Source organism: Pseudomonas sp. B10(2017), from assembly GCF_002113295.1.
GTDB classification, from domain to species: domain Bacteria; phylum Pseudomonadota; class Gammaproteobacteria; order Pseudomonadales; family Pseudomonadaceae; genus Aquipseudomonas; species Aquipseudomonas pudica.
In genome coordinates, this window is sequence record NZ_NEJU01000002.1 from 393,256 (window position 1) to 450,926 (window position 57,671).

Genomic DNA, 57,671 nt, shown 5'->3' on the forward strand with positions numbered 1-57,671 from the left:
TGTCGTATTGAGCGACGCTGCCGCACCGGCCTGCTGCGGGTAACGCGCCAAGGCCTGGGTCGTTGCAGCCGGACGCACCAGCGTTGTCCCGGTCGTGCAGATGATCATCGGCAGCAGCAGCCCCGCCACCGTCAATCCCGCTACCTGTCCCCAGATCACCAATGTGATGCCCCCGGCAGCAATCAGCAGGAATCCCGTCTTGATCTGAAACTGCGGGGTTACGCGATTGTTCAAGTAGGTCGCGGTTGCTCCGCCAGCGATATACGCAAGCCCATAGGCAATAAATACCAGCGAGAATTGATAGGGCGTCAGCCCCAGACTGTCCATCAACGCCAATGGCGCGACAACGATGAAGGAAAAATGGCAGGCAAACGCGAGGCTGGATAGCAAGGAGTGCGCAAGAAAGGTCGTATCACGCAGCAGGACCCAATAGCTGCGCATGCCTGAACGGCCTCGGGATACAGGCGTGTCCTGCAGCAGTACGCAGGACAGGCATGAAACGATCACGGCGATGAAAGCGAATACCGTAAAGCTGCCCTTCCAGCCAAAGGATTGTTGGAGAAAAGCGCCTGCGACCGGTGACAACGAAATGAACAGCCCACTTGCGCTGGTCAGCAGGATCCGCATGGCATTGCGCTGTTTACCACTGTACAGATCCTGCACAAGCGCCTGGCCCAGCACGAAACTCCCGCACCCCACGGCCTGCAGCAAACGGAAAGCCATGAACGTCTCATAGCGGGTTGAAAATACACAACCCACTGCCCCTGCAATGGACACTCCCAACCCCGCGAGTAACAACCGCTTGCGTCCCATGCCATCCGACAATGGCCCGATCACGATTTGCGCCAGGGCGACACCAAACGCAAAGAAGCTCACCGAGTAGGCTATCTGCTGTGACTCGACGTGAAACTCGTCTGCGAGCGCCGGGAATGATGGCAGGATTACATCCAGCGGGAATACACCCAATAGACACAACAGAATCAACAAGGCCGAGCACAGATAGCTATTGAGTGACCCCAAGGGCCCGGAAATAGTCACTGGAATCTCCCTGGAAGCGCCGAGCCTTGATGGTAGCGATACCCTGAAGATGTACAACCCGGACCGGGCAGCGAAACCTCCGATGGTGTTGTAGGACCTTTCCCTATCACTTATTACCGATGAGGTCTGATGCCATATAGCTTTCTGCTGACTGGACAGCGAGCGCCCAGCGACGTCTCGGGATTCGGATCCTGACACTGTCGCCGGGCAAGCCCTTCCAGAAAACCGCTTAGCCTTCCAGCCCTTTCTTCAGCGCCGCCAGGCCGTCTTCGTAGATGCCGGCGAAAAGCGCGGTTGCTTCAGCATCGCTGATACCCACCGGTACGAACGAACCGGACCATTCCACGCGAGATCCGCTACCTTCAGCCACCACGCGCAGGGTCGACTGGTAGTCACGCACCGGCGCCGGGCCCGTGAGGATGGTGTAGCTGTAGCTGCGGCCGGCTTCGTTGAAGTCCAGCAGGCGCTCGATGATGGTGTCGCCAGCCACGCTCTTCAGGGTTCGAACGCGGCCGCCTTCGCTCAGGGTGCTTTCGGGGATGAACGGCAGCCAGTCGGGCAGCGCGTCGAAACCGCCAATCAGTTGCCAGACGCGGTTGGCATCGGTTGCCAGGGTGATGGAAGCTTGTGCAGTTGCCATGGTGATTCTCCTCGGGGCGTGGCCCCATTGATTCGGGGTAGACAGGGCCGCAATGCGGCCCTGCAATATCGGTTCAAACAGCAGGTACCGGAGCCTGAGCGTTGATCAGCCCTTGCTGGCGCAGATCGTTCCAGAAGGCCATCGGAATCACCTTGCTCAGGGCGGCGAGGTCTTCGTTGGCGTGCGCCGGGCGGGTGGAGCCCGGGATCACCGAGACCACGGCCGGGTGTGCCAGGGCGAACTGCAGGGCCGCCGCCTTCACATCCACGCCATGGGCACGGGCCACGGCACGGATGCGCTCGAGCTTGGCCAGCACCGGCTGGGTGGCTTTCTGGTACTCGAAGTGCTCGCCGCCGGCGGTAACACCCGAGCTGTACGGGCCACCCACGACAATGCCGACACCCTGCTCCACCGCTTGCGGCAGGACGCGTTGCAGTGCGCGGTCGTGGTCCAGCAGCGAGTAGCGGCCGGCCAGCAGGAAGCCGTCCGGACGGGCTTCTTCCAGGTCGAGGGTCAGCTCGATCGGCTCGACGCGGTTCACACCCAGGCCCCAGGCCTTGATCACACCTTCTTCACGCAGACGGGTCAGTACGCGGAAGGCACCAGTACGGGCGACTTCGAACTGGCTCAGCCATTCATCACCGTAGAAGTCCTGGGCGATGTCGTGGATCCAGACGATGTCCAGGCGGTCGGTCTTCAGGCGGCGCAGGCTGTCTTCGATCGAGCGCAGGGTGGCGTCGGCGCTGTAGTCGTTGACGATGCGGTTGCGGTTGCCGTGCTCGAACAGGCCGCTTTTTTCGCCCAGTTCACGGGCAGCCGGGTCTTCCAGTTCGTCGAGGATGATGCGACCCACCTTGGTGCTGAGCACGTACTCGTCACGTGGGCGACCGACCAGGGCATTGCCCAGGCGGCTTTCGGAGAGGCCGGCACCGTAGAAAGGCGCGCTGTCGAAGTAGCGCACACCGTTGTTCCAGGCGGCATCGACGGTAGCCTGTACTTCGTCTTCAGGCACGTTGCGGAACATGTTGCCCAGTGGGGCGGTACCGAAGCCCAGCGGGTTGGCGATAAGGGATTTGAGGTTCATGTGCATTTTCCTGATGAGGGAGTCGGTTGTGAACTCCAGTGGCTGCAATCCTATGCGCCACCCACCAAGACCGTCCAAGTCATATTTCGAACGACTTTAGACCGTTTATGCAACACCACTCAATCATGCTTCACTATGCCTGTATCCCACCATAGCATCGATGCGATAGCGATCAGCCCCTTGTTGCCCCCAACAGTCTGTCGTGCGGACTGCTCTCAGTAATTGAAATCATGACCTAGCTGGCCCTGCACCCATTCAAGGAATTGTCGAACCCTGCGGGTTTCAGCATGGCCTCGAGGAAAGACCAGGTGGTGGGCACTGACGGGCGTCGCCAGGTCTTCTGCAAATACCGGTACCAACTCGCCGCGGGCGATATAGTCCTGCGCCAGCAGGGAACTCTCCAAGGCCAGCCCATACCCATGGCTGGCGGCCTCCAGGCTCATGTAGGAGCGATCGAAGCTCAGTGCGTAGGGGGACTGAGGCAACGCCACACCTTGCTGGGCGAACCATTGGGGCCATTGCACCAACGCGGCTTCCGACAGGATCAGGTTCTGCCCCAGCAGATCGCTGGGCTGCTCGATAGACGTACGCTCGAGAAGCTGTGGCGAGGCCAGCACAGTTGCACGTTCATGTCGGATGGTGCGCACTTCCAGGCTGGGCCAGTTGGGGTAGCCATGACGAATATCCAGGTCGATCTGATGACGTCCGAAGTGCAGCGACTCGTAGGAGCACGACAGGTTGATCTGGATTTGCGGGTGACTGTTACGAAAATGGTCCAGGCGCGGTAGCAACCAGAGCAGGCCGAAGCTAGGCGCGGAATGAAGCCGCAGGCAATCGAAGCCCACCGAGTTGCCAGCGCGCTCGGTGGCAGTAGCCAGGCTCTGCAATATGCCTGACACCTCGCGCAGGTACTGCTCGCCTGCCGGGGTCAGCGCAACACCGCGTGCCTCGCGAATGAACAATGGGCGACCGATCAAGGCTTCCAGATTGGCAATCTGGTGGCTCACCGCAGAGGGCGTGAGGTTCAACTGCTCTGCGGCACGTGCGACGTTGGCGAAACGAGCAACTTGCTCGAAGGCCTGAATTGCTTTCAGGGAAGGGATCTGAGGAAGTTTTCGAAGGTTGTCCAGGCTCATGACCATTCCTGAAGGATTCACAGCGGTACCAAGGCTTTTACCTTCCTGTAAGCCCCAGGCACAAGTCGAGGGCTGAATTTTTTTCAGCACCGGGTGAAAGAGGCAGCGTTGCTCGGGGTGCTGTCCGGGACGAAGCTGTGCCTATCGGTTCTGCCGGAACCGTCGCTCACAACAATAATCATCTGGAGCAACCTCGATGCTGTTAACAGGAAAATTTGCCGTGATCACCGGCGCGGCCTCTGCCCGAGGTATCGGCCGGGCAACAGCCCAGGCGTTTGCCGACCAAGGCGCCAGAGTCGCCATCCTCGACCTGGACGCTACTGCCGCAGCCGAAGCTGCCGCTTCACTTGGCGAAGGCCACCTTGGCCTGGCTGCCAACGTTGCCGATGAAGCACAGGTACGTGATGCCATCGCCCAGGTACTCGCGCAATTCGGTCGGATCGACGTGCTGGTAAACAACGCCGGTATCACTCAACCGGTGAAAACCCTGGAAATCACCGGGGCTGACTATGACCGGATTCTCAACGTGAACCTGCGTGGCACATTGTTGATGTCCCAGGCGGTGATCCCAGCCATGCGTGCGCAACGCGCCGGCAGCATCATCTGCATGTCGTCGGTGTCTGCCCAACGTGGTGGCGGCATCTTCGGTGGCCCCCACTACAGCGCAGCGAAGGCTGGCGTGCTCGGTCTGGGCAAGGCGATGGCCCGTGAACTGGGACCGGACAATATTCGCGTCAACTCGATCACGCCAGGCCTGATTCACACTGACATCACCGGTGGCCTCATGCAGGATGAGCGCCGTCACGCCATCATCGAAGGCATCCCGCTGGGCCGCCTGGGTGAGGCGCGCGATGTCGCCAATGCGGCATTGTTCCTGGCCAGTGACCTGTCCAGCTACCTGACGGGCATTACCCTGGATGTCAACGGCGGGATGCTGATCCACTGAGCATCCGGTGCATCGTGACCTGCACCTGACCCGGCGCAGGTCACGCGTTCGATAACAACAAGAGATCAGAACGAATGACCACAATAGCGCTCGATGCGGCATCCGCCGCACGCAGCAGCGCCTACCGTAAAACGGCCTGGCGACTGATGCCTTTTCTCATGCTCTGCTACCTGTGCGCCTATCTGGACAGGGTCAATGTCGGCTTTGCGAAGCTGCAGATGATGGACGACCTTGCCCTTTCCGAAGCGGTCTACGGACTGGGCGCTGGCATGTTCTTCATTGGCTACTTTCTCTGCGAGGTGCCCAGCAACATCATTCTGCACAAAGTGGGCGCTCGACGCTGGATCGCTCGCATCATGATCACCTGGGGCATCATCTCGGCGATGTTCGCCCTGGTAGAGACAGCCTGGCAATTCTATACCCTGCGCTTTTTGCTGGGGATCGCCGAAGCAGGCCTGGCACCGGGGCTTCTGCTGTACCTGACCTATTGGTTCCCGTCTTACCGCCGGGCGAAGATTACCGCGCTGTGGTTCATCGCGATTCCGCTCTCGGGCATGATCGGTGGCCCCTTGTCGGGCTGGATCATGGAGCGCTTTGCCGGCGTGCACGGCTGGGCGGGCTGGCAGTGGATGTTCCTGCTCGAAGCCATCCCCACCGTGCTGGTGGGCATCCTGGTGCTGAGCTACCTGAAGGATGGCGTCGATCAGGCCCATTGGTTGAGCGACGAAGAAAAAGCCCTGGTGCGCAAGGAACTGGCTGAAGACGAGCAACACAAGGTGAACCACGGCTCGGTGGCCGAATTCATCCGCGACCGTCGGCTCTGGTTGCTGGCGGGTATCTACTTCTGCGTGGTGATGGGCCAGTACGCAATCACGTTCTGGCTACCTACGCTGGTACGCAATGCCGGCGTCAACGAACCTTTGCACATCGGCCTGCTGACCAGCCTGCCGTACCTGTGTGCCATTGTCGCGATGCTGTTGGCCGGGCGCAGTGGCGACCGTCACCGTGAACGCCGCTGGCACCTGGCGATCCCCATGCTGATCGGCGCACTTGGCCTGAGCCTCGCCGCAGCACTGGGCAGCAGCCTGATGCTGTCGATCCTCAGTCTGTGCCTGGCTGCGGCAGGGGTGCTGTCCGCCTCCTCGCTGTTCTGGATGCTGCCCACCACGTTGCTGGGAGGTGTCTCGGCGGCAGCAGGCATCGCGGCGGTGAACAGTTTTGCCAACCTCGCCGGTTTCTGCTCGCCGTACCTGATCGGCTGGGTCACTACCACCTTGGGCAGCAATGCCATCGGCATGTATCTCATCACGGCCGTACTCATGTTTGGCGCCTTCCTGGTGTCGCGAGTACCGGCCCATCTGGTCAATCGTTGATTCGATAAAGGAGTCACCTCAATGACTGCTGTGCCTACCTACACTGAGGCGCTGCCGCTGGCTGTGCGCGCCCGAAATATCCGCCACCACGCATTGCGCATGGGGCAAGTCCAGGGCCAGGGCTATGTCGGCCAGGCTCTGGGCGCCGCCGACTTGCTGGCAGTAGCGTATTTCCATGCGCTGCGCATCGACCCCGGCAACCCCGAATGGGAGCAACGCGACCGCTTCTACCTGTCCATCGGGCACTACGCGATCGCCCTCTACGCCGCACTGATCGAGGCCGGCGTAATCCCCGAGGAGGAGCTTGAAACCTACGGTAGCGACGACAGCCGCTTGCCCATGTCCGGTATGGCTGCCTACACCCCAGGCATGGAGATCACCGGTGGCTCGCTCGGCCACGGCTTGGGCATCGCCGTCGGCGCTTGTCTCGGGCTCAAACGCAAGGGGTCGGACAGCTGGGTGTACAACCTGCTGTCCGATGGCGAGCTCAACGAGGGCTCGACCTGGGAGGCTGCCATGTCGGCCAGCCATTGGCGGCTGGACAACCTGATCGCCATCATCGATGTGAACAACCAGCAGGCGGATGGTCATTCCAGTGAGGTACTGGCCTTCGAGCCAATCGTCGACCGCTGGCAAAGCTTTGGCTGGTTCGTCCAGCGAGTGGACGGCAATGACCTGGATGCGCTGGTCGGCGCCTTCGACCAGGCCCGCGCCCACACCGGGGCACAACCGCGCGTCATCATCTGCGATACCCGCATGGGCAAAGGCGTGCCTTTCCTGGAAAACCGCGACAAGACGCACTTCATTCGCGTCGATGAAAACGAATGGGACCTCGCCCTCAAAGCGCTGGACGCCGGGAGCCAAGCATGAGCACTGTGAACTCACCCAAGAAGCGCCTGACCACCTCGGCCATGATCGCCTCGATTGCCGCCGACGGTCAGCCGACCCGCCCTGCCCCGTTCGGCCATGCCTTGGCAAGCCTGGCCGAGCAACGTCAGGATATAGTTGGACTGAGTGCCGACCTGTCCAAGTACACCGACTTGCACATCTTCGCCAAAGCCCACCCCGAGCGCTTCTATCAAATGGGCATGGCCGAACAATTGCTGATGAGCGCCGCCGCCGGCATGGCACGGGAAGGCATGACCCCCTTTGCCACCACTTATGCGGTGTTCGCTTCCCGTCGGGCTTATGACTTCATCTGCATGGCAATCGCAGAAGAGAACCTCAACGTCAAGATCGTCTGTGGGCTGCCTGGCCTGACCACCGGTTATGGCCCTAGCCACCAGGCCACGGATGACCTGGCCATCTTCCGGGCGATGCCCAACCTGATGATCGTCGACCCCTGCGATGCGCTGGAGATCGAACAGGCTGTGCCAGCGATCGCTGCCCATCAGGGTCCGGTCTACATGCGGCTGCTGCGCGGCAACGTACCCTTGGTGCTCGATCGCTACGACTACCAGTTCCAGCTGGGCAAGGCACAGGTGCTGCGCGGTGGCCGAGACGTGCTGTTGATTGCCAGTGGCCTCATGACCATGCGCGCCCTGGAGGCTGCGGAGCAGTTGCAAAAGGACGGCGTGGATGTGTCGGTGCTGCACGTGCCTACCATCAAACCGCTCGATGAACAGACCATCCTCGCCGAGGCACGCAAGCCTGGCCGCCTGGTGGTCACGGCGGAAAACCATTCGATCATAGGGGGCCTGGGGGAAGCAGTGGCGGGCGTACTGCTGCGCAATGGGGTCACACCCACCTTCCGCCAGATCGCGCTACCGGATGCGTTTCTCGATGCGGGTGCACTGCCGACTTTGCATGACCGATACGGGATCTCCACTGACGCTGTGTCGAGGCAGATCAAGGCGTGGCTTTAACCGTAACGACGGATAGAACCTGAGGCGGCGGATGGCACCGGCTTTGCCGGTGTTCGCGGGTGAATCGGGCTCCCACAAGTTACGCGCAAGGTTCAAGGGCTGCGCAAATCCTGTGGGAGACTCCATGGAATCTTTAGCACGCCAAATGCTGAGGCAACCCGCTGGCCCCGCGGGTTGCCGGCCAAGCACGCTGGCCGGCTTGCAGATACTCAGCGGTTCCAGGGTGCCTCGGCGTGTGCGTCGATGCCATAACGCAGCCGCGCTGCGGCGTGCTTGCCAGGATCGATGCCTGCCAATGCCGCCAGGGCAATGTGCTGACGATCAACCTCGAAGAAGCGACGCAGTGCCGAGCGCGTGTCACTCCGGCCAAAGCCATCGGTACCCAGGGCGGTGAACGGCGCGCTGACATGGGCAGCGATCAACTGGGCATAGGCGCGCACGTAGTCACTGGCCGCCACCACCGGCACAGGCCCGGGCAGGCAGCGCTGCAAGTGGCTCTGCCCTTCGCACTGGCTGCCGAAAAGGCGCTGGCGCTCTACCTCGCGAGCATCGCGTGCCAGCTCCGAGAAACTGGTGACACTCCAGATCTGGCTGCTGATACCCCAGTCCTGCAGCAACAGCTCGGCGGCGGCAATCACCTCCCGCATGATTGCGCCGGAACCCAACAGGCGTACCGCTGGCTCTTCCGTTCCGCGCATGCCGTACAGGCGCATGCCGCGGATCACATCGTCGTGTTCGCTGTCCTGCAGCGGGGCCTGGGTGTAGTTCTCGTTGGTCACCGTCAGGTAGTAGAACTCATCGCACTGCTGCTCGAGCATGCGTCGGCTGCCATGGTCGATGATCACGGCCGCTTCGCTGGCGAACGCCGGGTCGTAGGCGCGGCAGTTAGGCACCGTCGAGGCGATGAGCTGGCTGGTACCGTCCTGGTGTTGCAGGCCCTCGCCTGCCAGGGTGGTGCGGCCAGCGGTGGCGCCGATCAGGAAACCACGGGCGCGCTGGTCGGCAGCCGCCCAGATCAGGTCGCCAATGCGCTGGAAACCGAACATCGAATAGTAGATATAGAACGGCAGCATCGGCTCGCCGTTGACGCTGTAGGAAGTCGCTGCGGCGACCCACGAAGAGACAGCACCGGCTTCGGTAATGCCCTCCTCCAGCAACTGGCCGTCGGTGGATTCCTTGTAGTACAGCAATGCACCGGCGTCTTCCGGTTCGTAGAGCTGGCCAACGGGTGAATAGATGCCAACCTGGCGGAACAGATTGGCCATGCCAAAGGTACGCGCCTCGTCGGCCACGATGGGCACTATGCGTGGGCCGAGTTGCTTGTCCTTGAGCAGGTTGGTGAAGAGCCGTACCACAGCCATCGTGGTGGAGATTTCCCGATCGTCGGGGGCCAGGGCGAACCGTGCATAGTCAGCAAGTGGTGGTACGGCGATGCTGGGGGCCAGGCTGCTGCGTCGAGGCAGGTAGCCACCCAGCGACTGCCGGCGGGCATGCAAGTAGCACAGTTCGGGGCTGTCATCGTGCGGTCGATAAAAGCGCATCTCCTCCACCGCCTGGTCATCCAGTGGCAGCGCAAAACGGTCCCGAAACGCCTTGAGGGCCTCGACGTCCAGTTTCTTCTGTTGGTGCGCGGTGTTGCGCGACTCCCCGGCCTGGCCCATACCGAAGCCTTTCTTGGTCTTCGCCAGGATGACCGTCGGGTGCCCCTTGTGGCGCTTCGCTGCGTCGAATGCAGCGTGCAACTTGCGAAAATCGTGGCCGCCGCGACGCAAGCCATCGATTTCGGCCGGGCTCATGTGAGCGACCAGCGCGTGCAGCTCCGGGTCGAGGTCGAAGAAATGCGCAAGGTTGTAGGCTGCATCGTTGGCACCCAGGGCCTGGTACTGGCCATCGACGGTGCTGGCCAGGCGGCGCAGCAGAACGTGGTGGTGGTCCCGGGCGAACAGGGCATCCCAGCCCGAGCCCCAGACCACTTTGACAACGTTCCAGCCAGCACCTTTGAACAGCGACTCCAGCTCCTGGATGATTTGCCCGTTACCGCGCACAGGCCCGTCAAGCCGCTGCAGGTTGCAGTTGATCACGAAGGTGACATTGTCCAGCTTCTCCCGAGCGGCAAGCGACAATGCTGCGACCGACTCCGGCTCATCCATCTCGCCATCGCCGAACACCCCCCAGACATGGCGGCCTTCGGTCGAGGCAATGCCACGGTGTTGCAGGTAACGCAGGAAGCGGGCCTGATAGATCGAGCTGATCGGGCCGATGCCCATGGAGCCTGTCGGAAACTGCCAGAAGTCTGGCATGAGCCACGGATGGGGATAGGAGCACAGCCCGCCGCCATCCACCTCTTGCCGATAACGCTCGAGTTGCTGTTGCTCCAGCCGGCCCTCCAGGAAAGCGCGCGCATAGACACCTGGCGCGGAATGCGGCTGGAAATACACCAGGTCGCCTTTGCCTTGTGCAGTATCGGCGCGGAAGAAATGGTTGAAGCCCACTTCGAAGATTTCCGCGGCAGAGGCGTAACTGGCGATATGGCCGCCCAGCTCGCCATAAGCCATGTTCGCCTTGGCCACCATGGCCAGCGCGTTCCAGCGGATGATCGAAGTAATGCGCTCTTCCATCGCCAGATCACCGGGGTACTCCGGTTGCTGTTCCACGGCGATGGTGTTCTGGTAAAGCGAGTATGGGTTGGCAGCGATTCGAGCCCCCAGGTGGCCGGCATGCTCGGCCAGGCGTTGCAGCAGGAATTCCACCCTCCCACTGCCCTCGGTGCGAGCGACGCCCTCCAGGGCATCCAGCCATTCGTTCGTCTCGACGGCATCAACATCTTCAGTACCTTGATCGGCGATCCTGGGCACTTGAATCGGATTACTCATTTCACACGACCTCAGGTAATTGAAACGACAGCCGCGGGTGCGCCTACTCAAGGTAGACCCCACATTCATCATGCGCAGGCATACGCACCCGGCGCACTCCTACCTATGCGCCCTGCAGGGCCGACCGATAAGCGAAGATCCCCGGTGCCCCACCGGTCATCAGCAGCAAGATGTTGTCACCCTGTGCGTACAAGCCGCTTTCCAGGTCGGCGACCAGGCCGGCGAACGCTTTTCCGGAGTAGACCGGATCAAGCAACAGCCCCTCGGAACGGGCCATGAGTTGCAACGCCGACAGCATGGCCTTCGTCGGCACACCATAGCCCGCGCCGCGATGTGCACCATCGACGGCAATCATTGACGGCTCGATAACCTGCTCGCTGCCAAGCAGCTCCAAGGTCTGCCGGGTAAGCTCAAGCGTGCGACGGTGCGACTCAGGCGCTTCGGCCAGTACCGCGAAGGACTTGATGAAGCCCGGCGCACGCCCCATCGCAGCAAACCCGGCGGCCATGCCCGCATGGGTGCCGGAACTGCCATTGGCCATGACCATGTGCGTGAACTCAAGGCCCATGCTGGCTTCTTGTCGGGCAATTTCCAGCGCGGCCTTGGCGTAGCCCAGGCAACCCACGGCTGTTGAGCCGCCGGTAGGAATAACCCTGACCTTGCAGCCCTGCATTTGCAGCTCCTGCGCACGGGTGTCGGCCCAACTCGCCGTGGTAAAGCCTTCAGGCACGATATGCACGACGGCCCCGAACAGCGCATCCAGAAGCATATTGCCGTTGTGCTCGTACTCTTCATCGTCCCGGGGGACGGCACGGCCCAGCACAAGTTCGCAACGCATGCCCAGCTTCGCACAGGCTGCCGCAGTCAAACGTGCATGATTGGATTGCAGCCCGCCCATTGTCACGACCACATCCACCTTGTCTCGAAGGGCCTCGCCAAGGTGAAACTCAAGCTTTCGCAGCTTGTTGCCACCGCCGCCCAGGGCCATGTAATCGTCACGCTTGGCGAACAGCTTGATGCCGCGCTTCACCAGCCCCAGCGAACGCTCAAGGCCTTCAAGCCGCTGGATAGGTGTTGGCCGGTCAAGCAGGCTGATTTGTGGGAAATGATCGAGCAGAGAGTGCAAGGGCGCCACGGGCGTACCTCATTGATGACTTGACACTCATACGTTAAGAAAAAACAATTTGTTAATAAATAAAAGCACCGTTCAATTATCTTTAACCTGGAGTTAAAAGATGGACCGCCTGCGCGCCATGGAGGTATTTATCAGCGTCACCGAACAGGGCAGTTTCAGCCAGGCGGCCGAGCATCTGGAACTGTCCGTGGTGATGGTGAGCAGGTATATCCGCCAGCTTGAAGATGCGATGCAGGTCGAACTGATCCAGCGCAGTACCCGGCGCATGCACGTCACCGAAGCAGGTCGCATGTTCTACGAAGAGTCCAAGCAGGCCCTGGATCAGGTTCGCCGGGCATATGAGCGCGTCGAAAGCTTGCAACAGGCCCCTAGCGGATTACTGCGCGTCAGTGCCCCCATGACCCTGGGCTCGTCCTTGGTTGCGCCGCTGGTTGCCGGCTTCCTCGCCGAGCACCCGGACGTGCGCATTGACCTGGTGCTCAGCAACAGTGTCGTCGACCTGATGGCGGAGGGCTTCGATGCGGCTTTTCGCATTGGCAACCTGGGCGATGTCGATCTGGTGGCGAAAGGGCTGCGCCCTTATCGCATGGTTATCTGCGCCGCCCCCGGCTACCTGGACAGGCACGGGCACCCAGCCGTTCCGGCAGACCTGGCCGGGCACAGGTTACTGGCGCACTCCACATGGACCAACCGTTTCACCTGGCCCTTGCTGGACGCTGGCAAGGAATACCCCTGGCCGGAACACTGGGTGCTGAAAAGCAACGATGGCCAGGCACTGCGGCTGGCCGCCCTGGCAGGCAACGGGATCCTGCTGCAACCCGAGTTCCTGGTAGCCGAAGACCTTCGCGAAGGGCGTCTGGTCACGTTGCTTGACGACTTCCTGCCCGCTACCCGCCCGGTCAACCTGGTCTATCTGCGCCAGCGCAGCGCGCTACCCAAACTGGATGCCTTCATTCGCTACATCCTGAGGCACGCGGGGTAAGAGGCCGCGCCGAATCGGCATTGGCGCCATCGCAGGGCAACACGATGCTCCTTAACCTCCTGCCACGCTACCGATGAAGTTCGCCAGCTCTGCTGTTCGGGGTGCCGCAAAAACCTCGCGCGGATGGCCCGTCTCGTGGACTTTGCCCTGATGCATGAAGACCAGCTTGTCACCGACTTCCCGGGCAAAACGCATTTCATGGGTGACCATGATCAGGGTCATGCCTTCACTGGCCAGCTGGCGCACCACACCGAGCACCTCATTGACCAGCTCCGGGTCGAGCGCCGAGGTGATCTCGTCGCACAGCAATACCTTGGGCGACATGGCAAGCGCCCGGGCAATCGCCACCCGCTGCTGCTGGCCGCCGGAAAGGCGGTCCGGGTAGGCGTCGAACTTGTCGCCCAGGCCAACCCTGGCGAGCATCTGCTCGGCCAACTGGCGGGCCTCGGCCTTGCCGGCCTTCTTCACCACCTGGGGCGCAAGCATGACATTCTGGCCCACGGTCAGGTGAGGGAAGAGGTTGAACTGCTGGAACACCATGCCGACCTTCTGCCGCAGCGAGCGCAAGTCGGCGCGGCTGGCATCCAGGTATTCGCCATCCACCTCGATCACCCCGTCGCTGATCGACTCCAGGCCGTTGAGGGTTCGCAGGAAGGTACTCTTGCCGGAACCGCTACGGCCGATGATGGCAACCACCTCGCCTTCCTCGATCGCCAGGTCGACACCCTTGAGCACGTGGTTGTCGCCATAGTACTTGTGCAATGCGGACACTCTAAGCAGGGGCATGCAGCCTCCTCTCCAGGTAACGGGCGCTCAGCGAGAGCGGGTAGCAAAGGACGAAGTAACCCACGGCCACCAGACCGTAGATCAGGAACGGTTCAAAGGTGGCGTTGGCCAACATGCCGCCGGTCTTGGTCAGCTCGGTGAAACCGATGATCGAGGTCACCGCCGTGCCCTTGACCACCTGCACCGAGAACCCGACCGTCGGTGCGACGGCAATGCGCAGGGCCTGGGGCAGGATCACGTGGCGCAACTGCTCCAGACGGCTCATGGCCAGGCTGCCGGAGGCCTCCCACTGGCCATGTGGTATGGACTCGACGCATCCCCGCCAGATCTCGGCGAGAAAGGCACTGGTGAACAGCGTCAAGGCGATGGCCGCCGCCATCCAGGCCGACACATCGATACCGAACAGGGCGATGCCGAAAAACACCATGAACAGCTGCATCAGCAGTGGCGTCCCCTGGAACAGCTCGATGTAGCTCCTCGCCGCGCCACGCAGCAACCGGCTAGCGGAGATGCGCGCCAACAGCAGCAACAGCCCGGCAATACCACCGCAGACGAATGCCACCAGCGACAGCAGCAAGGTCCATTGCAAGCCTGCGAGCAGGTTGCGCACGATGTCCCACAAGGTGAAATCCATTCAGCGTCTCCCTGTCAAAGCGCGCCGGCCGACCCATGCCAGCAGCTGACGAACCAGGATGGCCATGACCAGATACAAGGCCGTGGTCAGCAGGTATGTCTCGAAAGCCCGGAAGTTGCGCGACTGGATGAAGTTGGCAGCGAACGACAGTTCCTCCGTGGCGATCTGCGAGCACACCGCCGACCCGAGCATGACGATCACGATCTGGCTCGACAGGGCCGGCCAGACCTTGGCCAGTGCCGGTTGCAGCACCACATGGCGAAAAGCCTCGAAACGGCTCATGGCCAACGCCGCAGCAGCCTCCAGTTGCCCTCTGGGGATGGCCTGGATACCCGCCCGAATGATCTCGGTGGAATAGGCGCCAAGGTTGATCACCATCGCCAGTACCGCCGCCTGCCATTCCGTCAAACGAACGCCAAGCGCGGGCAGGCCGAAGAAGATGAAGAACAACTGGACGATGAAAGGCGTGTTGCGGATCAGTTCCACGTAAAGGCCGAACAGGGCATCGAACGGCCGTAGTCGCCAGGCGCACACCACCGCGCCAAGCACACCGATGGCCACGCCGAACAGTGTGCCGATCAACGTCAGCTCAAGCGTGAACACAGCCCCTTCGAGCAGCAGGCCGCCTTGAGCCAGCACCGGGGAAAAGTCAAATTGATAGGCCATGGGTCAGCGACTCCAGGGCCGTTCAAAGGTCGGCCGGCAATGGCTGCTTCAGCCATTTTTCGGCATTGCGGTTGAGGCTGCCGTCGGCCTTGGCCGCATCCAGGGTGGCGTTGACTTTTTCGAGCAAGGCCGGCTCCTGCTTGGCCAAGCCCACATACACGGGCGAGTCCTTGAGCTTGACCTTCATCACCGGCACCTTGCCCGGATTCTTCTCGGCAATGACAGCCATCACCACACTGCCGCTGGCGATCAGTTCGACCTGGCCCGACAGGTAGGCGGCAATGGTCGAGTTGTTGTCCTCGAAGCGCTTGATGATCGTACCCTGTGGGGCGACCGCGGATAACGCCATGTCCTCGATCGAGCCACGCGTGACACTGATGGTCTTGCCGGCAACGGCACCGATATCGTCGACCGACGTCTCGGCCGGCCCGAACACTGCCAGGTAGAACGGTGCGTAGGGGCGGGAAAAATCGATCACCGCTTCTCGCTCCGGGTTCTTGCCCAGGCTGGAAATCACCAGGTCGACCTTGCCGGTCGTGAGGAACGGAATGCGGTTGGTGCTGTTGACCGGGGTCAGCGCCAGCTTGACGCCGAGCCTGTCGGCCAGCAGTTGTGCGGTGTCTATGTCCAGGCCGCGGGGTTTGAGGTCCGGCCCTACCGAGCCGAAGGGAGGGAAGTCCTGGGGTACGGCAACCTTGAGCACGCCCCGGGCAGTGATGTCGGCCAGCGCATCGGCCTGGGCATGGGAAACGCTCATGACGCCGCCGCAAAGCAGGGTGGCCAGAAACAGGGTACGGATGTTTTTCATGGAAAATGCCTCGGGTGCATGCGAAGAAGTTGCCTAGCCCGAAAAGCACAGGCCGTGCCAGTGTTGCCCGGCAGCCCCGGAATACGCTTTCGCCCGTGGGCATCACGCGGTCTTACTGGTCTGAACAGATAACGCCAATCGCTCTGCCTTCGCCCCCCTTTCGTGCAGCCACCTGCCCCGTTGCGTCAGCGTGGGGCGAGGCTTGCCAGGCAACCGGTAAAGCCTTTAAAAAGCGCAGACCCCTTGCCAGCTGGTCTGAACAGATGCTCGACACACTCCCCCGTGCAGTTCCGGAAATCGCTTTGCAGGCTATCCGCAGGCTGATCCAGGACGGCGACTACCAGCCTGGTGATGCCCTGCCCTCCCAACGTGACCTGGCAGAGCAGTTGGGTGTAAGCCGCGCCTCACTGCGCGAGGCGCTGTCCTCCTTGAGCGCCTTGGGGCTGGTGAGCGTACAGCCGGGCAAGGGGGTATTCGTCCAGGCGCCGCCACCCGTTACCGGTTTCTCCTGGCCCTATGCCGAACAGGTATCCGCCATCGATACGTTCCAGTTGCGCTATGCACTCGAAGGGTTTGCCGCCAGCTTGGCGGCGCTGTACCTGACGGCAGCGGACATCGATGCGCTCGAAGCCAATGTCGAGTCGATGCGCCAGGAGCTGCGCGCCGGCAATTTCGAGGCCGCAGCGCGACTGGACTTCGCCTTTCACCGTCGCCTGCTGGAAGCGAGTGGCAACCACGCCATGCTGCAGGTGATCACCACCAACCAGGACATTTTCCTGGAGAGCCAGAAGCTGCCGTTCATTCGCCCGGAACGCGCCATGGAGACCTGGCAGGAGCACCGCAAGATCCTGCGCCAGCTTGCCCGTGGCAACCAGGCCGGGGCGCAGCGTGCGATGCAGGAGCATATCCGCAGCGCGGCATCGCGCACGAACGTGGTGTTCGCATGCTGACTAGTCCGCCAAACGCCGGAACACCAAACCGGAAATTCCGCACATGGCAGCGCACAGCAACATCACCGCTGCGATATCGGCCACCGAGGTTTCGCTACGCCCATCCAACCCGGCCAGCATCCCCAACAGCCCCCCTGCCAGGCTCACCGACATGGCCATGGTCAGCTGCACGGACATCGCCGACAACGAACTGGCCGCCGCTGAGCGCTCACCGGGCACGTCCTGATAACTGGCAGCCCCCAACGTCGAGAACTGCAGTGAACGCACCAGGCCTGCGGCGAACAGCACCGCAGCCATCAGCCACACAGCAGTATCACGATCAAAACTGGCGCACAGGGCAATCCCCACACCACTGAGCACGGCATTGCAACTGAGCACTCGTCGATAGCCGTAGCGCCGTACCAGTGGCTCTGCCAGCAGCTTCATCAGCAGCGCGCCGGCGCCACCACTGACCACCAGCCCCCCCGCCGCCAACGGGCTCAAGCCCAGGCAGTTCTGCAGCAGCAGCACGATCAGGAACGGTTGGGCTGCCGAGCCCAAACGGAACAGCCCGCCACCCGCCTGGGCCACGCCAAAGCTGCGCAGGCGCAGCAGCGACAGGTCCACCAGCGGACTGGGGTGTCGCCGCGCGTGCAGCAGATACCCCAACGCACAGGCTGCTCCACCGGCCACAAGCACCATGGCCCAGGCCTGCGGCAACTGCCCCAGCCCCAGCGCCTCCAGGCCGAACACCAACATGGCCAGAGCACCACCACTGAGCAGCAGGCCACGCACATCCAACGGTGGCACCGGCCGTGCGGGATAGTCCGGCACATGCCGCAGGATCAGCCAGCAACCGAGCAGGCAGATAGGCAGGTTGATCAGAAAGATCCAGTGCCAGGACAGCACCGTCACCAGCAAACCACCGAGCAACGGCCCGACCAGCGGCCCCACCAGCGCCGGCAGGGCCAACCACGACATGGCCTGCAGCAGCTGCTGGCGGCTCGACCAACGCAGGATGATCACTTGCCCCACCGGTGTCATCAATGCCCCGGCAGCCCCCTGCAGCATGCGCCCCAGGCACAGCTGCCAGAGCGTATCGGCCAGGGCGCAGGCCAGCGAGGCGCAGGTGAACAAGCCCATCGCCGACAACATGACCTGGCGCGGGCGAAGGCGCTCGGCAGCCCAGCCACTGACCGGCACGCACAGGGCCAGGGCAAGCATGTACAGCGACACCACCAGATTCATGCGCAGCCCCGGCTCGCCGAAATCGGCGGCCATCTGCGGCAAGGCGGTCATTACCGCAGTGCTGTCGAGCAGTTCCATGAACAAGGCGGCACCGATGATCACCGGTACCTTGGGGCTTTGCACATGGCCGGCCAGCAAGGCCGGCTGGGCGGTCAAAACAGCCCCGAGACAGGTGGGCGAGTGCCCTTGAGCTGCCAGGCACCGACCACCGCCGCCTTCCATTGACGCGGGTTATGATTGGCCACGGTGCGGGCGTTGCGCCAGTGGCGGTCGAGGTTGTGCTGGCGGCCGGTGGTGGAGGCACCGCCAACGTCGAACAGCGTTTGTGCAGCCTTGAGCGCCAGCTCGGCGACCAGGTACTGGGTCTGCGCCACCTCGATCGCAGCCTGCTCCACGGCAACTTCAGCCAGTTGCGCGGCCCAGGCCTTGTCGATGGTTGCAGCGGCCTTGAGGACCATGGCCTCAGCGCCATAGGCACGGGCGGCGATATCGCCGACCGACAGTTCTACATAGGGGTCGTCCACCGAGCGGCTGGCCGTGCTGTGCTTGATCGGGCGGGCATGCTCGCGGGCGAAGCGGGTGGCGTCGTCCAGCGCATTGCGGGCGATACCGGCCAGCACGGTGGCAAGGAACAGCTGCAGGAACGGCGTGACGATAGTGCGTTTGCCCTCCTCCACGGTACGCGTGCGGATATCGCTGGCCTCGACGCGCACATTGCGCAAGTGGGTGGTGCCGCTGGCGGTCAGGCGCTGGCCCATGGCGTCAAAGTCATCGACCAGCTCCAGGCCCTCGCGATCGCGCGGCAGGATGAACGAAACCGGCTGCTCGTCCTCGTCCAGGGCAACGGCGCTGACGTAATCGGCGAACAGCGCACCCGTGCTGTAGAACTTGCTGCCATTGGCACGAAAGTGTTCGCCCTCGCGCACCAGGCGCGCGGCGATGGCGCCGTTGGCACCGCCCAGTTCCCAGCCGGCATTGCCGATTACCGCACCCTGCAGATAGCGCGCGAACCAACGCTCGCGCTCCTGCTCGGCGCCTTCGGCCTGTGAAGCCAGCAGGCCTTCGACAAAGGCAAAGCCCGGGCGCAGGGCCTGGGCCACGTTGGAGTCGACCGAGGCGATTTGCAGCAGCAGTTCGATCACATCGCTGACACTGCCGCCGGGGCCACCGTACTGGCCTGGGATACGCACGGTGTAAAGCCCGGCTGCCGCAAGCTGGGCAATGGCCTCATGGGGCAACAGGCGTTCGCGTTCGCGCTGCGCGGCGCCTTCGCCGATGGCGGGCAGCAGGGCTGCGATGCGGGCCTTCAGCTCCGTGACGCTGGTGGCCGGAGCCTGGGTTGGGAAACGTTGAAATGTGGTCATGGTTCAGTCCTTTAAGTGCATCTTTCGTTTAGGCGACCCGAGCCCTGTGGGAGCAGCGCTCTTGCCAATTCCTGAAGCTGGCGCTATCCCCTGTGGGAGCCGCGCTTGCCGGCGATGGGCCGCGAAGCGGCCCCGGCGATTCATGCAACAGCCTTGAAATCGTGGAGCCGCTTCGCGGCCCATCGCCGGCAAGCGCGGCTCCCACAGGGGTCGGCGCAGGGCTTGGCGTCTCAGTTCAAATCGCGATCTTCCACAGGCGGGTTTCGTCGAACAGGTCGAAGGCTTCGTGTTCCAGGTCCAGCGGCGGCACCACCAGTTCGGCGCCGCTGCCGGGCAGGCGCGGCACCGCGCCGAGCAAGCGCTGGGTGTATTCGTGTGCCGGGTTATCGAACAACTGCTCGACCGGTGCCTGCTCCACCACCTGACCGTGGCGCATCACCAGCACGTCGTCGCTGACATGGCGGATCACCCCCAGGTCGTGGGAGATGAACAGGTAGGCCAGGCCCAGTTCGTCCTGCAGGTCGGCCAGCAGGTCGAGCACCTGGGCCTGCACCGACACGTCCAGGGCCGACACCGGCTCATCACAAATGATCACCTTGGGTTCGCTGGCGATCGCCCGGGCGATTGCGACCCGCTGGCGCTGGCCGCCCGATAGTTGCAACGGTCTGCGCTGGCCGAGTTCTGCCGGCAAGCGCACCTGGTTGAGCAGCACAGCGATACGTGCGGGCCTGGCTGGTGCCTCGATACCGGCCACCTGCAAGGCGTCATCAAGAATCTGCGCCACGCTCCAGCGCGGGTCGAACGAGCCCAGCGGGTCTTGGTAGATCACGCTGATCTCGCGACGCAATGGCCTGCGCACTGCCTCGCTCACGGCGTTGGCCGGGCGGTTCCAGGGCTGCCTGCGATAAAGCACTTCGCCCTCATCGGGCTGCAGCAGGCCGAGGGCGATGCGTGCCACCGTGGTCTTGCCCGAGCCGGATTCGCCGACAATGCCCAAGGTGCGCCCGGCACGCAGGGTGAAGTCGACGCCCTGCACCACCTGCCGCACCAGCCCGTCCGGGCCGAGGTAGCGCTTGCCCAGGCCACGGCCTTCGAGCAGCACGTCGCTGCGCGCGCGCGCCCGCGGCTCACTGCGCAGGCCAACCCGCTCGGGTGACAGCCGGCTACCGCGCGGGTGCTCGGCCGGTACTGCCGCCAGCAAGGCCTGGGTATAGGCGTGACGCGGCTGACGCAGCACCTGCTGCATCGGCCCCTGCTCCACCACTTCGCCATGGCGCAGCACCACCACCTCATCGGCCAGCTGGGCGACCACTGCAAGGTCGTGGCTGATGATCAGCAGCGAGGCACCACGGGCCTTTATCTGCTGGAACACTTCGAGAATCTGCGCCTGCACGGTGGCGTCCAGCGCGGTGGTCGGCTCGTCGGCGATCACCAGCGCGGGGTCCAGGGCCAGGGCACTGGCGATCAGTGCACGCTGGCGCAGGCCACCGGACAACTGCCCGGGCCGCTGGCGGGCACGCAGCTGCACGTCAGGCACGCCTACCCGCTCGAGCAACTCATGCATACGCGCAGGGCGGGTGTGGCGGTCACCGTATCCGTGTGTCTGCAGCACTTCGAGAATTTCCTTGCCCACCGGCCGCAGCGGGTCAAGCGATACCAGCGCGTCCTGCAGCACGAAGCCGATATCCTTGCCACGCACGGCGCGCCACTGGCGCTCGCTGAGGTCGAGCAGGTCGTGGTCGCCGAAACTCAAGCGACGGGTACTCACCTGCGCTCGCCCTCCGGCCAGCCCCACCAGGCAGCGGGCACTGACGCTCTTGCCCGAGCCAGACTCGCCGACCAAGGCCAGGCAACGGCCAGGCGGCAAGGTGAAGGACAGATCACGAACCACGCTGGCGCCATCAAAGGCCACATTCAGCCCTTCGACGATCAGGGTCTTGTCGCTCATGGCAGGCGCCCCTCCAGGCGTTGTTGGATATAGCGGCCAGCCACCGTCGTCGCCAGGGTGGTGAGGACGATGAACAGGCCAGGGAAGAAGGTGAGCCACCAGGCATTGGCGATGAAGTCACGCCCCATGGACAACATGGTCCCCCACTCCGGCGCCGGCGGCCGCGCGCCCAGGCCGAGGAAGCTCAGCGCCGAGGCCCAGACGATGGCCTGGCCAACGCCCATGGTCAGCGTCACCACCAATGGCCGCATGGCGTTGGGCAGCAACTGGCGCAGCACGATGCGCGAAGTCGGGTGCCCCAACGCCCGTGCCGCCTCGATGTAGCCGGCGTTGCGTACCGCCAGCACCTGACCACGGACCATGCGCGCATACCCCGGCGCACCGCCCAGCCCGGTGGCGACGATCAACGGGCCGACGCCGCTGCCGAACACCGCCACGAACAGCAGCGCCAGCACCAGGCTGGGGAAGGCGAACAGCACTTCCAGCAACCAGCCCACCGCACGGTCCACGCGTGCGCCGCCAAGGCCACCGAGCAGGCCGAGGGCTATGGCGATAACCATGGAAATGGCCGTAGCCGCGAGGCCGATCAGCAGGCTCTGGCGTGCGCCGTGGATAATCCGCGCGAAGATGTCGCGGCCTGACTGGTCGGTACCCAGCCAGTGCGCCCAGCTGGGCGGCTGGAAAGCCTCCCGCGGTACGATGGCCAATGGGTCGATGCGGGTGAACAGCCCCGGCGCCAACGCGGCCAGAAGCAATGCGAACAGGAACAGGATCGCCAGGCTTGCGCCCAGCGGCGGCAGTTTCAGTTGGCGCTGCCGACGCAATGGCGCGAGCACTTGGCCATGGGTCAGGTCTGTCATGCTGCAGCCTCCTGCTGCCGAGGGTCGATCCACTGGTACAGCAGGTCGACCAGAATGTTCGCCAGCACATAGCCTGCCGCCACTACCAGGCTGATGCCGATCACCAGCGGCAGGTCCTGGACCTGCACCGCCTGGTACAGCTGTCGGCCCACCCCCTTGCGGGAAAAGATCACCTCGCATACCACCGCACCACTGATCAGCGCGCCGATGGCCCAGCCCGACAGCGACACACCTGGCAGCAAGGCATGGCGCAAGGCATGCCGAAAACGCACGGCCAGGTCGCTGAGGCCACGTGTGCGGGCCGTGAGGACGAAGGGTTGATCGAGGGTCAGTTCCAGCGACTCCCGGGTGACCTGGGCAATGAAACCTGCCAACGGAATCGCCAGGGAAAACGCCGGAAGTATCAGGCTGGCGAAGCTGTCGCTACCGGCCGGCGGGAACCAGCGAAGGCCGAAGGCGAATACCGCCAGCAGCACCACGCCAAGCCAGAAGTGCGGCAGCGCCGCGCTCAGGGTTTCGGCCAGCGAGGCGATGCCGCCGACCAGCCTGCCGCGCCCGGCAGTGACCACTGTCAGCAGCAGCACCAGCACCCAGGCCAGCAGCAGGGCGGCGATGGTCAGCTCCAAGGTTGCCCCGCCCTGCTCGGCCAGCACACGGGTGACCGGCAGGTGCTGCGAGTAGGAAACACCCAAGTCACCTTGCAGCAGGCGCCCGAGGTAGAACACGTACTGCACGGCCAACGGCTTGTCGAGGCCGTACTCCACGCGCGCGGCTTCAATCGCTTCCGGTGTCGGGTTGCCACTGGGGCCACCTAGAATCGCCAGCACCGGGTCACCCGGCATCAGCCGCAGTGCGAAGAAAGTCAGGGTCGCCACCGCCCACAGCACCAGCACGCCACCGGCCAGACGAATGGCGGCGCGACGGCCCAGGGCTGCCAGGCGTTCGCGGCGCGGGTCGGTCACCGCGAGTGTCGTCGTAGTCATTTGTTCACCCATGCGTCATAGAGGTAGGTCACCGCCAGCGAAGGCTCCAGTCGCACGCCATGGGCGGTCTTGTAGATACCCAGGCGCGTGCTTTGTGGGTACGTGGTGAGTTGCAGGTACTGCGCGGCGGCCTGTTGCTGTGCCTGGAAGTAGCGCTGGCGCCGCAGGCCTGCGTCCTGGGTGGCCAGGGCACTGTCGAGCAGTGCGTCGTAGCCCGGGTCGGCGTAGCCGGAGGAGTTCTGGTGATAGCCGCCCACCCCGGCTGGCTGCACGAACGCGGTGGTGAAGATGATGCGCAGCACGTCAGGGGTGTTGGTGTTCCAGTAGCCGATGCGGATGTCATAGTCCCAGGCGGCTTGGCGGGCGGTGACCTGGGCATCGCTCATCTGGTCCAGCACCAGCTCCAGGCCAGCCTGCCGGGTAGTGGCCTGTACCTGCTCCCACAGGGTCAGTTCCGACGGCGGCGTGCGCGCACCGATCAGCACGACGGCGCGCAGCCGCTGGCCGTTCCTGGTGCGGTAGCCTTCGCTGTCGCGGTCGGTCCAGCCAGCCTCGTCGAGCAGCCTTGCGGCGCGGGCCGGGTCGTAGTCCTGGCTGCGCTCGAAGTCACCGCTGTAGAACGGCGTGGCCAAACTCAGCGGGCCACCGGCGCGAGGGAACTCGCCGAAGTACACACTCTTCAGTGCACCCTCGACATCAGCGCTGCGAACGAAGGCCTCGCGTACACGGATGTCATCGAATGGCGCACGGCGCAGGTTGAAGGTGCCATTGGTGGGGTTGCCCGGGCGCTGGGCGATGATCAGTTCCAGGTCCGGGTTGCGCCGTGCTGCTTCGTGCGACTCTGGCGGCAATGCTTCGATCACATCGACCTCACCGGCCTGCAGCGAGGCGAAGCGCACCGACGGCTCCTGGATGAACTTCCAGACGATGCGTTCCAGGTACGCCGGGCCTTGATGCCGTGCGGTAGGTGGCGCCCAGTTGTAGGCCGGGTTGCGCACCAGTTCCACCTGGTTCTGCCGGTCCCAGCGCACCACCTTGAACGGCCCGCTGCCGACCGGGCTTTCGCAGTTCTGGTCACGGCTGCGTAGCAATGCGGTGGGCGACTGGATGCCGAGAAAGCCCTGGGCCAAGACTTCGAGGAAAGCCGCATAGGGCGTCGCCAGAGTGACTTCGGCCGTGTAGGCGTCGAGCACCTTGGTGCCGCGGTACTGACGGATGTAGCCACCGGCGGTACTGGATTGAGTCTTGGGGTTTGCCATGTGGTCGAGGTTGGCCTTGACCGCTTCGGCATTGAACGGCGTGCCGTCGGTGAATTGCACGTCGCGGCGCAGGTGGAAGGTGTAGCGCAGGCCATCTGGCGAAACCTCCCAGCTCGTCGCCAGCCAGGGGCCGATCTGGCCGTTGCTGTCCATCGACACCAGCGAATCGAGGTACTGCTGGGCAATGAAAACCTGCGGCATGTCGCCAGCCACATGGGGGTCCAGGCAGGTGGGCTCGCGGTCGGTGGCATAGACCAGGGTGCCGCCCTGCTGTGGCGTGGTGCTTTGCGCGGCGTGCTGTTCGGTTTTTTCGCAGCCGAGCAAGGCCAGTGCGGTGCAGAGCGGGATCAGGGGGAGGATGGGTGTGTTCAAGGGCGCTCCTGCGGGGACTGGGCTTCGATAGGCCTGTTGCAGGAGTTGTGCCGGGTTCAAGGGATTGATTTTGCTGGAGTTTGCCGAGGGTGAGGTGCTGTTGCCGGGGCAAAGTGTCCGCGGGGTGTTGGTGGGGCGACAGTGAACTTTGTTTTGTTTGTGATCATTAAGATTTCTCGATTGGCTGTTCCTGCCACTTCGCGGGCCAGCCCGCCCCCACAGCCTTGAAGCCTGTAGTGATCCTGTGGGAGCGGCTAAAGCCGCTCCCACAGTGTCCCTGCTCATTTAACGAGTTATGTGCAGTTCAACAAAAGCGGCCTTGCCCGCGTCAGGGCTGGCACAGGTTTACACGGCAATCCGAGCAAACCAGCTTGGCCGCGCCGCCGGAAGATGAGGCACGGCGTCGAGCAAGGCGCGGGTATAGGCCTGACGCGGCTGGCCGAGCACCTGGGCTGCCGCCCCTTGCTCCACCACCCTTCCCCCTTGCATCACCAATACCTGGTCGCTGACCTGCTCCACCACCCCAAGGTCGTGGGAGATGAACAGGCAAGCCAGGTTCAACTCCGCCTTGAGCTCGGCCAGCAATGCCAGGATTCGCGCCTGCACCGATACATCCAGCGCCGAAACCGGTTCGTCCAGCACCAGCACCCTGGGCTTCATGGCCAGCGCCCGGGCAATCGCGATGCGCTGCCGCTGCCCGCCCGACAACTCCAGCGGGCGGCGGTCGAGCAACCCCACCGGCAACTGCACACGCTCCAGCAGAGCCGCCGCCTCGGTGCGCTGCAACGCACGCGGTACACCCGCATGCGCCAGCGCCTCGGCCAATACCCGCAGCACGGTATAGCGTGGGTCGAACGAAGCCTGCGGGTCCTGGAACACCACCTGGATTCCCTGTCGTGCCTGGCGCTGCTGCGCAGCAGACAACGCAAGCCAATCCTGCCCGGCCAGTTGCAGGCTGCCTTGCTCCGGCCGCTCCAGCCCCAGCAGGATGCGCCCCAGCGTGCTCTTGCCGGAACCGGACTCGCCCACCACACCAAGGGTTTGCCCGGCGCGCAATTGCAGCGACACACCGTCCAGCACCTGACGCAGCCGACCGTCCGGCCCGACAAAGGCCTTGCTCAGGCCACGCGCCTCCAGCACCACGGGTTGCTCGTCCACGCCATCCTCCACCAGCGCCAGGGCCGGCGCCGCCGGACGTTTGAAATGTACCGCCCGAGCCGCGCTCAGCAGGCGCTGGGTGTAGGGGTCCTGCGGGTCCTGCAGGATCTGTTCGACACTGCCCTGCTCCACCACCACCCCATGGCGCATAACCGCCACCCAGTCGGCCAGGCGCGCGACCACGGCCAGGTCATGGCTGACCATCAACAGGCTGTTGTCGCGCTCGCGCAGGTGCTCAAGCAGGTCGAGAATCTGCGCCTGCACCGTGGCGTCCAGCGCGGTGGTGGGTTCGTCAGCGATCAACAGGCGTGGCTGACAGGCGATGGCCGAGGCGATCAGGGCGCGCTGCCTGAGGCCTCCGGAGAGCTGCCACGGGTATTGCCGGGCACGGACTTCGGGCTCAGGCACCCCGACCTGGCGCAATAGCTCAAGTACCCGCAGACGGCGCTGCTCCGCGGCCAGGTTGGTGTGCAACAGCAATGGCTCTTCGATCTCTGCCCCCACGCGACGCAGCGGGTCGAGCGAACCCAGCGCATCTTGCATGACAAAGCCGATGTGCTCGCCCCGCAAGCGCTGCCACGCGCGCTCATCGAACTGGCGCAGGTCCTGCCCGGCAAAGGCCAGGCGCTGCGCCTGCACATGGGCACCGGTCCCGGTCAGGCCGACCAAGGTACGCGCCGTGACACTCTTGCCCGAGCCCGATTCGCCCACCAGTGCCAGGCACTGGCCTGCGCGCAACTGCAGGTCGACACCGTGCACCACTGGCACACCATTGAAGCTCACATGCAGGCCGCGGATGTCCACCAGTGGTGCCTGGTTCTTCTCGAAAATGCTCATGCGCGTCTGCCCTCGCTACGGCGCAGCCAGTCTCGGCCGATGACGGTGATGGAAATGACGGTCAGGGTGATCGCCAGCGCAGGCCAGGCCATCAGCCAGGGCGCGTTGGCCATGAAGTTGCGCGCCACTGCCATCATCGCGCCCCACTCTGGCGCGGGAGGTGGTGCACCGAAGCCGAGGAAGCTCAGTGCGGCAGCAGCGGTGATGGCGCCACCCAGGCCGATGCAGGCCAGGATCAGCACGGGTTGGACTGCGTTGGGCAGCACATGCCAGCACACCACTGCCAGGGGCCTGCGGCCCAGCGTGACCGCTGCTTCGACGAAGCTGGCACGCCGGATGGTCAGGGTCTGGGCGCGTACCAGGCGCGCATAGCGCGGCACCGAGGCGATGCCGACGGCAAAGATCAGGTTGCTGGTGCCTTGGCCGAACAGGGTGATGATGACCAGCGCCAGTAGCAGGTCCGGGAAGGCCAGCAGCACATCGACGGCGCGCATCAGCAGGTTGTCCAGCCAGGCTGGAGCCAGGCCGGCGAGCAAGCCGAGCAGCGTGCCCAGGCCGAGCCCGACCAGGGTGGCGGCCAGGCCGATGAAGAGCGATGGGCGGGCGCCATGGATCAGGCGGCTGAGGACGTCGCGGCCGTTCTCGTCAGTGCCCAGCCAAAAGCCGGGGCTTGGCGGGTAGTACGCCAGACGGGCGTCGGCGGCCAACGGGTCGGTTGGCGAGAGCCAGTTGGGGAAGGTTACTGCCAGCAGTATCAGGCCCAATGTGATCCAGGCCAGCGCCAGGCCAGGGCGAACCTGCCACCCGCTGATCACTGTGTTTGGTATGGATACGATCGCGTTCATGTCTGTCCTTCTTGTGTCGCCTGTACCGGCCTTTTCGCGGGTAAACCCGCTCCCACAGGATCACCGCAAAGGCTGAAACCGTGCGGTCTCTGTGGGAGCGGCTTCAGCCGCGAACAAGGGCGAAGCCCTTGCCATGTGGGCTACGGCGCCGGGTTGGGAATACGGCGGTGCACGGCCTGGATCTCGGCCAGTACTTCGTCGCTCAGTTGCACATCCAGCGCACTCAGGTTTTCCTGCAGCTGCAGCAAGTTGGTCTGCCCGGTAATCGCACTGGCCACGAACGGCTGGCGTATGACGAAAGCCAGGGCCAGTTGCGCCGGTGTCAGCCCATGCTCCCGCGCAATCCGCACGTAGCTGGCAATCGCGTTGTTGGCCTCCTCGCTGCCGTAGCGATTGAACGTGCGATACACCGACGACAATCGCGAACCCTCCGGCCGCGCCCCGTTCAGGTACTTGCCGGTCAACGCTCCGAACGCCAGCGGCGAATAGGCCAGCAGGCTCACCCCTTCACGATGGCTGAACTCCGACAGACCGTTTTCATACAAGCGATTGAGCAGGCTGTACGGGTTCTGGATGCTGGCAATCCGCGCCAGGCCCTTGTCCTCGCTGTGCCGCAAAAACTGCGCCACGCCCCACGGTGTTTCGTTGGAGACACCGATATTGCGCACCTTGCCGGCCTTGACCTGTTCGTCCAGTACCGCAAGGGTTTCTTCGATGGCCGCCGTCTGCGGATGGTCGTCGACGTAGGGGTATTCACGGATGCCGAAGAAGTTGCTGGTGCGGTCGGGCCAGTGCAGTTGGTAGAGGTCCAGGTAGTCGGTTTGCAGGCGGCGCAGGCTGCCCTCCAGGGCCGCGACGATGTTCTTGCGGTCGTGGTGCGACAAGCCATCGCGAATGTGCACCTGGCCACCGGGGTCGCGGGCCGGGCCGGCGATCTTGCTGGCAAGCAGGACCTTGTCGCGGTTGCCGCGGGCCGCCAGCCAGGTGCCGATGTAGCGCTCGGTGGTGGTCCAGGTTTCAGCGCGGGTAGGTGTGGGGTACATCTCGGCGGTGTCGATGAAGTTGATGCCTGCAGCAAGGGCAGCGTCCAGTTGCTGGTGAGCATCCTGTTCGCTGTTCTGGTGCCCCCAGGTCATGGTGCCGAGGCTGAGCAGGCTGACTTGCAGGTTGGTGTGGCCGAGTGGGCGGTAGCGCATGGTATCGAGTCCTTGGATGATGCGTTGATGTCTGGGCGGCAGCCCTCAGACAGCCCGTGCGGTCTCGCGTCGGGCTTGTGCAAACTGGTTCACTGCTTTGGGCAACCCCAGGTGCTCACGCAGGGTGGTGCCGGTGTATTCGGTGCGGAACAACCCACGCTTCTGCAGCAGCGGTACCACCTCTTCTACGAACACCCGAGCACCCGACGGGAACATGTCGGGCATGATGTTGAAACCATCCCCCGCCCCTGCCAGGAACCACTCGGCCAAGGTATCGGCAACCTGTTCCGGGGTACCGACGGCCAACCGGTGCCCGACCAGAATCCGCCGGGACAGCTGGCGAATGGTCAGGTTCTCGCTGCGCGCCAGGTTCAACTGGGCCTCCAGAAAACCATGCGACCCGCGCTCGAAATCTGCCACCGCGCCAATCCGCGCCCAGGGCAATGGCGCATCCGGATCCAGCTCGCTGGCATCGATGCCGATACGCCCCGCGACCTGCTGCAACAGGCCGTGCTCTCCATGCCAGGCATTGAGCTCATCGAAACGTGCATGGGCCTCGGCCTCGGTGCTGCCAATCACGGTCGACAGCCCGGGCATGATCTTCAGGTGCTGCGGGTCACGCCCCCAGGCTTTGGCCCGTGCCTTCATCTCCCGATAGAACGCCTGCCCGTCGGCCAGGGTGGTCTGGGTGGTGAAGATCGCATCGGCATAGCGCGAACCCAGTGCCTTGCCACCTTCGGAAGAGCCGGCCTGCACCAGTACCGGCCTGCCCTGCGGCGAACGCGGCAGGTTCAGCGGCCCCTTGACCTGAAAGTGCTTGCCCTTGAAATCCAGGGTGTGGACCTTGCCCGGGTCGGCAAAACGGCCGGCGCTGCGGTCACCGATGATCGCGTCATCCTCCCAGCTGTCCCAAAGCTTCAGGGTCACGTCGACGAACTCCTCGGCCCGCCCGTAGCGGTCCACATGCAATGGCGCACCAGCCAGGCCGAAGTTCTGTGCTGCCGCGTCACCGGCATTGGTCACCACATTCCAGGCTGCGCGACCGCCGCTGATGTGGTCCAGCGAGGCAATTCGCCGGGCCAGGTTGAAAGGTTCGTTGTAAGTGCTGGAGCAGGTCGCGATCACGCCGATGCGCTCGGTGGCGGCCGCCACTGCGGTAAGCAGCACGGTCGGCTCCAGGTGCCCGCCTGGCTGGGCGGACACATCCGGCGGCAACGCCGGGCCATCGGCAAGGAAGATCGCATCCAGGCAACCGCGCTCGGAAATACGCGCGATATCGCGGTAATAGTTGACGTCGATATAGGCGTCGATTGCCGCCTCACCCTGGCGCCAGGCGCCGGAATGCGAGCCGAAGCCGAGGATGTTCATGCCCAGGCTCATCTGTTTCGTGGTCATGCCGGTTCTCCTGATCAGACTGCACTGGCTTCGTCGCCGCTGCCCTGCCCTTCGCTGGCACTGGCATGAAGGGCACGCCAGGCCTGGGCCGGGCTGATGCCATTGAGGTAGTAGTTGCCCAACGCCTGCTCGCGGTAGATCGCCGGGTTGTGCGAAGCCAGCGTGCGTGCATTGCGCCAGTGGCGGTCGAGGCGCCGGGCATTGCTGGTAGCCGATGCGCCGCCGACCTCGAACAGCAAGGTGCTTGCTTCCAGCACTTGCGGCAGGACGATCTGCTGCGCCTGGAAGGCATGGATCTCGGCGTCGGTGTAAAGCTGCTCGGCTACCTCCCCTTGCTGGCCGGCTTCGTACACTGCCTGCAGGCTCTTGCCCACGGCGGTGACTTGCGCATTGGCGGCGAAGGCCAGGCTCGACAGACGACCGATCACCGCCTGCACTCGCGGATCTGCAGCCGGCTGCGACTGCCCCGGCACACCGAAGGCACGGGTGCGGCCCTGGACGAACGCTACCGCATCGGCCAGTACCGCCTGGCCGATACCCGCCAGGGTGGCCAGATGCACCGCCTGGTAGAACGCGGTGAGGTACGACTCGGCACGCAATTCGCCCTTGGCGAAACGGCGCAGCAAATGCTGCGGCTGCACCCTGACCCGGGTGAAACGGGTGGTGCCACTGCCAGTCAGCCGCTGGCCGAAGCCGTCCCAGTCGTCGACCCGCTCCACGCCCGGCGCACCGGTCGGTACCACGAGGCTGACAAAGTCGTCGCCATGGTTGGCCACTGCCGCCACCCAATCGGCGTACAACGTGCCGGTGCAGTAGTACTTTTCGCCGTCCAGGCGGAAACCACCTTCGTCTTCGCGCAACTGCACGGTATTGCCGGTGCTGTCGGTGCGCTCGGCCATGGCCGCGCCCCACAGTTCACCGGCAACCACGCGGGCGAACCAGTAGTCCTGGGAGGCAGCATCGCCTGACGACAGCCGCCCTTCGACGAAACCGAAGTGGGCACGGAAGATCTGCGGCAGGTTGGAGTCGGCTTGCCCCAGACGCACCAGCTGGCGCAGCAACTGTGGCAAGGTTGCGCCTGAGCCGCCGTGGCTGCGTGGCACGCGCAGGGCGCCGAAGCGGGCCTCGCGCAACCAGGCCACTGGCTCATGGGCCAGGGTGCGCTGCTGCTCGCGGGCTACCGCGCCTTCGGCAATACGCGCGTAGATCGGCGCAAAACGCGCATCCAGTTCGGCATCGGTAATCGTGGTTTGGCTCATGATGGTTCCTTTCTCGTGAATTCAGACGCTTGCGGTACGCGGGTCGATGGCCTGGGTCGCCAGGTCCACCAGCAGGTTGACCAGTACGTAGATCGCTGCCGCCAGCAGGGTTACGCCAAGCACCAGGGGCACGTCCTTGCTGGCGGTAGCGTCGAGCATCAAACGGCCAATGCCTTGGCGGCCGAACAGCAGTTCCAGCACCACGGCGCCGCCGAGCAGGCTGGCGAACACGTAGCCGGCCAGGGTCACCAGCGGCACCAGGGCATGGCGCAGGGCGTGGCGCAGGCGTACAGCGATATCCCCCATGCCACGTGCGCGGGCCTGGGTGATGAAGGGTTGTTCCAGCACCTGCTCCAGCGACTGGCGCAACACCTGGGCAAGCACCGCTGCGATCGGCAGCGCCAGGGCCAGGCTCGGGAGCACCAGCGAGCGCCAACCGCTGGACCCGGACGGCGGTAGCCAATGGAAATGGAACGCGAAGGCCAGCAGCAGCACCGTGCCGATCACGAAGTTGGGGGCCGAAGACAACAGCAGCTCGATGCCCGACACCACCGCCCGCAATCGCCGCCCGCGGTTGGCGGTGAGCAGCGCCGAAGCCACCGCCAGCAGCACCGCCAGCACCGCTGCGCTGCTGGCCAGCGCCAGGGTCGCGGCAGCCTGCTCGCCGATCGCCTGGCCGACCGGTATGCGCAACCGGTACGATTCGCCCAGGTCACCCTTGGCCAGGCGCGCCAGGTAGTGGCCGTATTGCACCCACAGCGGTTGATCGAGACCGTACTCGGCGCGCACCTGGGCCAGCAGCGCTTCGCTCGGCATGGCATCCGGGCCGCCGAGGATCGCCAGGGCAGTGTCGCCACCGCTGTGCTGCATGCCGAGGAAGGTCAGGCTGGCCGCCGCCCATAGCACGATCACACCGTCACGCAGGCGGCGCAGCAGGATCGCCAGCAGTTTCATGGTTGCTCCTTTGCCAGCCACACGCTGGTGAACAGGGGAACGTTATGCGAACCATCGAACAGCACGCCGCCGACCGTGTTGCGGTAGGCCAGCAGCATCTGGCTTTCTACCGAGGGCACAGCCGGCACGGTCTCGCCCAGGCGTTGCTGGGCCTGGCGATACAGCTCGCGGCGTTGCGTCGGGTCGGTGCTGCGCCGGGCGGCAGCGAGCAACTGGTCGAGGGTGGCATCACGGAAGTGGCCGACGTTCTGGCCAATCATTCGTGTGCTGGGGATCGATTGGCTGTGATAGAGGATGTACAGGCCATCGGCCGTGTTGGTGTGCCAGTAGCCGCCGCCGATGGCGTCGAAGTTGCCGAGGTAACGCAGCTCCATGACCTTGCTGAGCGGCAGCAGCTCGATGCGCAGGTCGAAGCCGACCTTGCGCAGGTCTGCCTGGGCAGCCACCGGGACATTGGCCGGGAACGCCGGGTTGTCATAGGTCAGCAAGGTCGCCCCGAGGCGCCGACCATCACGGCTGCGATAGCCTTCGCCGTCACGCCCGGTCCAGCCGGCGGCGTCGAGCAAGCGCCCTGCTTCGACCGGGTCGAAGGCCAGGGCCTCGCGGGCCACCGGGTCATAATCGGGGGTATTCACGGCGAGGAAATCCCCCTTGGCCAGGTACTCGCCGAAGCCGGAGATCCACGCCAGGCCATCACGGTCGATGGCCTTGGCAACGGCCTGGCGCACCCGCACGTCATCGAACGGCGCGCGGTCGACATTGAAGGTGATGCTGCGCGACGGGTTGCCCTTGCGAATGCGGTTGCGCAGGGTCAGCTGCGGGTTGGCACGGATCGCCGCGGCATTCTGCGCCGGTGCGTCCAGGGCCATGTCGTTGTCGGCAGCTTCCAGCGAGGTGTAGCGGATCATCGCTTCGGGCACGTAGCTCAGTTCGATGCCGTCCAGATAGGCCTCACCCTGGTGGTTGATCGCCGGCGGTGCCCAGTCGTACCCCGGGCGGCGGCCAAAGCTGGCACGCTGATCACGCACCCAGCCGGTCAGCACGAAAGGCCCGGTGCCGATGGGCTGGCTGGCGATGGTCTTCGGCGCCTCGAGGATCTGCCGTGGCGAGATCATCCCCAGCCAGGCCTGCGACAGCACATCGAGAAACGGCGCATAGGGCGCACGCAGGGTCGCCTCGAATGTGTACTCGTCCACCACCCGCCCCTGCAGGTACGGCGCGATATAGGCGGCGGCCAGTGGCGACTTGGTCGCGGGGTCACGCATGTGTTCGAGGTTGACCCGCACCGCCTCGGCGTTGAAGCGCTCGCCATCGCTGAAAGTGACGTCGTCACGCAGGTGGAAGGTGTAGGTCAGGCCGTCGGCGCTGATGTCCCAGCTTTTTGCCAGCCACGGCGTGAGGGTGCCGTCCTCGGCCTGGTACACCAGGCAGTCGAACAGGATGCGGCCCATCCACTGCATGTTGCCGTTGGACAGCGCGTGTATATCGAAGCTGCCAGCGTCGCTCGCCGCCGACACGCGCAGGGTGCCACCGCGCTTGCCGGGCTGCTGCTCGACAAAGTCGCTGGCTGGGTAGCGCATCACACCGTTCACTTCGCTGAGCGCTTCGCCCTTTAGCAGCGCCTGGCTTTGCGCGGACGTGGGGGGTGAGCAGGCGGCAACTAACAGCGCACTGGCCACCAGGCATGTATTGAATAATCGGGAACTTGGCTGCACAACGGGCCCTTTATATAGACGGCTACATAAAGGGCTATTGCAGTTGTCGTGCCAGCGCTCACACTGCGCATTCATTGAGGTCAGTTAAAACCGCCTGACGCATTAAGCATACAAACTGTTCCATCCCTGTTGCGCTGACAACATCCAACCCTGGGGGATCGGCTTTGGCCGCGAAGAATCCAACGCGTTGCATGGCACCGGCTGCGCCGGTGTTCGCGGCTAAAGCCGCTCCCACAGGTTGCGCCATAGCATTCGGATATTTGGATATAACCTGCACTGTTCCACAAACAACATGGGCGCAACAAAATTTGCTGTTTTATTCAGCACTTCACACTAAAACTTTGCCCATACCCCCAAACTTCCGGCCTTTCGCCAACTGGCACAGAAACTGCTCTCACCCATTCTGACAGGCCTGACTATTCCCATAGAACGCCGAGGACCTACGATGACTTGCAAGGAATTCAACAATGCGTGCGATTCAACCCCATCCACTGCGCCTGGCCATCCGCCACGCCGCCCTGGCCACCGCGGCCACGGCCCTGCTGGCCCCGGTCACGGTACTGGCCGCTGAGCAAACCCTGGGCACGGTGACCGTGCAGGCCGCCAAGCAATCCGAAGTGCAACAGGCCGCCAGCGCCCTGGCCGAGGTGCCCGGCGGCACCAGCGTGGTCGACAGCGAAGAGGTCGCCAAAGGCCGCACTGCCACACTGCAGGACACCCTCGGCTACCAGCCCGGGGTATTCGTGCAGTCCACCGGCGGCAACGACGCGGCGAAGATCTCGATCCGCGGCTCCGGTGCCAATACCTCGCCCGGCTATTTCCGTGAAGGCATCAAGTTCCTGTTCGACGGCCTGCCGCTGACCGGCCCTGGCGGCACACCCTACGAATTCCTCAACGCCAGCGGCGTGAACTACACCGAGATCCTGCGCGGCGCCAACGCCTTCCAGTATGGCGCGCTGACCCTCGGCGGCGCGGTCAACTTCGTCAACCACAGCGGCTACAGTGCCCCCGGCCTGCGCGTGCGCGCCGAAGCCGGCAGCTACCACTACCAGAAGCAGAGCATCAGCTACGGAGGGGTCGAGGGCGACCTGGACTATTACCTGCAGGCCGACAACTACCGCAACGAAGGTTTTCGCGACTACAGCCTGTCGAAGAGCTCGGGCATCGTCGCCAATGCCGGCTACCGCTTCAGCCCCAAGCTGGAAACCCGCCTGCTGCTGCGCTACCGCGACGAAACCCACAACGACCCCAGCGCCACCACCCTCGACGCCGCACTGCACCACCCGCGCCGCGCCAGCGCCACCGCCGAAAGCAGCGGTGCCGGTGCGCGCCGCCCGGGCAGCATCTGGGTGGGCAGCAAGACCACTTATACCTTTGACGACGATGCACGGCTGACCTTCGGCCTGTCGTATCACGACTATCGCCATACCAACAGCCCGCGCAGCCCGAGCAATCCCAGTTACTGGGACTGGCACGACCTCGGCCTGCTGCTGGGCTACGACCGGGTCGACTACCTGTTCGGCCACGAAAGCCGCAGCAGCATCGCCTTCACCTCCACCCAGCACCTGCGAGGCGGGGTGAACTCGGCCAACGACGACAAGGTGTCGCTCAAGCAGGTCAACTACAAGGATTCGTTCGACCGGGTGATCGCCTTGGGCAACGATATCAACCTGGTCGACAACCTCTGGCTCACCAGCGGCGTGTCATTCATCAACGTGCGGCGCAAGATCAACATCGATCACGCGGTGAACCCCAACACCACCAACTTCCCGCAGCACGTGGACTACGACAACTGGAGCGTCGCCCCGCGCATCGGCCTGCGCTACGAGTTCAGCCCGAACCTGCAGGTATTCACCAACTTCAGCCGCAGCATCGACCCGCCTGCTTCCTGGGAATACGCTGGCTCCGGGCCGACCCTGCCTTACATCCGCCCATTGGTGGAGCAGAAGGCCAACACCTTCGAGGTCGGAATCAAGGGTTCGCACGGCATCTTCGATGGCAGCCTGGCACTGTACCGCTCGTGGATCCACGACGAGTTGCTGAATGTGCAGATCATCCCCGCCACGTCATCGTCGGCAGCGGTCACCGGCGCCTTCAACGCCTCACCGACCATCCACCAGGGTGTCGAGGCCGGCCTGAACACCCGACTCTGGGAAAACTCTCAGGGCGACCTGGTACGCTGGCGCCAGGTGTACACCTACAACGACTTCTACTACCGGCATGACGACACCTTCGGCGACAACCAGTTGCCGGGCGTGCCCAAGCACATCTACCAGGGCGAGCTGCAGTATCAGGACCACAGCGGCTGGTACACCGGCGTCAACGTGCAGTCGGCCTCGCGCACGGCAGTGGACTATGCCAATACCCTGTATGCGCCGTCGTACACCATCTGGGGGGCAAACCTGGGGTATGAGGCGCCGAAGGGCAACTGGAAGGTGTCGCTGGACCTGAAGAACCTGGCGAACAAGGCGTACGTGACGGCGGTGACGCCGGTGTACAACGCGCGCGGGCAGGATACTGCGTCGTTCTGGCCAGGGGATGGGATTGGCGCTTACGTGGGGGTCGAGTTCAGGTACTGACCATGCAGCAATGTGTTTGATGGCACGTCCATTACGCTTCCGAAATAGAGCGCCGCCCGACGGCGCTCGGTTTCAAGGAGCGCTGTTCGCACTGAAAGGCCTCACAGGGCAAGTGGAAAGGTTTCAGCACTGACCTGAATCAATCAAACACCATGGGCGGTGTTGTAAACAGCACACCAAACATATGGGAATGCAGTTTGATGAGCGAGTCCAACCAGGCAACCAGAATTATCTGCAACAATCTTGAACTGGCCGATCAACTGCGCCAGCTGTTGGCGCCTATAGCACCCGATTGTGAGGTGCTGAGTACACCTGGCAATTGCAGCGCCGTCCCGCTTTGCCGCTGGCTCGGCGAAGCTCAGTTGGGCTCGGCCGGGCAGGTACAGGCTGCTTTGCTGGATGCCACCGAGGTTCTCGAACAGACCCGACACGCCTTCAAATCCCGCGAACTGGGGCTACTGCGGCGACGCTTGGTTGCATTGCTGGATAAATTGTCGGAAGATCGCCAATGATGTGAATGTGCCATCACCAGGTTCCGCCCTGCGGGAACCGGCTTTGCCGAGCAGGATAATAGGCCTGAAAGACGAAGCGCCGTGACAACAAGTTCTCGAACTGAACTTGTTGTCACGGCGCTTTTTTTTGTTCAGCAAAAAGGAATCTTCTCCAACACCGGGGGATGTGAATGAAGGTGACAAAAGACCTCGAGGAATTACTCAAGCGTATCCGTCTCGACCAGGCGGAGATTGCCGAACGCTTTCGCTTTCTCGACTGGAGCGCCGAAGATGCCAGGCGACTAGGCGCAGCAGCTCGGTACATGGCCCCGTCCCAGCAGGCTTTCGTCGACCATCTGTACCGTCACCTGGCGCAATTCTCCACCCCTTCTGCATTGCTACGCACGCCGGAGGTCACCGCTCGTTTGAAGCAGAGCCAGGCTCAGTACTATCAGTGCCTGTGGGGCGGTCCATACGATGAAACCTACGTCAACGGCCGCCTGCGCATCGGGGTGATCCACCAGCAGATCGGCCTGGAACTGAAGTGGTACCTCGGCAGTTATCGGCTGTACCTCGACGACATGCTTGAAAGCGTGTTCGGCGACAGCCCGGATGCCACGCTCTATTCAAGCCTGTTGAAGGCAGTGTTCTTCGACATGACGCTGGCCATCGATACCTACAGCGCGGCCCAGCACAAGGCGCTGGAAGACAGCGAGGCTCGCTTCGCCCGCGCGCTACGCGGTGCCAACGATGGGCTGTGGGACTGGCATGTCGATCAGGATCGGCTTTACGTTTCGGAGCGCTGGGCCAGCATGCTCGGCCTCAGCCGCGATAGCATCGGCGAGAGCAGTTCCAGTTGGTTCGGTCGCGTGCACCCGGACGACCTGCCGGACTTTCGCCATGCCATCGATGCGCATCTACAAGGGCTGACATCGTCCGTTCACCATGAGTACCGCATCCGCAAGCACAACGGTGACTATATCTGGGTCCTCGTGCGAGGGGTCGCCGAAATGACGACCCCTGGAGAGCTACGCATGGCCGGCTCGCAGTCCGATATCAGTGCACGCAAGGATGCCGAGCAGCGCCTCCAACATACCGCCCAGCACGACCCGTTGACCGGCCTGGCCAACCGCATCCGGCTTGACGAGCAGATGCAGAAGACCTTCAGGAAGCAGCGCAAGGGCGGTGACTACGAGGCGCTGCTGTTCATCGATCTCGACCGCTTCAAGCTGATCAACGATAGCCTCGGCCACAATGTCGGTGATCGCGTGCTGGTGGAAGTGGCAATGCGCTTGAAAGAGTCGCTGCGCCCTACTGACCAACTGTTCCGCTTCGGCGGCGACGAATTCATCGTCCTGCTTCATGACCTCACCTGCGACCGCGACGCCGAGCAGATATCCCAACGCATCCTCGACAATCTGCATCAACCGCTGCACATGGACGGTCGTACCTTGGTAGTCAGCGCCAGCATCGGCATCGCGCCATTGCACGACAATGGCAAAGCCCTGGATGTCCTGCAGGCTGCCGACCTTGCCCTCTACCGAGCCAAGTCCGCCGGCAAGGCGCGCTTCGCCCACTACGACGAAACATTGCAAGACACCGCACAACAGCATCTGGAACTGGAGTCCGCGCTAGGCCAGGCACTGCAACATAACGAATTCGAGCTGTACTACCAACCGATCTATCGCCTGGACCAAGGGGCACCGCTGGTGACCGGGGTCGAAGCGCTGTTGCGGTGGCGCCACGGCGAACGTTTGATCTCGCCACTGGAGTTCATTCCTGCGCTGGAGGAATCGGGAGAGATCATCCGCGTCGGCGAATGGGTACTGCGCCAGGCCTGCCAACAGACCCGGGCCTGGCAAATGGCCGGGCATGAGCACCTGCGCTGCTCGGTGAACATCTCCAGCACCCAATTGCAACAAGCCGACTTCACCCTCCGGCTGATCGATATCCTGCAAGAAAGCGGCCTGCCTCCCGCCAGCCTGATCCTGGAGATCACCGAAAGCCAACTGATGCATGACGACATGGACACATTGGCCTGCCTGCATGAGTTGACCAGCCTTGGTGTCCTGCTGGCGCTGGATGACTTTGGCACGGGTTACTCCTCGCTTGGCTACCTCACGCGCTTTCCGCTGCACATCCTCAAGCTCGACAAGAGCTTCATCACCGGCGTTCCTCACGAGAACAAACAGCGCGCGATCAGCCAGGCGATCATCGTTCTCGGCCGTCGCCTCGGCCTGGAAGTAGTGGCCGAAGGCATCGAGAGTTCGGCACAACTCGAATTCGTGGTCGGTGAAGGCTGCCACTACGCACAAGGCTACTGGTTCAGCAGGCCACAACCCGCCGCCCAGATACAACACCTGCTCAGCACAGAAGACCGTTTCGAGGGAAGCGCAATTACGCGGCGCGTACCAGTCAGTTCAGGAGAAAAACAATGAAAAACAATCTTCCGGTCAGTGGTCGTGCCGTCGAATTCAGCGCAAACGCGAACATTCTTTCAACAACCAACCCCAAGGGCGCCATCACCTACGTCAATCCCGACTTCATCAACATCAGCGGGTTCAGTGAAGCGGAATTGCTCGGCGTCAATCACAACATAGTGCGCCACCCGGACATGCCGCCGGAAGCCTTTGCGCATATGTGGCAGACACTCAAGGATGGGCGCTCGTGGATGGGGCTGGTAAAAAACCGGTGCAAGAATGGTGACCACTATTGGGTCAGTGCCTACGTCACGCCGATGCAGCGCAATGGCGAAACAGTGGAATACCAATCGGTTCGCACGCTACCGGCCAAAGCGCTGGTGCAAGCCGCTGAACATCTCTACGCACAGTTGCGTAGTGGTAAAAAGACCAACTGCCTGCGTATGTCACGGCTGTCCGTCGGCATGCGCCTGGCACTTGTCAGCACTGGCGTGAACCTGCTGTGTTTTGCGGCCTTGGGCTTGCTGGGCGCGTTGTCCTGGAACCATGCCGCCCTCTCCATGATGCTGTCGAGCTTGCTGCTCGGCGGCGTGTTGCGCTTCAGCCTGCGCCCCTTGGACGCCCTTGCCCGAAAAGCCAGGAATATCGCCGACAACCCTCTGAGCCAGATACTCTACAGTGGCCGCCGCGACCAATTTGGCCAGATCGATTTCACCCTGCAAATGCTCGAGGCCGAGACCCGGGCAATTGTCGGACGCATTGCCGATTCGTCCCGCCAGTTGAGCAAGGAAGCCGAAGAGCTCGTCTGCGCAGTGGACAACAACAATTGCGCGACCCTCCGCCAGCAGGGGGAAACTGCCCAGGTAGCCAGCGCCATAACGCAGATGGCCAGCAGTGTGCAGGAAGTGGCGCGCCACGCTCAGCTCACCGCCAGCGCCGCGAACCTGGCCAACCAGGAATCCGACCGCGGCCACCAACTGGTCGAGCAGACCCGCCAGCACATTGATAGCCTCGCCAGCGAGGTACAACAGACCAGCATGGTGATTCATCAACTGGAACAGCATGGCAATGAAATTGACCGCGTACTCGAGGTCATTCAAAGCATCGCCGAACAGACCAACCTGCTTGCCCTCAATGCGGCCATCGAAGCTGCCCGCGCCGGCGAGGCCGGCCGCGGTTTCGCAGTGGTCGCCGACGAGGTGCGCGGGCTGGCTTCGCGGACCCAGCAATCCACCGCGCACATCCAGGGCACCATCGATACCTTGCGACGCTCCACCGGGGATGCCGTACTTGCGATGCAGCGCAGTCACAGCAAGGCCGGCGTCAGTGTCGAGCAGGCACTACTGGCCGCCCGGGCGCTGGACGGGATCACCCAGCGCGTCGATGAGATAAGCGGCATGAGTGTGCAGATCGCTGCCGCCGTAGAGGAACAAAGCGCGGTGGGTGACAGCATTCAGTGCAACCTGGCCGATATCAGTCAAACCACCCAGAAAAGCGTGCTTGCCAGCAACCAGAGTCGCACCACTGCCGCCCATGTCGCCAAGCTGGCCGAGCGCCTTCAACTGCTGTCGGCGCAACTTTGGGGGCGCCAGCGCAATGGGTGACGGGTACGCACCGTACTCCCAAGCCAACCCTCACAAGCCGGCCTGCGTGGTCGGCCCCAGCTTGGGCGACTTCTGCAACAACCCTCGTGGCAACTGGAAACCTTTGAAAGGCTCTTGCGTGATAGGGTTGAAGGCTTTCTGCGCGTTAAGCCTGTAGCGCATCACGCCATCGCCGGCCCTGAAGCTCAGGTCCACGCTGGTCGCCGTGCGACCGTTGAGCGAACCACGGCTGAGCAAGCGGAACATCGACCAGGGGCCACGGTACTCAAGGCTGCTGCTGTTTCCGTTCTGCCGGAGCAAGGTCAGGTTACTGCGCACCTGCTGCCCCAAGGTATTGGGCCAGACGATACCGGTGATCTGGCTTGGGCCATGGGTGTAGGGAATCAGTTGACCGTCCAGGTCCAGCAAGCTTGTACGCTGGTTGGCACTCAGGCCCAACGGCTCGATGCTGAACTGCACACTCAGGTTGCCGCGCTGATCGAAAAAGGTCTCACGGATACGATCTGCCCGCTCCAGTTGTTCGAGCACATCACTGCGGATCAGTGACTGCCCATGCTGACCGGCCTGCAACGCTTCGAGGTTATCTTTCAGGAAGACCCTCAGGTATTGATCATGAAATTGCTGCAGCCGCCCCTTCGGCCCGAAGAAGGCTTCAAAGTCGTCCAGCGAAGCGTCGGGAGCTTTCACGACGAAGGGGTAGCGCCCTGCCAGGCGTTGCTGGAAGAAGCTGTAAACCTCGGCGTCCCAGCGTCGCTCCAATTCGCGCAGGGCTTCGACATTCAGCACTTGTGCTGTTTGATCGGCCATTTTTCTGACCTGGTGGTTGATCGGTTCCGGTAAGCCGGTGGCCACCCTCTGCAGGGTGCCGATGGGGTCTTGCCCGGTCATCGAGAATCGCTGATGCACGGCCTGGAGTGCGGCCTTGCCTCGGTCCGGGCTGTCCTGAACCGCTTTGGCATAGTCGTGCACGGCCGCGATGGCACCAAGCGTCTCATCGTAGTAGCTGGGTTTCTCACCGGTTGCCTGCAGCATGGCACTCAGCCCGGCAAAGGCCCGCTGAATCGCCCAGGCTTGTTGTTGATCAGGCCTGCCACTTGTTGGTCGCACCTCTTCGACCTCTCCAGGCGCCTGAGCGCCAAAGGCTGATAAAAGCGAAGTGTTGTCCCTCACTGTGTCCAACAACCGATGCAGGGGTGCTGCTGGCCCGGTCAACTGCTCCAGGATCGCGACACCATGATCCAGGTCGCGGAAGTCGGCCACCGAGAAGGCGTTCAAGGCACGACGCCAACTGTCAATGAAATCGGCGCTGTACAGGTTCCGTAGCCGTTCGCCCAGCGCCTCCCGGTCGGCATCCGAGTAATCGAGCTGGTCGCGCTCTCCCAGTGCCCACTGGTCGATCATCGCCATATCTGCAAAGCGCTGGCTACGGGGCTCGAAGTACTCTTTGAAGCCCTTGGCGGTGAGCATTGGTGCTATCAGGACACCATCGCCCTGCTTGAGGCCGGGAGAGGCCTGATACACCACATCGAACGCTGGCCCCACCTGATGACGCAGGTCCAGGCCAGCATTCAACTGCTCGCCAGCCTGCTGTTTCAGGCTCGCGTAGACCCGCTCTGGCAACGGTACCTTGCGCAGCACCTGCTGCACCTGCGCCATACGCTGGCTGTACTGCGGAAGTTCGGTATCGGCATAGGCCAAGGCATACTTCAGGTGCCGCATGAGGTCGCGTTGCAATTGCCCCTGCCCGGGGAACTTCTGTTGCCACTGCCGGGCCATCCAGTCCTCGACCCATTCGGGGCGGCGGCTCTGGCGGTCCTCCAGCATTCGATAAACCCGAAGTGCAGCCATCTGCTGTTCGCTGCCCGGCGGCGCGGCGTCCATGGCATCAATCACACCGCTGGCCAAGGCTGGCAGGAAACGCCTGGAGAGCAGGCTCAGGTAGGCCTCATCGACGCGTGGGCCAATGGCGCGCCCCTGATACAAGCCAAGGTCGGAAACACCCGGCCACGCGGCACGATAGTTGCCAAACACCGACACGGCATCGCGTATCTGGTCCAGCGGCTCCAGCAGGTTGCGCCCGGTGGGGTCCAGACGCTGGTCCACTTCGTGATGACTGTACTCTCTACTCTTGGCAAGCACGTTGGCGGCCTTGGCGCCATTGATGTCAAAGTAGCGTTGCCAACTGGCGATAGCGACACAGAAGGCCAGCACGCCTACTGCAGAACCAACCCAGAGCAACCGACGTTTGTTGCGCGCTACCTTGATGTTGTCCCCGGCAAGGCCGGCCTCCTGGTAGATGACTCGCCGGAAGGCGTGCTGAATGAAGTAGACCAGCGCCTGCCCCTGCGCCTTGCCTTCACGCAGCGGAAACTCGGTCTTGTACGGCTGTGCCGCCTCACGCACGAACGCATTGAGCATGTCGCCCTGCTGCAAGACCGAAGACCAGTACACGCCACGTACCAAGGCAGGCGTGGTGAAGCGGTCACTTGCGAGGGTTTCCTTCAGGAAATCCAGCAGTATCGGACGCAGCCCGATCAACTGGGCATGCAACGAGAACAAGCGAACACGTAATGGCGCACCGCCCAATACATCGAGCCGATCCACTACCTGTTCAAACAATTGACTGATCAGCCGGTCGTAATGATCGCCATATTCATCCAGCCAGGCATCGAACGTGCCGACCGCATCCAGTTTGAAAGTGAAGCCCAGCATGTTTTCCCGCATGGCGGCGGGAAGCCCGGCGTACAGCTGATCGAAACCGTCCAGCAGATCGAATTTGGCCAGGACCACATACAGCGGCAGGCGCGAGCCCGACTGACTGCTCACTTCATACAGACGCGTGCGCAGCACATGTGCCAAGGCGACACGTTGCTCAGGCGTGCCATGCAATAGCGCAGGCAGGTCAACGACCAACAGCAAGCCGTTGAGTGCCCTCTGGCTTCGGTTACGCACCAACCAGCCCAGCATGTGTTCCCACAACCTGGCCGAGGTTGCGGGTGGTGCTTTCGACGTGTCCGACTCCTCGGCTGATGAACCTGCCAACGACTCCTGGCGGACGAAAGCGCCCGGTGGGTCGATGATCACCGCATCGTTACTGACCCACCAGCCTATCGGATAAGCCAGCACCTGCGCTTGCCTGCCTCGCGCTTGTGCCTTGTCGATGCGGGTCAGGGAAAAACTCTGTTCGGTACGGTCGATGAAACTGGTCTTGCCGGCCTGCTGGTCCCCCACCACCAGATACCACGGCAGTCGGTACAAGGCACGCCTGCCACCCGCATTGTCCAGATAGCGTGCCAGCCCTTGGTCCAAGGCTTTCTCTTGTGCCTGGACGAACGGCAACACGTTGTCCAGTTCAGCTTCCACCGCCTGCTTGCGTTCGGCCTGCAAACGGCGAAAACGCCTGCGCAGCACCACAAGCCAGCAGAGTAGCGGCACCAATACAAGCGTCAGGCTGGCCAAACCGCGATGCGCCACGCTAGCCAGCGGCTGCTGCTCGTGCCAGACCCATTGCGGGCCAAGCCACCAGATTGCAACCAGCATCAATGCGGCCCCCAGCCCGAGCAGCAGCGGCATGGCCAGGCCGATACGGACCACCAAGGGCAAGCCCCAACGTTTAAGATGCTTCCACAGTTGATTCATCGTGACTCCCGTTCCTTGTTCCAATCAACCCGCGAGGGACAGTGCACGCGTGCTGCTGAAGGCGTTGAAACACCTCAGGCTCCCAGGCGCTGGCGGTGCTTTCCTGCATCGTTCGGGCAACGCCTGCGCACAAGTCCTGGGCCAACCAGGACACGCCCCGAGCAGCCAGCAGATCAGCCGCGATCATGGTGGTATGGCAGCGCTCACGCAGGCTGCGGAAGTCCACCTGCATGCCCTGCAGCCTGAGCAACACCGCTTCTACGCCGCTCGTTTCCAGTTGGCAGGCCAGTTCCTCTCGCAACGTGGCGAATTCCTGAGAGGCTGCGCCCGAATCGGATTGCCCTTGCGCCCCCCTGAGCCACGCCAGGCATTGGTCATCGACAAATACCTTGCCGTCGCTGAAGCACAACTGCTGCAGCGCGGGCATGCGCTGCACGAACCGCGCGGTCGCAGCGCGAATGGCCTCAGCTACCTCGCCCATCGCCAGCCGCGTGGCAGCACTCGCTGCCAGAAAACTGCCGCGAATCCAGTAGGGGCAAGCCGTCACGCTCTTTTCGATCCGCTGGAGCAGTGCCGCGTCGATTGCAGTAGCGGCAATGGCATCTTCATAGTCACCGGCAATGTCCTGCGGCACCGCCATCAGCTCCGTGCGGTTGCCTTGCCTGGTTTGAGGCGGCGCCTGGATGTGTGCCCACAAGCCGAACCGACGCAACTGGTAGCCAGCAGGATCGTACGGGTCCTGTTGATTGATCAGCTCGGCCATGGTCAGCATGGCCCTTCGTGATTCCCGCTCGTTGCCCAACGACACACGGGGAGTCGGCGTGGCGATGACCTCGGCCAGTGGCGCAGCCTTGATGCCCTTTGCAGGGGGCTTGTCTGTGGCAGGCTCGGCACGGCCGTTTGAAAGTTCCGTGTGCTTGCGTAGCAGGCGCTCCAGTTCGCCAAGGGCCGCTTCATCGAGCTGCGCTGCTTCCCGCTGCTGGTGCAGACGTTGCAGCGCGCCCTGAGCCGCCGCGGCGTGCGCGGGGCTGAACGTGAAGCGGTCCAGGCGCGGCAACGCCACGAGCAGACGATTGAGCATCAGGCCAACCAGCTTGCGCTTGCCGAGGAACCCTTTGGGGCCCGGTTTCGGGTATGCACTTTCCCAATAGGCTTCGACCATGCCGGCCAGCAGTGCGAGGGTAAAAACCCAGCGCTCCCAGCATTGGCTGCGCAGCCAGGCGACACCGAGATGGGCGACGATGCGCAGGTGCTTGCACTCCTGGCCCAGGTACTGGCGGGACGCTTCTTCGATATACGCCCAGTCGATGGACGGCTCCTGCAACCCACCCAGCTTGACCATTTCCTGGTCGATGGCCTGGTAGGTTTCGTTCTCCACGTCGAACAGCCCGGCAGGGTTCTGCGCGTCGATGGGGGCAAGCAACCGGGCAACTTCCTCTGCGGTGACCTCTGCTACCAGCGACATGCCTTGCGCGCCTCATCGATGAGTGGGTCCAGCCCCTGAGCGTCGAAAACCAGCCCATCGACGGCCGGGTTGTCGCTCTCGACCTGAATGCGATGGGCCCCGATCAGTGGCTTGATCTGCTCGATGCCCGGCAATCCCCTGCCAGCGTCAAGCACCTGACCGTTTTCCGTCACCTGCCAGGGTGTAGCGAGAGTGGAGCCACGCTCCCCCTGCAATCGCACCATCACCCGACCGGCATCGATGGGTTGTGCGGTAACCAGTTGCAACCTGGAAATGTTCTGCACACAACTGATCACCAGGTAGGGGTACGGTGCGACCGCAGCGATTGCGGGGGCTGAGATCATCAGCCCGTCATCCCCTTTTTCGAGGCGAAACGTCAGCTCCTCCGGCGGCCGCCCCGCCTCATGGGTCATCACACGACGCAGCGTGGGCGAATCCTGCTCCGGCGCGGACCATTGCAGTTTCGTCACATGCGCCGGCGTGCCAGCGGCCTGGTCGAAACAAGCCAGACGCTCGACGTTGGAAACGATCCGCGGGCAGTCCCTGGTCTGGCTTGCCAAACTTGGCGCCAGGGAGAGCAACATCGAAAGCCCAACGCCATATGCATAGCGGACAATCATTGGTTTCACTCACTCATCAAATATGGCAACAGCGCTATCCGACTGATCAGTCACGTTTCTACAGTAGTCATCAAACATAACTACCGGATAGTGGAGCATCGAAACGAAACAAAGGCTAGTACAGACAAAACAATATTCACAACCAAATATTTCCTTACACTTTCACGCTCGACGCACAATATTTTTTCGGTGCATGGTTTTTTACACACACATAGCGAGAAGCCAACTACGTTTAAATTTAAACACAACTTTGTAGGATGCTTCCTACATATATCAAAACTTCACGAAGGCTGACACCCATGAATAAACGCTCGGGCTCCGTTGCACCCAAAGAACGCATAAACATCAAGTACGTACCGGCCACCGACGGCGAACAAGCCGAGGTGGAGCTGCCACACAAGATGTTGGTACTAGGCGATTTCGGCCTGGATGATGCCCGCGCGCTGGAAGACCGTTCGATCATGCGAATCGACAAACACAGTTTCAACGATGTGTTGAGCGACGCCGATGTCAGCCTCGCCATGTCAGTGCCATCCATGCTCAGCACTGCCCCCGACGCAGAGCTGGCGGTCAACCTGCAGTTCAAGTCCATCAACGATTTCGGGCCAGACAGCATCGCCCGCCAGGTACCGGAGCTGAACAAGCTGCTGGAGCTCCGCGAGGCATTGGTCGCGCTGAAAGGCCCGCTGGGCAATGTGCCCACTTTCCGCAAGCAACTGCAGCACCTGCTGAATAACGAACAGGCGCGCAAACAACTGGCAGAAGAACTTGACCTGGTGCTCGAGGCGCCAAAAGAAGACTGAGACAACGGAGCGTCCCCATGCCAAAGCAAAACAGTACGACCGTCGCGGTTGAAACAACAACCGAAACACTGAGCAACGCCACCCTGCTCGATCAGATCATGGCAGAAACCAGGCTGGTGCCTACTCAAGAGGGCTATCAAGTCGCTCGCCAGGGTGTATCTGCTTTTATCGCCGAAATCCTTAAAAGCCATGACCCTGATCAACTCATCAACAAACATCGCGTCGACCAGATGATCGCTGAACTGGATCGGGTGCTCAGCAAGCAGATGGATGCCATCCTGCATCAACCCGAGTTCCAGCAACTTGAATCCGCGTGGCGCAGCCTCAAACTCTTGGTCGACCGAACCGACTTCCGCGAGAACATCAAGCTTGAAGTCTTGCATGTCAGCAAAGATGACTTGCTCGATGACTTCGAGAATGCAGCCGACATCACTTGCAGCGGCATTTATAAACATGTTTACACCGCAGGCTATGGTCAATTTGGTGGTGAACCCGTTGCAGCGATGGTTGGCAACTACAGCTTCGGCCCATCTTCTCCCGATATAAAACTGCTGAGTTACATGGCCTCGGTCGGTGCCATGGCACACGCACCTTTTCTCGCTGCGCCCTCTCCTGAGTTCTTCAACCTGAGCAGCTTTGAAGAGCTGCCCAATCTGAAGGAGATCAAGGACATTTTCGCCGGCCCACGGCATGCCAAGTGGCGTGCGTTTCGTGAAAGCGAGGATGCCCGTCATACCGGGCTGACCGGGCCGCGTTTCATGCTGCGCTCTGCCTATCACCCGCAAGAAAACCCGGTCCAGAGCTTCACCTACGACGAGGACATCGCCGGGCGGCACGACAACTATCTGTGGGGCAACTCCGCCTTCCTGCTGGCCAGCTGCATCAATGACAGCTTTGCCCGCTACCGCTGGTGCCCGAACATCATCGGCCCGCAGTCGGGTGGTGCCGTCGAGGACCTGCCGGTGCACCTGTACGAGTCCCTGGGTCAGCTGCAGGCCAAGATTCCGACCGAGGTCCTGATTTCCGACCGCAAGGAGTTCGAACTGGCCGAAGAAGGCTTCATTGCCCTCACCATGCGCAAGGACAGCGACAACGCCGCGTTCTTCTCGGCCAACTCGGTACAAAAACCGAAGAACTTCCCCAAGACCCCGGAAGGCCTGCAAGCGCAAACCAACTACAAGCTCGGCACCCAGTTGCCCTACCTGTTCATCGTCAACCGGCTGGCCCACTACATCAAAGTGCTGCAGCGCGAGCAGATCGGTAGCTGGAAAGAGCGCAAGGACCTTGAGTCCGAACTGAACAAATGGATCAGGCAGTACGTTGCCGACCAGGAGAACCCGTCAGCCGATGTGCGCAGCCGTCGCCCGTTGCGTGCTGCAAAGGTTGAGGTGTCGGACGTTGCCGGTGATCCGGGTTGGTATCAGGTCTCGCTCGCCGTGCGCCCGCACTTCAAGTACATGGGGGCGAATTTCGAGATCTCCCTGGTAGGTCGGCTTGATACCCAATGAGTGGTTTTTTCGACCGTTTGGTGACAGATCAACACGCAAACCGGGTGCCCTCCAGGCAAGAGAACGCTACCCAGAAGTTCGCCGCCATCAAGCGCCACCTGGAAACGCTGCTCAATGCTCGCCAGGGTTGCTCGCAAAGCAGCCCTGAACTGGGCCTGAGTGACTTCAACGGGCACGACGCAAGCAGTGGCGACCTCCTGAAACAGGTGAGCGCGGACATCCGCCGCACCATTCAGCGCTTTGAGCCGCGTGTGCACGTGCGCGCGCTCAAGGCCGTACCCGATTGCCATGCCCCGCTGGAACTGCATTTCAGGCTGGACTGCCACGTGCAGGTCAACAACCACACGGAGCAGTTGCAACTGGAACTACTGGTCAATGGCCATAACCGCCACACCCGAGTGAGGTGACCTATGTCACTCAAGGATCGATTCAGCGAAGAGTTGCGTTACCTATATGAACTGGGGAACGACTTCGCCCAGGACAACCCACAACTTGCCCGCCTGCTAGGCAAGGGTGGCAGCGACCCGGATGTCGAGCGCCTGATGGAAGCCTTTGCGTTCCTCACGGCCAAACTGCGGCTCAAGCTGGAGGACGACCTGCCCGAGCTGACGCACCCCATGCTGCAGTTGCTGTGGCCCAACTACCTGCGGCCGCTGCCGAGCGCCACGATCATCCAGTTCACGCCGCGCAAGCAAGCGCTCAGCCAGTCGCAAACCATCGCCAAAGGCTCGCGGTTGTTTTCCAGCCCCGTGGATGGAGTGCCCTGCGAATTCCGCACCTGCACGGCAGTGGACATTCACCCGTTCGAGATCGAGTCGGTAAGCGCTACCCAGACACTTGACAGTTCGGTGGTTCGCATCGACCTGCAAAGCTTGGTCGAGCGACCGTTGAACACCCTGGGCTGCGCCAGCTTCGACTTTCATCTGAGTGGTGATACCCAAACTGCCCGCACGCTGTACCTGTGGATCGCTCAATACCTCAAGCACGTCTCGGTGACAGTCAATGGTGAGGTACGCCGGCTGCCGGCCAGCAGCATCGTCTTCCCGGGTTTCAGCACGGACGAAGCACTGCTGCCATACCCACAGAACGTCTTTGACGGTTACCGGATCCTGCAGGAGTACTTCATATTTCCCGAGCGTTTTCACTTCGTCAGCATGACCGGCCTGGAGAAAGTCTGGCCTGATCAAGCGGCTCAGCGTGTCGGCCTCGAATTTCACTTCACCCGGCAGTTACCTGATTCGCTGCGGGTCGGCAAAACAGACTTCAGCCTGTTCTGCGTCCCGGCAGTGAACCTGTTCGAGCACAGCGCCGAGCCCATCGACCTGTCCAGCCGGCCCGCCCAGGTCGAGCTTGTGCCCAGAGGCAAGGAGCGGCACGCCTATGAAATCTTCAGTGTCGATCGGGTCATCAGCACCCGCACCACGACTGACGGGAGTACCGGCGAACACCTGAGAACCTTCCGCCCCTTCGAGTCCTTCGCCCATGAGATCGAGCATGTGCAGGGGCGTACAGCGTTGTACTACCGCTACACACTCGAGGACTCCCTGCGCGGCGATGGCGTCACCCATCGCATCGCTTTCGTGCGCGCCGATGCCAACGCCTACATCGGCGAACTGGAAACAGCGTCCATCGACCTGACCTGCACCAACCGCGACCTGCCGCTGGCGTTGGGTATCGATGACATCAACGTGCTCACCGAGATCACGCCGCCTCTGGCCACCTATACCAACATCCGTACACCCACCCGCCCGTACAGGCCGGTGCTGGACGGCCAGTTGCAATGGGCCCTGATTTCCAACATGTCGCTCAACTACCTGTCGCTGCTCTCGGCCGAGCCGCTCAAAGCGGTCATCCGCGCTTACGACTTCGCGGCCTTGCACGACATCCAGCAGACACGCACCACCCGCAAACGCCTCGATGGCATCCGCGAAGTGCAAACGGAACCGCTGGACTGGCTGATCAAGGGCCAGCCCATTCGTGGCTTGCGCACGCGGCTGAAGCTGGATCAAAGCGCATTCCTCTGCGAAGGCGACCTGTACCTGTTCGGTTGCGTGCTCGCGCACTTCTTCGCCCTGTACGCCAGCATCAATTCCTTCCACCAACTGGAAGTGATCAACACCACCAACAACGAGCACTACACATGGCCAATCCAGACCGGCAAACAACCGCTGATCTAGCCGACAAGCTGTTGGCCGAAGCACACCAGTACAACTTTTTCCAGTTGCTGGAGCGCCTGCACGGCTTGCACGGGGATGACCTGGAACCACGCTGGCCAGACCAGGCCACCCGGCTGAGGGTGCGGCTTGCCAGCGACCCACGGCTGAGTTTCCCGGTTTCCGACGTGTACAAGGTCGAACGCATGCCCGGGGAAGCTGACCGCTATCGCGTGTGCACCACCTTCATGGGTTTGCATGGCACCGACTCGCCGTTGCCCACCTATTACCTGGAGCAGGTGGCATACGAGCATGCACAGGGCATCGGCGTGCGGCCGGCGTTCTTCGATTTCTTCAACCACTACCTGCTCAGCCTGCTGCATCGCATCTGGCGCAAATATCGCTATTACATCCGCTTTCAGCCGGGAGCTACCGATGGGTTCTCCCAGTACATCTTTGCCCTGCTCGGGTTGAATGACAGGCAGTTGCGCGGGGACACGGCACTGCCGTGGAGCCGGCTGCTCAGTTTCGCCGGCGTCATTGCCAGCCGCAGCCGTGCGCCAGGCACGGTCGCCGGCATCATTGCCCATTGCTTCGACTTGAAGCAGGTACAGATTCGCGAGTTCGAAACCCGCTCGGTCCCCACAGCCGCCAAGCAACTGGTCAGCCTTGGCAGAAGCAACGGTGAGCTGGGCAGTACTTTCATGGTGGGCAGCCGCACGCGAACACGCAGCAGCAAGTTCACCATCGTGATCAGCGAACTCGACCCTGCACAGTTGCGCGACCTGCTGCCCAGCGGCATCAACTTCGGCCGGTTACGGGCATTGATCGACTTTCTGCTGCGTGATGGCCTGGCCTATGACCTGGAGCTGCGCCTGAAGCAGAACGCACTGCCTCCCTTCTGCCTGCACCGCAGCCTGGGTGCCTACCTGGGCTGGACCAGCTTCGTCGATGACCGTCACGGCCAGAGCAGCCCTGTCGTGCGGTTCCGGGGGCGCTCATGAGCACTTTGACCTTGAGCATCACCAACCTGGATCAGTTGCAGCACAACGTCACTGCCCGACATCAGTTCGACCGCGCAGGCGGCACCATCGGCAGCGCGAAAGCTACCTGGCAGATCAACGATCGTGAGCAGACCATTGCACCGATCCATTGCGAGATCCGCTGGATCGAGGGCAGCTTCTGCATCATCGATCGCTGCCAGCGTACCTACCTGAACGACAGCCCCCACAGCCTGGGGTCGCTTACCGCCAGGCGGCTGCTCGAGGGTGACCAGTTGCGCATTGGCGCCTATCGACTGAAGGCCCAGCTTTCGCAGGCCGATGCACGCTCACTGGAGGACCTGTTCAGCCCTGAACAACGAACCCTCGATCACTGGTTGCTGGCTGTTCCACCCAAGACTTGCCATGCCGCTGCAGCCGCTCCCCAGGCTGTCGCAGACATCTGCTCGGCATTCGAACCGGGCATGGGCAACGACCCATTGGCGGCACTGGACACAGAGGCAGCACCAGCGCAGCAGAGCCCACTGGAACGTTTGATTGCAGGAGACCGCCCATGATGCGTCCAACATTCATGGCCGGCCTGCTGACGGCGTTGATCGGGCTCTCGGGTTGCACGTCCCTGAGCAAGATTGGCCAGGTGGTGATGGACCCCTCATTACCCGTCGGACCGCCCGGGGAGCACCCCACCCAGGTCGCGTTCAGCATCAACGCCAGCCCAACGCTCAATGGCAACCCGAACAGCCTTGAGGTGGCGCCCGAGCTCGGGCCGGTTGTGGAGCCCAGCCCTTACGCGGTCAGCCTGAGTGCAGGCGACCCCTACGTGCTGACCGAGAAAGTCGGGGCCCTGTTCGAGTACCTGCTGGAACAATTCCCAGCCATGTCGCCCGTCGATTCGCCAGTTGACGATGGCGAGGATCCGGCGCGCTCCCCCATGGAAGAAAGTACCCCGGGTAGCTACGACGACCCTACCGTGGTGCTGACCTTGCCGCGCACCACCACCATGGCCGCCGAGCCCGTCGCTACGCCCATGGCCGTGAAGATCCTGCAACTGCGCGACGACTCTCTCTTGCGCAACAGTGTTTACGAATTGCTGGACAAGGACCCTGCCGAGGCGCTGCGCAGCACCTACATACGCGATGACGATTACCTGCTGCGCCCTGGGCAGTTCAAGTTCATCCCCTTTGCGCCCATCGAGCCCGAAACGCGCTTCGTCGCGGTGATCGCCGACTACCGGAACCAGGAAAACGCCACCTGGAGCCAAGTGCTGCGCATTCCGCCCCGCGGGCACCAGATCATCCTGTCGGTGTTGCTCAACGACACGCAGCTCCTGCTCAAGGAGGAAGACTGATGGCGCCTGTAACGCTGCCCTTCCCGCTCAATCACGCTGACACGGAGCGCTCATGAGTTCACGTAACCCCGTCTTGTGGCCTGAAGGCCTGTTCGTCAAACCGCAGCACTTCCAGCAAGCTGCCCGTGCCGCCGAAGCGGCTTTGCATCAACGTCTTGGCAGCCTGAACGCCGCCTTCTATGGCTTCAGCGAGCTGCAGTTGAACGATGAGTACCTGAGCCTGGGCAAGGTCGCCATCACCCGTGCGCGGGGCATCATGCCGGACGGCACGGTGTTCGATATACCTGCAGACATGCCACCACCGCCACCGCTGGAAATCGAGGACGACGGCGCGAAAGACAGCGAGATCTACCTGTGCCTGCCGCTGCGCACCGAAGGTGGCCGTGAGGTGAGCTGGCCCGATAACCCCGCCAACTTCCGTTACAGCGCCCAGGCCCAGGAAATCAAGGACACGCACAGCGCCGACGGTGACCTGGTGCAGATTGACCTGGCGGTACCCAACCTGCAGCTCAAACGCAAGGCCGACGACAGCAGCGCCTACACCCGCCTGGCCGTGACGCGCATTCTGGAACGGCGCCCCGATGGCAGCCTGCAACTGGATGAAGGCTTCTATCCCACCAGCGTTTCAGTGCGCGCCGTACCCGCGCTGCAACGGTATCTGGAAGAAATCACCAACTCCCTGCGCGAACGTGCGCGCAACCTCGCCGCCCGCATTGGCGCCTCAGGGCAGTCCGGCATCGCCGACATTCGCGACTTCAACCTGCTGCAGGCCATGAACCGCTGGTGGCCATGCTTCCAGCATCTGGCCAGGCAAGGGCAGACCCATCCCGAACAGTTGTACCTGTGCATGAGCCAGGCCTGTGGCGAGTTCGTGACGTTTACCGACGAGAGCCGGCTGCCGCAGGAATACCCCGCCTATCACCATACCGCGCTACGCACCTCCTTCAAGCCGCTGGAGGACACGCTACGCCGGGCACTGAGCACGGTGCTGCAACCCCGCGCCGTTTCGCTGCCGCTGGAGACGCTGGAGTACGGCTTGCTGACAACCACGCTGGAGGATCGCCGCCTGATCGACGAGGCCGACTTCATTCTGGCAGTGCGAGCCCACATGCCGCCTCAGACATTGCGTCGGATGTTCGTGCAGAAGGCAAAGGTCGTCTCCCTGGAGTCGTTGAACGAGGTAGTGCCGCTGCAGCTGCCAGGTATTCCGCTGGTGCCGCTGCCCGTGGCTCCTCGGGATCTGCCCTTCCATGCAGGCTTCACCTACTTCGAGCTGGACCGTCGCTCCCCGGCTTGGGCGGGCATGGAGGCCTCCAGTGGCTTCGGTATCCACGTCGCGGGGGAATTCCCGGGGTTGGAACTTCAGTTCTGGGCGATCAGGAGTGAATGAAATGAAACAAGAAAACAGCCCCCCAACTGATACCGAACAGGTCGAAAGCGAGCAACTGCAAGCGATGCTCGATGCGTCATTGTCCAACGACTCACCCGCACCGACAGCAGCTGATGGCGCTGAGCGAAAGCCGAAGGCAGAGCCAGTGTATGAAGGCTACCCGGCAGACCCGGACTTCCAGCTACGTGGCGGCTACGACAACCTGATGCTGGATGCAGCCGCGCCGCTGTTCGGCCTGGTGATACGCCTGCGCACACTGGATGCCTTGCCCAACATCAAGGAGGTGCACCAGCAGGTGCGCAACCAGATCGAAAACGTGCGGGAAGAGATGCGCCAGCACGGCTACGAGCCCGCTCAGTTGCTGGCGTACTCATACGGTCTTTGCCTTTTCATCGATGAAGCTGTCATGGACAGGCCTTGGGGTAAAACCAGCTGCTGGAGCCAGGAACCCCTGCTCAGCATCTTCCACGACGAAACCTGGGGTGGAGAGAAAGTCTTCACCGTACTGTCGCGCCTCATGCAGGAACCCAAACGTTATAAGGACGTGCTGGAGTTCATGTACTTCGCGCTGTGCCTCGGTTTGAAGGGCAAGTACGCCATCGCGCCGAAGGGCGAAGAATCCCTCAACGCATTGATACACCAACTCCACGGGATCATTCGCGAGCTGCGCGGCCCTACGCCGGAGACAGTCTGCGATCCGTACACCAACGTCGCCCTAAGCAACTTCCGCATGAACCGGCAATGGCCGTGGTGGAGCCCGTTGGTCATTTCCGCCCTCGCCATGGCGGTGGCCTACGGCATCTACAGCTACCGCCTGCACCTCATTACCACCGAGGTGCTGGAGTCGCTGAACGGCATCTTGCAGCAGTAGCGAGCCCACACACGGCTCAACTGACTTTAAGGAATTAGCGAAGCGTTTGCTTCGTTGACAAGCCCATCGTTCCCGATGGCCACGCCACCCTGGGTGCGCGTGTTTATATCCACATGGACGCAGGAGAAACTGCCATGCCAACACCCGCTTACATCAAGATCGAAGGCCAAACCCAAGGCAACATCACAGCTGGTGCATATACCGCTGACTCCGTCGGCAATGGTTACCAGCAAGGCCACGAAGATCAAATCCTGGTTCAGGAGATCAAGCATGAAGTGACCACGCCCACTGATCCACAGAATGGTCAACCCAGCGGTCAACGCGTACACAAGCCGTTCAAGTTCACCAGTTCGCTCAACAAGGCCACGCCACTGCTGTATCAAGCGTTGGTCACAGGCGAAATGCTGCCGATGGTCGAAGTCAATTGGTACCGCACCTCGACGGAAGGCAAACAAGAGCACTTCTTCTCCACAACGCTTGAAGACGCAACCATCGTCAGCATCAACACCGTCCTCCCCCACGCTCAAGACAAGGTAAACGAGAACTACACGCAGCTGGTCGAGGTTGCAATGACCTATCGGAAGATCGTCTGGGAGCACACCGTAGCCGGTACCGGTGGCTCTGATGATTGGCGAGCACCAGTCGCCTGATATTCATGAATGCTCCGGGCGGGTTTACCTGCCCGGACTTTGTGTCACCTCAGACGGCGGACAAGGATTGCTTATGCCTAGCCAATCTGACTTGCGTTACAGCTTCCAGCCGCTGGTTGGAAAAGCTGAATTCGAAGTGGTGTCGTTCGAACTCCGAGAGGGGATCAGCATGCCCTTCGAGTTGGAGCTGAAACTCATCAGCTTCGAAAACGATATCGACTTCGGCCACCTGCTCGACAAGCCCGTACTTTTTACCATCTGGGACGGCGAACGTCCGGTGCGCTACGTGCACGGTCTGGTCAGCCGCTTCAGCCAGGCTGAAAGTGGCTTCTACCGCACCTACTATCACGCGCTGGTCGAGCCTCAGCTGGCCCGGGCCGACCTGCGCTCGAACTGGCGCATCTTCCAGCAGAAGAGCGTTCCGCAAATTCTCGAGCTGATGCTCCAGCGCCAGGGCATCAACCAGTACGAACTGCGCGCCAGCATGGACCATCAGGTCCGCGAGTTCTGTGTTCAGGCCGGTGAGACGGACCTGGCGTTCATCGCCCGCCTGGCTGCTGAAGAAGGCTTCGTCTACCGCTTTGCACACAGTGAAAAGCTGCACAAGCTGATCATTACCGATCGGCTGCAATCATTCGGGTTGATCAGCCATGGGACCATCAAGGCCGAGGATGACGACGAGGGCTTTTTTGATGCCGACGAGCCTGTAGACCCTGACAGCGTGCTGTACCAAGCCACCGGCGGTGGCGATCAAGCCATACCGTGCCTTCGCCGCTTGCGCTACAGCGAGCAGGTGCGCACCGCTCGCCAGGTTCAGCGCGACTACACCTTTACCAACCCG

Annotated in this window: 46 protein-coding genes and 1 pseudogene (2 of these 47 only partly in view); 21 read left to right on the forward strand and 26 right to left on the reverse strand. The window is 62.6% G+C overall.

The window, feature by feature from the left end; genetic code table 11:
- The 4 genes from CAF92_RS04420 to CAF92_RS04435 form a co-directional block, all read right to left on the reverse strand.
- Window positions 1-1,032, reverse strand: partial view of an MFS transporter gene (locus CAF92_RS04420; RefSeq protein WP_085599544.1) — the 5' portion only. It extends 156 nt beyond the left edge of the window; the window shows 1,032 of its 1,188 coding nt (coding positions 1-1,032); it begins with the start codon at window positions 1,030-1,032; its stop codon lies off the left edge, out of view.
- A gap of 235 nt (window positions 1,033-1,267) precedes the next feature.
- Window positions 1,268-1,678 carry an SRPBCC family protein gene (locus CAF92_RS04425; RefSeq protein WP_085599438.1) on the reverse strand — a complete coding sequence of 137 codons (411 nt, stop codon included), beginning with the start codon at window positions 1,676-1,678 and terminating at the stop codon, window positions 1,268-1,270.
- A gap of 73 nt (window positions 1,679-1,751) precedes the next feature.
- Window positions 1,752-2,762 carry an aldo/keto reductase gene (locus tag CAF92_RS04430; RefSeq protein ID WP_085599440.1) on the reverse strand — a complete coding sequence of 337 codons (1,011 nt, stop codon included), beginning with the start codon at window positions 2,760-2,762 and terminating at the stop codon, window positions 1,752-1,754.
- Between the two features lie 215 nt (window positions 2,763-2,977).
- Window positions 2,978-3,898 (reverse strand): LysR substrate-binding domain-containing protein, encoded by a 921-nt coding sequence (locus CAF92_RS04435; protein WP_085599442.1) that lies wholly within the window; start codon window positions 3,896-3,898, stop codon window positions 2,978-2,980.
- A 196-nt stretch (window positions 3,899-4,094) separates the two neighbouring features.
- On the opposite strand from CAF92_RS04435, the gene CAF92_RS04440 reads away from it, so the two are divergent.
- From CAF92_RS04440 to CAF92_RS04455, 4 genes are all read left to right on the forward strand, one after another.
- Window positions 4,095-4,844 (forward strand): SDR family NAD(P)-dependent oxidoreductase, encoded by a 750-nt coding sequence (locus CAF92_RS04440; protein ID WP_063912632.1) that lies wholly within the window; start codon window positions 4,095-4,097, stop codon window positions 4,842-4,844.
- 74 nt (window positions 4,845-4,918) lie between these two features.
- Window positions 4,919-6,217, forward strand: a complete 1,299-nt coding sequence (locus tag CAF92_RS04445; RefSeq protein ID WP_085599444.1) for an MFS transporter — start codon at window positions 4,919-4,921, stop codon at window positions 6,215-6,217.
- A 21-nt stretch (window positions 6,218-6,238) separates the two neighbouring features.
- On the forward strand, window positions 6,239-7,087 hold the full coding sequence (locus CAF92_RS04450) for a transketolase (protein ID WP_063912634.1): 849 nt from the start codon (window positions 6,239-6,241) through the stop codon (window positions 7,085-7,087).
- Window positions 7,084-8,082 carry a transketolase family protein gene (locus CAF92_RS04455; protein WP_015271019.1) on the forward strand — a complete coding sequence of 333 codons (999 nt, stop codon included), beginning with the start codon at window positions 7,084-7,086 and terminating at the stop codon, window positions 8,080-8,082. The genes CAF92_RS04450 and CAF92_RS04455 overlap by 4 nt, the downstream gene beginning before the upstream one ends.
- A gap of 209 nt (window positions 8,083-8,291) precedes the next feature.
- Here the strand turns inward: CAF92_RS04455 and mdeB are convergent, their stop codons facing one another.
- Complete coding sequence (mdeB, locus tag CAF92_RS04460) at window positions 8,292-10,955, reverse strand: alpha-ketoglutarate dehydrogenase (RefSeq protein ID WP_085599446.1); 2,664 nt, start codon at window positions 10,953-10,955, stop codon at window positions 8,292-8,294.
- Between the two features lie 103 nt (window positions 10,956-11,058).
- The gene (locus CAF92_RS04465) at window positions 11,059-12,090 is read right to left on the reverse strand and encodes a D-cysteine desulfhydrase family protein (RefSeq protein WP_178081763.1); all 1,032 of its coding nucleotides are present in this window, start codon (window positions 12,088-12,090) and stop codon (window positions 11,059-11,061) included.
- Window positions 12,091-12,190: 100 nt separating this feature from the next.
- Between CAF92_RS04465 and CAF92_RS04470 the strand changes: the two genes are divergently transcribed.
- Window positions 12,191-13,072, forward strand: a complete 882-nt coding sequence (locus CAF92_RS04470; RefSeq protein ID WP_085599448.1) for a LysR substrate-binding domain-containing protein — start codon at window positions 12,191-12,193, stop codon at window positions 13,070-13,072.
- Between the two features lie 51 nt (window positions 13,073-13,123).
- Here CAF92_RS04470 and CAF92_RS04475 read toward each other — a convergent pair whose 3' ends face one another.
- From CAF92_RS04475 to CAF92_RS04490, 4 genes are read right to left on the reverse strand one after another with little or no spacing between them, the layout of a single operon-like run.
- Window positions 13,124-13,858 carry an amino acid ABC transporter ATP-binding protein gene (locus CAF92_RS04475; protein ID WP_046615618.1) on the reverse strand — a complete coding sequence of 245 codons (735 nt, stop codon included), beginning with the start codon at window positions 13,856-13,858 and terminating at the stop codon, window positions 13,124-13,126.
- Window positions 13,845-14,492 carry an amino acid ABC transporter permease gene (locus CAF92_RS04480; RefSeq protein WP_046615617.1) on the reverse strand — a complete coding sequence of 216 codons (648 nt, stop codon included), beginning with the start codon at window positions 14,490-14,492 and terminating at the stop codon, window positions 13,845-13,847. Before CAF92_RS04480 ends, CAF92_RS04475 begins: the two co-directional genes overlap by 14 nt.
- Window positions 14,493-15,158, reverse strand: a complete 666-nt coding sequence (locus tag CAF92_RS04485) for an amino acid ABC transporter permease (protein WP_085599450.1) — start codon at window positions 15,156-15,158, stop codon at window positions 14,493-14,495.
- 22 nt (window positions 15,159-15,180) lie between these two features.
- Complete coding sequence (locus CAF92_RS04490) at window positions 15,181-15,966, reverse strand: transporter substrate-binding domain-containing protein (protein WP_085599452.1); 786 nt, start codon at window positions 15,964-15,966, stop codon at window positions 15,181-15,183.
- Between the two features lie 263 nt (window positions 15,967-16,229).
- Here CAF92_RS04490 and CAF92_RS04495 point away from each other — a divergent pair, with 263 nt between their 5' ends.
- Window positions 16,230-16,916, forward strand: coding sequence for a FadR/GntR family transcriptional regulator (locus CAF92_RS04495; protein ID WP_085599454.1), 687 nt, complete (start codon window positions 16,230-16,232; stop codon window positions 16,914-16,916).
- On the opposite strand, the gene CAF92_RS04500 is transcribed toward CAF92_RS04495, so the two are convergent.
- The 13 genes from CAF92_RS04500 to CAF92_RS04560 form a co-directional block, all read right to left on the reverse strand.
- Window positions 16,917-18,299 carry an MFS transporter gene (locus tag CAF92_RS04500; protein WP_085599456.1) on the reverse strand — a complete coding sequence of 461 codons (1,383 nt, stop codon included), beginning with the start codon at window positions 18,297-18,299 and terminating at the stop codon, window positions 16,917-16,919. It lies immediately after the preceding gene.
- A complete protein-coding gene (locus CAF92_RS04505; RefSeq protein ID WP_085599459.1) occupies window positions 18,296-19,507 on the reverse strand; it encodes an acyl-CoA dehydrogenase family protein in 1,212 nt (403 codons plus the stop codon). Before CAF92_RS04505 ends, CAF92_RS04500 begins: the two co-directional genes overlap by 4 nt.
- A 235-nt stretch (window positions 19,508-19,742) precedes the next feature.
- Entirely contained in the window at window positions 19,743-21,455 is a 1,713-nt protein-coding gene (locus tag CAF92_RS04510) for an ABC transporter ATP-binding protein (protein WP_085599461.1), read from the reverse strand.
- Complete coding sequence (locus CAF92_RS04515; RefSeq protein WP_085599463.1) at window positions 21,452-22,315, reverse strand: ABC transporter permease; 864 nt, start codon at window positions 22,313-22,315, stop codon at window positions 21,452-21,454. Before CAF92_RS04515 ends, CAF92_RS04510 begins: the two co-directional genes overlap by 4 nt.
- A complete protein-coding gene (locus tag CAF92_RS04520) occupies window positions 22,312-23,298 on the reverse strand; it encodes an ABC transporter permease (RefSeq protein ID WP_085599548.1) in 987 nt (328 codons plus the stop codon). The genes CAF92_RS04515 and CAF92_RS04520 overlap by 4 nt, the downstream gene beginning before the upstream one ends.
- Window positions 23,295-24,887 carry an ABC transporter substrate-binding protein gene (locus tag CAF92_RS04525; RefSeq protein ID WP_230385066.1) on the reverse strand — a complete coding sequence of 531 codons (1,593 nt, stop codon included), beginning with the start codon at window positions 24,885-24,887 and terminating at the stop codon, window positions 23,295-23,297. Before CAF92_RS04525 ends, CAF92_RS04520 begins: the two co-directional genes overlap by 4 nt.
- Window positions 24,888-25,274: 387 nt before the next feature.
- Window positions 25,275-26,924 carry an ABC transporter ATP-binding protein gene (locus CAF92_RS04530; RefSeq protein WP_085599468.1) on the reverse strand — a complete coding sequence of 550 codons (1,650 nt, stop codon included), beginning with the start codon at window positions 26,922-26,924 and terminating at the stop codon, window positions 25,275-25,277.
- Window positions 26,921-27,769: an ABC transporter permease gene (locus CAF92_RS04535; RefSeq protein WP_085599470.1), complete on the reverse strand. Its 849-nt coding sequence runs from the start codon at window positions 27,767-27,769 to the stop codon at window positions 26,921-26,923. The genes CAF92_RS04530 and CAF92_RS04535 overlap by 4 nt, the downstream gene beginning before the upstream one ends.
- Before the next feature lie 140 nt (window positions 27,770-27,909).
- Window positions 27,910-28,965, reverse strand: coding sequence for an NADP(H)-dependent aldo-keto reductase (locus CAF92_RS04540; RefSeq protein WP_085599472.1), 1,056 nt, complete (start codon window positions 28,963-28,965; stop codon window positions 27,910-27,912).
- Window positions 28,966-29,010: 45 nt separating this feature from the next.
- The gene (locus CAF92_RS04545; protein WP_085599474.1) at window positions 29,011-30,360 is read right to left on the reverse strand and encodes an LLM class flavin-dependent oxidoreductase; all 1,350 of its coding nucleotides are present in this window, start codon (window positions 30,358-30,360) and stop codon (window positions 29,011-29,013) included.
- Between the two features lie 14 nt (window positions 30,361-30,374).
- Window positions 30,375-31,619, reverse strand: a complete 1,245-nt coding sequence (locus CAF92_RS04550; RefSeq protein ID WP_085599476.1) for an acyl-CoA dehydrogenase family protein — start codon at window positions 31,617-31,619, stop codon at window positions 30,375-30,377.
- Window positions 31,620-31,640: 21 nt separating this feature from the next.
- On the reverse strand, window positions 31,641-32,573 hold the full coding sequence (locus tag CAF92_RS04555; protein WP_085599478.1) for an ABC transporter permease: 933 nt from the start codon (window positions 32,571-32,573) through the stop codon (window positions 31,641-31,643).
- A complete protein-coding gene (locus tag CAF92_RS04560; RefSeq protein ID WP_143516059.1) occupies window positions 32,570-34,153 on the reverse strand; it encodes an ABC transporter substrate-binding protein in 1,584 nt (527 codons plus the stop codon). The genes CAF92_RS04555 and CAF92_RS04560 overlap by 4 nt, the downstream gene beginning before the upstream one ends.
- Before the next feature lie 602 nt (window positions 34,154-34,755).
- Between CAF92_RS04560 and CAF92_RS04565 the strand changes: the two genes are divergently transcribed.
- The 4 genes from CAF92_RS04565 to CAF92_RS04580 all read left to right on the forward strand — a co-directional run bounded on the left by CAF92_RS04565 (window position 34,756) and on the right by CAF92_RS04580 (window position 41,382).
- Window positions 34,756-36,867 carry a TonB-dependent receptor domain-containing protein gene (locus CAF92_RS04565; RefSeq protein ID WP_085599482.1) on the forward strand — a complete coding sequence of 704 codons (2,112 nt, stop codon included), beginning with the start codon at window positions 34,756-34,758 and terminating at the stop codon, window positions 36,865-36,867.
- Between the two features lie 200 nt (window positions 36,868-37,067).
- Window positions 37,068-37,379, forward strand: a complete 312-nt coding sequence (locus CAF92_RS04570; RefSeq protein WP_046615611.1) for a hypothetical protein — start codon at window positions 37,068-37,070, stop codon at window positions 37,377-37,379.
- Window positions 37,380-37,549: 170 nt separating this feature from the next.
- A complete protein-coding gene (locus tag CAF92_RS04575) occupies window positions 37,550-39,796 on the forward strand; it encodes a bifunctional diguanylate cyclase/phosphodiesterase (RefSeq protein ID WP_085599484.1) in 2,247 nt (748 codons plus the stop codon).
- Window positions 39,793-41,382 (forward strand): PAS domain-containing methyl-accepting chemotaxis protein, encoded by a 1,590-nt coding sequence (locus tag CAF92_RS04580; RefSeq protein ID WP_085599486.1) that lies wholly within the window; start codon window positions 39,793-39,795, stop codon window positions 41,380-41,382. The genes CAF92_RS04575 and CAF92_RS04580 overlap by 4 nt, the downstream gene beginning before the upstream one ends.
- Before the next feature lie 30 nt (window positions 41,383-41,412).
- Here CAF92_RS04580 and tssM read toward each other — a convergent pair whose 3' ends face one another.
- The 3 genes and pseudogenes from tssM to vasI all read right to left on the reverse strand — a co-directional run bounded on the left by tssM (window position 41,413) and on the right by vasI (window position 47,106).
- Window positions 41,413-45,021 carry a type VI secretion system membrane subunit TssM gene (gene tssM, locus CAF92_RS04585; protein ID WP_085599488.1) on the reverse strand — a complete coding sequence of 1,203 codons (3,609 nt, stop codon included), beginning with the start codon at window positions 45,019-45,021 and terminating at the stop codon, window positions 41,413-41,415.
- Window positions 45,018-46,486, reverse strand: a pseudogene (gene tssA / locus CAF92_RS04590) (type VI secretion system protein TssA). The gene tssM and the pseudogene tssA overlap by 4 nt, the downstream one beginning before the upstream one ends.
- On the reverse strand, window positions 46,474-47,106 hold the full coding sequence (vasI, locus tag CAF92_RS04595; RefSeq protein ID WP_173015128.1) for a type VI secretion system-associated protein VasI: 633 nt from the start codon (window positions 47,104-47,106) through the stop codon (window positions 46,474-46,476). Before vasI ends, tssA begins: the two are co-directional and overlap by 13 nt.
- A 299-nt stretch (window positions 47,107-47,405) precedes the next feature.
- On the opposite strand from vasI, the gene tssB reads away from it, so the two are divergent.
- From tssB to CAF92_RS04650, 11 genes are all read left to right on the forward strand, one after another.
- A complete protein-coding gene (tssB, locus tag CAF92_RS04600; RefSeq protein WP_085599492.1) occupies window positions 47,406-47,909 on the forward strand; it encodes a type VI secretion system contractile sheath small subunit in 504 nt (167 codons plus the stop codon).
- A gap of 17 nt (window positions 47,910-47,926) precedes the next feature.
- Entirely contained in the window at window positions 47,927-49,417 is a 1,491-nt protein-coding gene (gene tssC / locus CAF92_RS04605) for a type VI secretion system contractile sheath large subunit (RefSeq protein WP_085599494.1), read from the forward strand.
- On the forward strand, window positions 49,414-49,824 hold the full coding sequence (gene tssE / locus CAF92_RS04610; RefSeq protein ID WP_085599496.1) for a type VI secretion system baseplate subunit TssE: 411 nt from the start codon (window positions 49,414-49,416) through the stop codon (window positions 49,822-49,824). The genes tssC and tssE overlap by 4 nt, the downstream gene beginning before the upstream one ends.
- Window positions 49,825-49,827: 3 nt before the next feature.
- Window positions 49,828-51,594 (forward strand): type VI secretion system baseplate subunit TssF, encoded by a 1,767-nt coding sequence (tssF, locus tag CAF92_RS04615; RefSeq protein WP_085599498.1) that lies wholly within the window; start codon window positions 49,828-49,830, stop codon window positions 51,592-51,594.
- Complete coding sequence (gene tssG, locus CAF92_RS04620; protein WP_085599500.1) at window positions 51,558-52,574, forward strand: type VI secretion system baseplate subunit TssG; 1,017 nt, start codon at window positions 51,558-51,560, stop codon at window positions 52,572-52,574. Before tssF ends, tssG begins: the two co-directional genes overlap by 37 nt.
- A complete protein-coding gene (locus CAF92_RS04625; RefSeq protein ID WP_085599502.1) occupies window positions 52,571-53,128 on the forward strand; it encodes an FHA domain-containing protein in 558 nt (185 codons plus the stop codon). Before tssG ends, CAF92_RS04625 begins: the two co-directional genes overlap by 4 nt.
- Window positions 53,125-53,919 (forward strand): type VI secretion system lipoprotein TssJ, encoded by a 795-nt coding sequence (gene tssJ, locus CAF92_RS04630; protein WP_085599504.1) that lies wholly within the window; start codon window positions 53,125-53,127, stop codon window positions 53,917-53,919. The genes CAF92_RS04625 and tssJ overlap by 4 nt, the downstream gene beginning before the upstream one ends.
- A gap of 52 nt (window positions 53,920-53,971) precedes the next feature.
- Window positions 53,972-55,309, forward strand: a complete 1,338-nt coding sequence (tssK, locus tag CAF92_RS04635) for a type VI secretion system baseplate subunit TssK (protein ID WP_085599506.1) — start codon at window positions 53,972-53,974, stop codon at window positions 55,307-55,309.
- Window position 55,310: 1 nt separating this feature from the next.
- Window positions 55,311-56,180, forward strand: coding sequence for a type IVB secretion system protein IcmH/DotU (gene icmH / locus CAF92_RS04640; protein ID WP_085599508.1), 870 nt, complete (start codon window positions 55,311-55,313; stop codon window positions 56,178-56,180).
- Between the two features lie 134 nt (window positions 56,181-56,314).
- Window positions 56,315-56,830, forward strand: a complete 516-nt coding sequence (locus CAF92_RS04645; RefSeq protein ID WP_085599511.1) for an Hcp family type VI secretion system effector — start codon at window positions 56,315-56,317, stop codon at window positions 56,828-56,830.
- 73 nt (window positions 56,831-56,903) lie between these two features.
- On the forward strand, window positions 56,904-57,671 hold the 5' end (the start) of the coding sequence (locus tag CAF92_RS04650; protein ID WP_085599513.1) for a type VI secretion system Vgr family protein. 1,218 nt of this gene lie beyond the right edge of the window; the window shows 768 of its 1,986 coding nt (coding positions 1-768); its start codon is at window positions 56,904-56,906; its stop codon lies beyond the right edge, outside the window.

Bases quoted from the DNA above. Each gene is read 5' to 3' on its own strand.
- CAF92_RS04425 (WP_085599438.1), bottom strand. From the start codon at position 1,678: ATGGCAACTGCACAAGCTTCCATCACCCTGGCAACCGATGCCAACCGC.
- CAF92_RS04430 (WP_085599440.1), bottom strand. From the start codon at position 2,762: ATGAACCTCAAATCCCTTATCGCCAACCCGCTGGGCTTCGGTACCGCC.
- CAF92_RS04435 (WP_085599442.1), bottom strand. From the start codon at position 3,898: ATGAGCCTGGACAACCTTCGAAAACTTCCTCAGATCCCTTCCCTGAAA.
- CAF92_RS04440 (WP_063912632.1), top strand. From the start codon at position 4,095: ATGCTGTTAACAGGAAAATTTGCCGTGATCACCGGCGCGGCCTCTGCC.
- CAF92_RS04445 (WP_085599444.1), top strand. From the start codon at position 4,919: ATGACCACAATAGCGCTCGATGCGGCATCCGCCGCACGCAGCAGCGCC.
- CAF92_RS04450 (WP_063912634.1), top strand. From the start codon at position 6,239: ATGACTGCTGTGCCTACCTACACTGAGGCGCTGCCGCTGGCTGTGCGC.
- CAF92_RS04455 (WP_015271019.1), top strand. From the start codon at position 7,084: ATGAGCACTGTGAACTCACCCAAGAAGCGCCTGACCACCTCGGCCATG.
- mdeB (WP_085599446.1), bottom strand. From the start codon at position 10,955: ATGAGTAATCCGATTCAAGTGCCCAGGATCGCCGATCAAGGTACTGAA.
- CAF92_RS04470 (WP_085599448.1), top strand. From the start codon at position 12,191: ATGGACCGCCTGCGCGCCATGGAGGTATTTATCAGCGTCACCGAACAG.
- CAF92_RS04475 (WP_046615618.1), bottom strand. From the start codon at position 13,858: ATGCCCCTGCTTAGAGTGTCCGCATTGCACAAGTACTATGGCGACAAC.
- CAF92_RS04480 (WP_046615617.1), bottom strand. From the start codon at position 14,492: ATGGATTTCACCTTGTGGGACATCGTGCGCAACCTGCTCGCAGGCTTG.
- CAF92_RS04485 (WP_085599450.1), bottom strand. From the start codon at position 15,158: ATGGCCTATCAATTTGACTTTTCCCCGGTGCTGGCTCAAGGCGGCCTG.
- CAF92_RS04490 (WP_085599452.1), bottom strand. From the start codon at position 15,966: ATGAAAAACATCCGTACCCTGTTTCTGGCCACCCTGCTTTGCGGCGGC.
- CAF92_RS04495 (WP_085599454.1), top strand. From the start codon at position 16,230: ATGCTCGACACACTCCCCCGTGCAGTTCCGGAAATCGCTTTGCAGGCT.
- CAF92_RS04505 (WP_085599459.1), bottom strand. From the start codon at position 19,507: ATGACCACATTTCAACGTTTCCCAACCCAGGCTCCGGCCACCAGCGTC.
- CAF92_RS04510 (WP_085599461.1), bottom strand. From the start codon at position 21,455: ATGAGCGACAAGACCCTGATCGTCGAAGGGCTGAATGTGGCCTTTGAT.
- CAF92_RS04515 (WP_085599463.1), bottom strand. From the start codon at position 22,315: ATGACAGACCTGACCCATGGCCAAGTGCTCGCGCCATTGCGTCGGCAG.
- CAF92_RS04520 (WP_085599548.1), bottom strand. From the start codon at position 23,298: ATGACTACGACGACACTCGCGGTGACCGACCCGCGCCGCGAACGCCTG.
- CAF92_RS04530 (WP_085599468.1), bottom strand. From the start codon at position 26,924: ATGAGCATTTTCGAGAAGAACCAGGCACCACTGGTGGACATCCGCGGC.
- CAF92_RS04535 (WP_085599470.1), bottom strand. From the start codon at position 27,769: ATGAACGCGATCGTATCCATACCAAACACAGTGATCAGCGGGTGGCAG.
- CAF92_RS04540 (WP_085599472.1), bottom strand. From the start codon at position 28,965: ATGCGCTACCGCCCACTCGGCCACACCAACCTGCAAGTCAGCCTGCTC.
- CAF92_RS04545 (WP_085599474.1), bottom strand. From the start codon at position 30,360: ATGACCACGAAACAGATGAGCCTGGGCATGAACATCCTCGGCTTCGGC.
- CAF92_RS04550 (WP_085599476.1), bottom strand. From the start codon at position 31,619: ATGAGCCAAACCACGATTACCGATGCCGAACTGGATGCGCGTTTTGCG.
- CAF92_RS04555 (WP_085599478.1), bottom strand. From the start codon at position 32,573: ATGAAACTGCTGGCGATCCTGCTGCGCCGCCTGCGTGACGGTGTGATC.
- CAF92_RS04560 (WP_143516059.1), bottom strand. From the start codon at position 34,153: ATGCGCTACCCAGCCAGCGACTTTGTCGAGCAGCAGCCCGGCAAGCGC.
- CAF92_RS04565 (WP_085599482.1), top strand. From the start codon at position 34,756: ATGCGTGCGATTCAACCCCATCCACTGCGCCTGGCCATCCGCCACGCC.
- CAF92_RS04570 (WP_046615611.1), top strand. From the start codon at position 37,068: ATGAGCGAGTCCAACCAGGCAACCAGAATTATCTGCAACAATCTTGAA.
- CAF92_RS04575 (WP_085599484.1), top strand. From the start codon at position 37,550: ATGAAGGTGACAAAAGACCTCGAGGAATTACTCAAGCGTATCCGTCTC.
- CAF92_RS04580 (WP_085599486.1), top strand. From the start codon at position 39,793: ATGAAAAACAATCTTCCGGTCAGTGGTCGTGCCGTCGAATTCAGCGCA.
- tssM (WP_085599488.1), bottom strand. From the start codon at position 45,021: ATGAATCAACTGTGGAAGCATCTTAAACGTTGGGGCTTGCCCTTGGTG.
- vasI (WP_173015128.1), bottom strand. From the start codon at position 47,106: ATGATTGTCCGCTATGCATATGGCGTTGGGCTTTCGATGTTGCTCTCC.
- tssB (WP_085599492.1), top strand. From the start codon at position 47,406: ATGAATAAACGCTCGGGCTCCGTTGCACCCAAAGAACGCATAAACATC.
- tssC (WP_085599494.1), top strand. From the start codon at position 47,927: ATGCCAAAGCAAAACAGTACGACCGTCGCGGTTGAAACAACAACCGAA.
- tssE (WP_085599496.1), top strand. From the start codon at position 49,414: ATGAGTGGTTTTTTCGACCGTTTGGTGACAGATCAACACGCAAACCGG.
- tssF (WP_085599498.1), top strand. From the start codon at position 49,828: ATGTCACTCAAGGATCGATTCAGCGAAGAGTTGCGTTACCTATATGAA.
- tssG (WP_085599500.1), top strand. From the start codon at position 51,558: ATGGCCAATCCAGACCGGCAAACAACCGCTGATCTAGCCGACAAGCTG.
- CAF92_RS04625 (WP_085599502.1), top strand. From the start codon at position 52,571: ATGAGCACTTTGACCTTGAGCATCACCAACCTGGATCAGTTGCAGCAC.
- tssJ (WP_085599504.1), top strand. From the start codon at position 53,125: ATGATGCGTCCAACATTCATGGCCGGCCTGCTGACGGCGTTGATCGGG.
- tssK (WP_085599506.1), top strand. From the start codon at position 53,972: ATGAGTTCACGTAACCCCGTCTTGTGGCCTGAAGGCCTGTTCGTCAAA.
- icmH (WP_085599508.1), top strand. From the start codon at position 55,311: ATGAAACAAGAAAACAGCCCCCCAACTGATACCGAACAGGTCGAAAGC.
- CAF92_RS04645 (WP_085599511.1), top strand. From the start codon at position 56,315: ATGCCAACACCCGCTTACATCAAGATCGAAGGCCAAACCCAAGGCAAC.